Origin of the sequence: Erysipelothrix amsterdamensis, assembly GCF_940143175.1 — a bacterium.
Taxonomy (GTDB): domain Bacteria; phylum Bacillota_I; class Bacilli_A; order Erysipelotrichales; family Erysipelotrichaceae; genus Erysipelothrix; species Erysipelothrix amsterdamensis.
The window spans coordinates 1-57,671 of record NZ_OW659496.1; the positions used below are offsets into that span (position 1 = coordinate 1).

A 57,671-nucleotide genomic window follows, 5' to 3' on the forward strand; every position below is an offset into this window, starting at 1 on the left:
ATGGAATTGTATTTTAAATTTGATATTATAGAACTTGCAAAGGGGTATTTGAATATGACAACTATGAAATTTTATTTAGAAGATGTTTGGGGAAAAGTAAAGCTTGCAATCAAGGAAAGCAATCATTTCGATGAACCGATCTATAATACTTACATCGAAGATACAAACCTTGCAGCATTGGATGAGTCACGAGCTGTAATTGTGGTTCCTACCTATCTCCAAAAAGTTATTCTCTCGGAAGAAATTCCGTTTTTAAACGATGTTATTAATCAAATTTTAGATAAAACCTCAATGGTTTGTGAGGTTCTGCTCGAAAATGAGTTTAAAAAAAATATTGCGGTTCAAGTTCCTGTTCAACCTCAGATTCCTGTTGTTATTCGTAATGATGGTATTGCCCCAAATCAAACATTTGATAACTTCGTTGTTGGTCCAAGTAACAAAGAAAGTCATTCAGCGGCTTTAGGGTGTGCATATCGACCAGGGCAGTTTTACACACCACTCTTTATATACGGTAATTCAGGTCTGGGGAAAACCCATCTCTTAAATGCCATTGGTAATTACATCAAAAAACTGAATCCGGATGCTCGTGTCCTCTATACATCAAGTTCTGATTTCGTTCGACAAGTTGCGAATTCAATACAAAATCGAACAATAGAAGACTTCAAAGAGCAAATGTATAACCTTGATGTTTTACTAATCGATGATATTCAATTTCTTGCTGGTAAAGAAAAATCCCATGAGATATTTTTCCATATCTTCAATGAACTTATTTATAATAAAAAACAAATTGTTATTACCAGTGATCGACTCCCCACTGAAATTAAAGGTCTTGAAGACCGCTTGATTAGCCGTTTTTCTTCAGGTCTCTCTGTCGGGGTAGATTCTCCTGAATTTGAAACATCACTTGCAATTCTTGAATTAAAAATTAAACACAAAAGTGTTGATCCCGGATTATTTGATGAAGATGTTCTAAGCTATATCGCATCAAATTTCTCTAAAGATGTACGTATGCTTGAAGGAGCTCTTAACAGATTGCTTTTCTTCTCCATTGAGTTTTCCCAAAATGATCACATCGACATCAACATTGCGATGAATGCATTTAAAACAAATGGAGAGCCCATTAAAACAAATGAGCTCGATACAAAGACCATTAAACGAATCGTTGCGGATTATTATGGATTAACGCAAGCACAACTTGTTTCCAAAGCACGTACTAAGGCAATCGCAAATGCACGTCATATTGCAATTTACTTATGTCGTAAACATCTTGACTTGCCATATAACAAAATCGGAGAGGATTTTGGAAAACGCGATCACTCTACAATTATCAGTGCTTGCGATAAGATTGAAAAGAAACTAAAAACAGATCAGATGCTTGCACGTGCTGTTTATGAACTTGAAGCTAAAATTAAATAGTTATCAACAGTTATCCACAATTATCCACAATTTAGCAACAGCAATTTAACACGAAATAACCGCTTGTTTACAGTGTTTACTGCAAGTTATACACTTATCCACAGGCCCTAGTAATACTAATTAATTATTTAATACTAATAAACTTATCGCCTTGTAGAACATTTTAATTAAAAGTTCTTTAGGAAATAGGTTTATTTTTACGAAAAAGAATACAATAAAAAGTTCATAATATGATATAATTAAGACAATAGTGTTTATCATTTGGAGGGTTATATGAAGTTCAATATAAAGAAACAATCATTTTATAAAGCATTGTCCTCTGTAGGACGTGCAGCATCTACACATTCACCATTACCAATTCTGTCTGGAATTAAGTTCGAGTTAAGAGATGATGCTTTAACATTAATTGCAAGTGATTCTAATATTTCCATTAAAGAAGTTCTTTATGCGAATGACGAAAATAAATTGAACGTCTATGAAGAAGGTGAAGTAGTTTTAGAATCGCGTTATATTCTAGAAGCAGTTCGTAAGCTTGATAGTGATTTTATAGATTTTGAAATTATTGATGGAGCGTTAACACGTATTAGTGGAAATAAAGCCGAATACAACATCAATGGTAGTAAAGCAGAACTTTATCCAACAATTGATTTTACAAAACCAACTAAAGAATTTAAGATGCCTGGTTTTAAACTTTCCGAAGTGATTCAACAAACTGCATTTGTTTGTTCCACAAGTGAGGATCGTCCAATATTCACAGGTGTTAATTTCAAAGCAGATGGAAATACCATGAACTGTGTTGCAACGGATAGTTATCGATTAGCTAAAAAATCAATCGATCTTCCAACACCGATGGATTTCAATATTTGCATTCCTGCGGTGAATCTTTATGAAGTCTCAAAAACAATTAGTGATAACAAAGACGTTCATATTGCAGTTTCAGATAAACTCGTTCAATTCTATGTGGACTCAACTCTAATACAATCACGTCTTATTGACGGATTGTTCCCGGATGTTAATCGACTAATTCCAGCGGAGTATGGATTTGAATTAACAGTTAACAGTCACGATATGATTAGTGCAATTGATCGTTCATCCTTCCTAAAGAGTGATGGTTATTGGACTGTAAAATTAGAAGCATCAAATGAAGGTGTCTTAATTAGTTCTAAATCTCAAGAAATTGGTAGTTCAGAAGAAATTTTAAAACCAATTGATTACATTGGTGGTAACTTAAAAATTTCCTTCAGTGGACGTTATATGATCGAAGCTCTGAAATCATTTAAAACGGATATCGTTAAGATTTTATTTGTGGGAGAAATGCAAGCATTTATTCTTAAAAACCCAGAAGATGATTCGATTGTTCAACTCGTTTTACCTGTAAGAACATTCGATTAAATAGTATGTTAAAGAATCAAAGACATTTACAACTTATCCACTATATTGATTTGCATCAATTTGCAAAAGTTGAAGAGCTTGCACAACTTGTGGATGTTTCCGAAATAACCGTTCGTCGAGATATCAATGAATTGGATGAAAAAGGGTTAGTTCATAAAGTTCATGGTGGTGCTACTTCCATCACAATTCGAGATTACTCTAATGATATCGAATTGCATACACGAAATGACGTTAATTCAGATATTAAAGACCAAATAGCAAAGTCAGCTGCATCATTGGTTAAAACGAATGCTGTTGTATATCTTGATGCTGGGACATCTGTTTCACGGATGATTCCCTATCTAAAAGATAAACATGTTACGGTCTATACGCACGGTTTACATCATGTTGACGCCTTAGTTCAGTATGGTATCGAGTGTTATGTAATTGGTGGTTTTGTGAAGCCTACAACACGTGCTGCAGTAGGGGGATTAAGTACTCAGTATTTAAAACAGATGAATTTTGACCAAGCATTCATTGGATTCAATGCATTGGATGTGGATTTCGGATTTTCCACACCTGATGAAATGGAAGCAGTAACGAAATCTACAATTATTGCTCAATCATCACAGGTATATTTTATTGGGGATAGTTCTAAATTTAATAAGAAATCGAGTGTGCGTTTCGCATCATCAAATGATGGAATTCTTATCACTGATCAAGACCCAGGAAAATCTTATAAAAATTATGATATTAAAGTACAAGGTGAGCGATAAGTTCACCTTTTTCTATGTATTGAATAAAAATGATATTTTATGATAAATAATGTTTGAAACCACTTACATAATGTGTTATTCTATTTTTAGGAGGAAATAATTATGATTTATATCGTTACACTTAACCCCTCAATTGATTACCTAATGTCACCCAAAACATTATCCTTGGGGATAACGAACCGTTCTGAAGAAGAACAGATACGTATTGGTGGAAAAGGTATTAATGTTGGAGTTGTACTCAATAATCTTGGACAATCTTCCACATGTGTTGGATTTCTTGGGGGATTTACAGGAAACCATATTCGTGAAGAATTAAAAAAATATCCTCTGCTTGTTGATGGTTTTAGAGATTCTAAACACCCAACACGCATCAATATTAAACTTGATTATAAGGGAGAGACGGAAATAAATGGGAGTGGTCATCCCATCGATGCTTCTTCAATTGAAGCGTTATCTACATTTATGACTACACTTACTTCTGAAGACTTTGTGGTCCTAACTGGTAGTGTTGCATCGGGAATGTCTTACGACTGGTATGTCTCAGTTTGTGAGGCATTGGATAAACAAAATATTCCTTTTGCAGTCGATGTTAGTTCAGATAAACTCATTGACATGATTTCTTATCATCCACTCTTAATAAAACCAAATCAGGATGAAATTTGTGCAATTCTCGGATTACAAAATGAGAATTTATCCATTGAACAATTATTAAGTGAGTCAAAAAAATTAATTGAAAGGGGGGCACGTAATATTATTGTCTCACTTGGGTCACAAGGATCCGTGTTAATTACTGATAAAGGATGTTATCGCGCTTATGCACCTGAAGGGGTCTTGATAGATTCTGTAGGTGCTGGAGATTCGATGGTTGCCGCATTTATATATGGTTATGTAAATGACTATTCGCTACTTGAAACGTATCGATTAGCTTGTGCTGCAGGAAGTGCCACTGCATTCTCCGATCATCTTGCGTCTTCCGAAACAATAGAAAAATTAAAAGATAAAATAATTATCGAAAGGATCGATCTATAATATGAAAAATATCACTCAAGTTTTAAAACCAAATCTTGTAATTTTTGATTTAAATGCATCATCTAAAGATGAAGTTCTTATTGAAATGGCCAGAAAACTGAGCCAAGAGGGAATTGTATCAGATGAAATGTCTTTTATTGAAACACTTAAAGAACGTGAAGCAATAAGTACGACAGGTGTTGGCGATGGAATTGCAATTCCTCATGGTCGAAGTTCTGTCGTGTCGGAATCCGTTGTTGTATTTGGACGAAGTGATAAAGGTATTGATTTTGACTCCATGGATGGAAAACCAGCACATCTGTTCTTTATGATTGCAACACCTGAAAATTCTGGTGATGATCATTTAGAAATCTTATCAAGCTTATCCGGCTTGTTGATGAAGTCGGAGGTTCAAGGATCAATACGTACTGCATCAACTTATGATGAACTTGTTGAAGCATTTGATTTTGATCAGGAAACTAAACCGGAAGTTGTGGAGAGTGAATCATTTGTCGTTGCAGTTACTGCATGTGCAACAGGTATTGCACACACCTATATGGCAGCTGAAAAACTTCAAGAGACTGCTAAAAACAAAGGAATCGCAATTAAAGTTGAAACAAATGGCTCATCTGGTGTCGGGAATCGTTTAACACAAGATGATATTAAAAAAGCGGATGCGGTTATTGTTGCTGCTGATATAAATGTTGAGATGAATCGTTTTGATGGTAAAAAACTGATTAAAGTTCCGGTTGCATCGGCAATCAGTCATGCGGATTCTCTAATCGATAAAGCACTAAATGAATCAGATGTTTATAAGGCATCGTCTACAGAACCTTCTGGTGAAGAGACTGAAGGAAGTAATCTTTATAAGCACCTCTTAAACGGCGTATCACATATGCTACCCTTTGTTGTTGGTGGAGGTATTTTGATTGCGATTGCATTTATGCTTGACCAATTAATGGGTGTACCTACTGCAGAATTAGGACAACTTGGTTCTTATAATGCATTTCCAGCCATATTAAAAGATATTGGTGGCCAAGCATTTGGGTTTATGTTGCCAGTTCTAGCAGGTTATATTGCTTATAGTATTGCAGACCGTCCAGGTCTTGTTGTCGGATTTGTTGCTGGTGGCATTGCATCAACAGGTGGAGCTGGGTTCTTAGGAGCTTTAATTGGTGGATTCTTAGCAGGTTATGCTATGAATACTATTAAGAAACTTCTAACAAGTCTTCCACAAAGTTTAGACGGTATTAAAACCATCCTCTTGTATCCGGTACTAGGAGTCCTTGTGACAGGTTTATTGATGGTTTTAATAAATATACCTATGAAATCTGTTAATGAGGCAATGAATGCCTTCTTAAATGGCTTGTCAGGCACAAATGCAGTATTGTTAGGGGCACTTTTAGGCGGTATGATGGCTGTAGACCTTGGTGGTCCAATTAATAAAGCGGCTTATGTGTTTGGAACTGGTACCTTAGCTGCTACAGCGGCAGGTCAAGGGAGTGCGGTTATGGCAGCTGTCATGGCTGCAGGAATGGTTCCTCCTCTTGCTGTCTTTGTTGCCACATTATTATTCAAACATAAATTTAAAGCTGAAGAGCGACAAGCAGGTATGACAAACTTGATTTTAGGAGCTTCTTTCATTACTGAGGGTGCTATTCCTTTCGCATCAAGTGATCCGCTTCGTGTTATTCCAAGTTTCATCGTTGGTTCCGCACTAACTGGAGCCTTATCATTAGCGTTCAATATCACGGTTAATGCACCGCATGGTGGACTCTTCGTTATTCTACTTGTGAGTCAACCACTCTTGTATATTTTATTTATCATTATTGGTTCTGTTGTTAGTGGGCTTTTAATGGGTATTTTAAAGCGTATTTAGTTCTTTTTTAACACAATTATCATGAAACCACATTTCGTTTAAAGAATGTGGTTTTTTGTGCGTTTTATGAGCCGTAAAAAGATGATTTTAATTCGATTTTATAGTATAATAAGATGGTAATAAAAAGGATGGGTGCTATGAAAAAAGAGACTCAATATATCACTTTAGGACAATTTCTAAAAGTGGCGGATTATGTTAATTCAGGTGGTGAAGCGAAACACCTGATTCATACGTTTTCAATTCAAGTAAACGGTGAAGAAGAGAACCGACGCGGTAGAAAGTTGTATCCTGGAGATGTTGTTGTAATTAACGGTAATAAACACGAAATCACAACAGAACATGAAGGTTAAAAATCTTGAATTAAAGCAATTTCGAAATATCTCGAATCTCAATCTATCATTTAATAAAAACATTAATGTTTTTGTAGGGGATAATGGTCAAGGGAAGACGAATATTATCGAGTCGCTTGTCTATCTTTCTTCAGGGCGATCCTTTCGTGTTAGTTCGGATGAATATCTCATTCAATACGGCAAGGAATTTTTAAGTGTTATTGCCGATATTGAGGATCAGAATAATACTCAAAATCTTAAAGTAGTACTGAGTAGTGCTGGAAAATATCTTCAAGTTAATCAACAACCTTTAAAAAAAATGACCGAGTTTATCGGTCGTTGTAACGTTGTACTGTTTAATCCAGAAGATATTAATTTCTATTCTAACAGTCCGAGAAAAAGACGAAGAGAAATTGACTTTGAATTGGGGAAAATGTCAAAGCGTTATCTCAATCAATTAAGTTTGTCGAATAAGTTACTATCAGAGCGTAATGCATATTTGAAAAATAAAAATGTAGATCAAGATTTTCTAGAGATTTTAACGGAAAAATTAGTAGATGCGTCTATTTTGATTATTGAAATGAGAGCTAAGTTTGTACATGCGCTCAATCCAATCATTAATCACTATTATCATCTTCTCAGTGATTCCAAAGATCATATCGTTTTACATTATAAGGCACCAATCAATCTCGAAGGAGATTTGAAGGCGCAATTATTGTCGAAAATGCAGGATTCATTTCAACGTGATTGTGATTTCAAAGTCACGCAAAATGGAATCCACCGTGATGATTTTATTTTTATGATAAATGATATCCCTGTTGTGAACGTATCGTCACAGGGACAAAAGCGAATGCTTATAATTGCTTTTAAACTTGCGATTGTGGAATTAATTTTCCAAAGTCGTAAAACATATCCAATTCTATGTTTAGATGATTTGTTTTCTGAATTGGATAATGTAAGACGTGAACGTGTTCTAAACGTGTTACACGAAGAAATGCAAGTATTTATTACTACTACAGATTTAGACTATGTGAAATCGAAGCGTGATAAATCAGTCTTTAAAGTTGTTAGTGGTAATGTAGAGGAGGTTATTTAATGTCAAATACAAAAGTAGATCATTCATATACGTCTTCCGATATTCAAGTTCTTGAAGGATTGGAAGCGGTACGTAAACGACCTGGGATGTATATTGGTACTACCGCATCTCGTGGTTTACATCATTTGGTTTGGGAAATTGTAGATAATGGTATCGATGAAGCTTTAGCTGGGTTTGCAACAGAAATTATTGTGAATGTGGATAAAGATAATGTTATTTCTGTATCAGATAATGGTCGTGGGATTCCTGTTGGAATTCATGCGAAGACCGGTGTTTCAACAGCTGAGACGATTTTTACTGTACTTCATGCCGGAGGTAAATTCGGTGGAGGCGCATATAAAGTATCAGGGGGGCTTCATGGTGTTGGGGCTTCTGTTGTTAATGCCTTGTCTGAATGGTTAGAAGTTAAAATTTATTTGGATGGTATTGAATACTACCTTCGTTTCGAAGAAGGTGGAAAAGTAGCGGTCCCACTAAAAGAAGTTGGTAAAACTGATAAAAAAGGGACAACCGTTCGATTCAAAGCAGATCCTACAATTTTTACTGAAACTACAGAGTTCTCACACGATGTGTTAAGAGATCGTTTACGTCAGATTGCATTTTTAAACAAGGGGATTAAACTTGTTTTCCAAGACGAACGAGAACCTGAAGAAACAAGACATCTTGAATTTGTTTACGAAGATGGACTTCGTGAATATGTACAGTATATGAATGCGAATAAATCTCCAATACATGAAGAAATCGTATATTGTGAGGGTGAGGAAGAAGGAATACTTGTTGAAGTATCAATGCAATATAATGATGGTTTTACGCCAAACATTTATTCATTCTGTAACAACATTAATACACATGAAGGTGGTACGCATGAAGATGGATTTAAACTAGCGTTAACACGTGTTATTAATAATTATGCTAAAGAGCACAATTTACTTAAAAAGGATGATGACGGATTTTTAGGGGATGATGTGCGTGAAGGACTCACCGCGATTATTTCTGTAAAACATCCAGATCCTCAATATGAGGGACAAACAAAGACAAAACTCGGTAACAGTGAGGTTCGTAAAATTGTTTCAAGTGTCTTTGGTGAACAATTAGAACGTTTCCTAATGGAACATCCTGATGACGCTAAAATCATCGTTGATAAGGCTGCAATCGCTTCAAAAGCGCGTGTTGCTGCTCGAAAGGCGCGTGAGTTAACACGTCGTAAAGGAGCACTTGAAGTTTCCTCTTTACCTGGAAAACTTGCGGACTGCTCAAATCGTAATCCATCCGAGTGCGAAATCTATATCGTCGAGGGGGATTCTGCTGGTGGGAGTGCTAAGCAGGGACGTGATAGTAAATTCCAAGCGATTTTACCTCTTCGAGGAAAAGTTATTAACGTTGAAAAAGCACGTTTACATAAAATTTTTGATAACAATGAAATTCGTATGATGATTACTGCATTTGGTACAGGAGTATCTGATGAAATGGATATCGAAAAATTACGTTACCATAAAATTATTATCATGACCGATGCCGATGTCGATGGAGCTCACATTAGAACGTTATTGCTAACATTCTTCTACCGATTCTTAAGACCGCTCATTGAGAACGGATTCGTTTATATAGCTCAACCGCCACTTTATAAAATTTCCCGGGGAAACAAAATTGCTTATGCCTACGAGGAAGAAGAGTTGGATGAATTGAAGGTTGAATTTGGAGACCGATTTAATGTTCAACGATACAAAGGTCTTGGTGAGATGAATCCTGAACAGTTATGGGATACGACCATGGATCCAGAAACACGTACATTAATACAAGTTACAATTGATGATGCAATGGAAGCAGATGTTATTTTTGAAACCTTAATGGGTGATGAAGTAGCGCCTCGTCGTGAATTTATTCAGGCGAATGCTGAATATGCTGATTTGGATATATAGGAGGACATAATGGAAGATAATACACAGAGTTATGACAAAATAAAACAACGTAATATTTCTGAAGAAATGAAAAAATCATTCGTCTCCTATGCCATGTCAGTAATTGTTTCACGTGCGTTGCCTGATGTGCGTGATGGATTGAAACCTGTTCACCGTCGTATTTTATACGCGATGAATGATCTTGGTATGACAAGTGATAAACCATATAAAAAATCTGCTCGTATTGTTGGTGAAGTAATTGGTAAGTATCACCCTCATGGTGATACTGCTGTTTATGATTCAATGGTACGTATGGCACAAGAGTTTTCATATCGATATATGTTGATTGACGGTCACGGTAACTTTGGGTCAATCGATGGAGATGGTGCTGCTGCGATGCGTTATACAGAAGCGCGCATGTCTAAAATATCAATGGAATTGATTCGTGACATCAACAAAAATACTGTAGATTTTATTGATAACTATGATGGTGAAGAACGTGAACCAGCGGTACTTCCATCACGTTTCCCAAACGTTCTTGTTAATGGTGGTACTGGGATTGCAGTTGGTATGGCAACGAATATTCCTCCTCATAATCTAGGAGAAGTAATTGATGCAACGATTGCACTAATTGACAACCCAGATATAACAATCAAAGAACTTATGGAAGATTATATTTTTGGCCCTGATTTTCCAACAGGGGCACTTTTACTTGGACGTAGTGGAATCAAATCTGCATTTGAAACAGGACGTGGTTCTGTAGTTATGCGGGCAAAAGTGGATATCGAAGAAATGAAGAATGGTAAACCACGAATTATTATTTCAGAAATTCCATATCAAGTTAATAAAGCAACTTTAGTAGAAAAAATCGCAACACTTGTTCGTGATAAAGAAATTGATGGCATCACTGATTTAAGAGACGAGTCGAACCGTGAAGGAATTCGTATTGTTGTAGAATTACGTAGAGAAGTCCAAGCGGAGGTTGTATTAAATCAACTGTATCGTCTTACAGCACTTCAGTCATCCTTTGGGGTGAATATGTTAGCACTGGTTAATGGACGACCAGAGTTATTAAATCTATTACAAGTATTAAGTCACTACCGTGATCATCAAATTGAAATTGTTACACGTAGAACACAGTTTGAATTAAAAAAAGCAGAAGATCGAGCACATATCCTACAAGGACTTATGATTGCACTTGATCATATTGACGAAGTTATTTCAATTATACGTTCATCTAAAGATGATCCAGAAGCGATTACTCGACTCAATGAAGCGTTTGATCTAACAGAAATCCAATCTAAAGCCGTATTAGATATGCAATTACGTCGTTTGACGGGATTACAGCGTGATAAAGTTGAGAGTGAATTCAATGAACTAACAATCCTAATTGTTGATTTAAAAGATATCTTAGCTAATCATGATCGTTTACTTACAATTATTAAAGACGAATTAACTGAAATTAAAACAAAATTTGGTGATAACCGTCGTTCTGAAATTGTGGAAGCTGATATTGATATGTTGGATGAAGACTTAATTCCGGTTGAAGATATTGTCGTTACGATGACGATGAACGGATATATCAAACGTACAACTGTCGATTCATTCAATACACAAAACCGTGGTGGTAAAGGTGTTCGTGGTATTAGCACATATGATGAAGACACCGTTGATCAATTTATAGCGATGTCAACACATGACTACCTATTACTCTTCACAAACCTCGGAAAAGTTTACCGTATTCGTGGATTTAATGTACCGTCTTCAAGCCGTACATCAAAAGGAATCCCAGTTGTTAACTTACTAAACCTTACAGAAGGTGAAACAGTAAAAACGCTTGTAAAGGTTGCGAAAGATGACGAATCAAAATATGCATTCTTCGTTACAAAACAAGGTATCGTGAAGCGTGTCGAAGTTCAAGAATTTGAATCAATACGTCAAAACGGTAAAATTGCGATTACACTCCGTGAAGATGACGAGCTCGTTGGTGTTCGTATGACAAACGGTGATAACGAAATCATTATCGGAGGAAGCAACGGTAAAGCTGTTCGATTTGACGAAAATGAAGTGCGTTCTATGGGACGTACCGCATCGGGTGTTATTGGATTTAATGTTGATGAAGGTGAAGTAGTGGGAATTGCTACTGATCGCGAAGGTCAATATATCCTGGCTGTAACAGAAAAAGGTTACGGCAAGCGTACTGATATCTCTGAATACCGACGCACCAAACGTGGTGCCAAGGGTGTTAAAACAGTAAACATCACTGAGAAGAATGGAAATCTTGTTTCCCTCCGTGCAGTTAATGGCGATGAGGAAGCATTAATCATCTCTAACGAAGGAACTGTTATTCGAACCGAAATCAGTAACATTGGAATCTACGGTCGATCAACAATCGGTGTTCGACTGATTAATGTTGGTGAATCAGATTCTGTGTCACAAGTTGCGATTCTTCAGCCTACAGTTGAAGAACCAGAAGAAGAACAAACAACAGATCAAGTAGAGCCTGTTAACGAAAAAGAAATAGAAATTGTAGAGTAACATAAGCAAGGAGGAAACTCCTTGCTTTTTCTTTCGATTCTATTTGACTTAAAATATGATAATGGCTATAATTTACTTAACTCGTTGAGAGGGATTAATATAATTGTTTTATTTAAGAGAGATGATGCTTGGTGAAAATCATTATAAAACTTTATAGTTCCACCCTGGAGAGATTCATTTCGGAAGACAACCGTTATCTGTTAAAGGTATGTTCCACGTGGAACATATGAAAAAGGGTGGCACCACGTTTACACGTCCCTTAAGAGGTGTTTTTTTTATTTTCAAAAGGAGAAAAATATGTTAGATATTAATCTATTTAGAACCAATCCTGAGCTTATCAAGGAAAATCTTAAGAAGAAGTTCCAAGAACATAAAGCGGATATGGTAGACGAAATCATTGCTCTAGATATTGAATATCGCGGAATTAAAACTCGCGCCGACGAATTAAGAGGCCAGCGTAATGCTTTAAGCAAACAAATTGGTCAACTTATGGGTCAGAAAAAAATAGATGAAGCAAACGCCGTGAAAGAACAAGTTCAGGCTTTCGCTCTTGAACTAAAGGATATCGAAGAACGTGAAGAACCATTGTTTGATAAAATCAAAGCTTTAATGATGGAAATTCCAAATATCATCGCGGACGATGTACCGATTGGTAAAGATGACAGTGAAAACGTTGAACGTTATACAGTAGGGGATATCGTCGATAAAGGATTTGATGTTCCTTATCATACAGACATTATGGAGTCGTTTGGTGGTATTGATCTTGATGCAGCACGAAAAGTTGCTGGAGCAGGATTTTATTACCTGCAAAAAGATATTGCACGATTACATTCCGCTGTTACTTCATATGCTCGTGATTTTATGATTGATCGTGGTTATGATTATGTTATCCCTCCATTTATGATTCATCGTGACGTTGTAAGTGGCGTAATGAGTTTTGAAGAGATGGAAAACATGATGTATAAAATCGAAGGGGAAGACTTATATCTAATTGGTACAAGTGAACACTCCATGATTGGTAAGTATATTGATACAATTATTGATGGAGAAACGCTACCTCATAAGCTTACAAGTTATTCACCATGCTTCCGCAAAGAAGTAGGGGCTCACGGAATTGAGGAACGCGGGGTATACCGTATCCATCAATTTGAGAAACAAGAGATGGTTGTAGTGTGTCACCCAGATGACAGTGCAGCATTATTCGAAGAACTTTACCACAATTCAGTAGATTTCTTTAGAACTCTAGATATTCCTGTCCGAGTGCTCGAATGTTGTTCCGGAGATCTTGCGGACTTAAAGAATAAGAGTGTTGATGTTGAAGCATGGAGTCCAAGACAGAAGAAATATTTTGAAGTCGGAAGTTGTTCAAACTTAACAGATGCTCAAGCACGAAGATTAAAAATACGCATCGATACGCCAGAAGGACGTGTTTATGCACATACATTAAATAATACTGTAGTAGCACCACCAAGAATGCTCATCGCATTTTTAGAAAACAACCTTCAAGCAGATGGAAGCGTATTGATTCCAGATGCACTTCAACCCTACATGGGATTCAAGAAAAAAATAGAGCCTAATCAATAGGCTCTATTTTTTTTATTGATTTTTGAATTTGGTTCATAACTGCATTGTCATTATTTGATTCGATAACTTCAGTGGCAACACGCTTCACATCCGCATGCGCGTTAGCGACTGCATAAGAGCTTCCTGCCAGTTCTAACATTTGAATATCATTGTGATAGTCACCGAATGTTATAATGTCCGCAGCGTCGATATTAAGCGCTTCTAACAAATGCTTGATTCCAACGCCTTTATTAACGTTTGAATGCATCACATCAATCCATACTGCACCAGCTGTGACTGCATTGAAATGGCCATCTAGAGACTCTCTAACAATCTCGTTATAATTGGAAACCGTGTGATGTAGACTGCAAGCAGTTATCTTAACGAAATCTTTATCTAGAGCTGAAAGGTCCTCGACAATAACGAAACCAGGATAATACTCCTCAAGATACTGTTCGTGTATCGGATCACCAAGCTCAACGTAGGCACAGTCAATACCCGATGCAATAATCGAAGTTTCTGTACATGTTCTAAAAACAGTTGTTACTGTCTCCACATCTATTTTAGAGAATACAGACTTATAAAGTATTTCGCCATTATGCTCGACAATGGCCCCATTATCAGATACAAACGATAAATCATTAATGAAATTATTGGCCTTTTTCTTGATGCTAAAAAGAGTACGCCCACTAGCTAAGACCATATGGATGTTATTGTCCTTAAGCGTTTTTAGTACTTCTTCAAAATTGTAGGGAAGATTTGAATCATCATCTAAAAGCGTGTGATCCATATCAGTAGCTATTAATTTAATCATAAGTAACCTCCATCAAAATTATACCATAATGTTTCACGTGGAACATTTAAAATAGTCGTTTAAGAGGTTGCATTTTAAGACAGTTTTGATATAATAACTATGCTACAACAACATAATCTAGTTAACCAGGTCAGGGCAGGAATGCAGCAGCCTTACATTAGCTCTTATGTGTGTTGTGGCTCTTTTTGTATATAAGGGGGCGTTATCGATCGAACATCACAAATATATGGATGATGCATACCAAGAGGCACTTCTTGCATATAGTCTAGAAGAAGTACCGGTAGGCGCTGTTGTTGTCTATAACAATCAAATCGTAGGACGAGGACATAATGTTCGGGAAACGCAACATCAACCCTCAGGACATGCGGAAATCATTGCGATGGATCAAGCAGGGAAAACGCTTGGATCATGGAACTTGGAAGGGTGTACCTTGTATGTGACACTCGAACCGTGCGCGATGTGTACGGGTGCGATTATGCAATCAAGAGTGAGTACCGTTGTATACGGCTCAAAAGAACCCAAAAGTGGTTGCTTAGGATCGGTTATTGATTTTACTCAAATAGAGGGTTACAACCACTATCCGAAAGTAATTGCAGGTATTGAAGAAGAAAAAACAAAGCGGTTAATGCAGGACTTTTTCAAACAACAACGCAATAAACAAATAAAAATTAAAAAAGCAGATAAAACTACTTTTGAAAGTTATCTAAAAGTTCGTAAAGAAGTATTCGTTGATGAACAAAACATTGATCCAAAAGAAGAGTACGACGATCTGGATACATTGGAAAATAGTCAAGTTGTCCATATTGTTGCAATTAAACAAGAACAAGTGATAGGCACTATGAGGCTATTAACAACTAATGGAACCATGAAAATCGGAAGATTGGCTGTGTCAAAACCTTTTAGGAATATGAAAGTTGCTTCCAAGATGGTTCGTTATGCAATTATACAAGCTGAGAACAATGGAATTCATGTTATTGAGCTCAATGCACAACTAAGTGCAATAAACATTTATAAACGACAAGGTTTTGAAGAAACTGGGGAAATATTCAAGGAAGCGGGTATTTCCCATATAAAAATGATTAAACAAATAAAAACATCGAATCACATTTGATTCGATGTTTTTATTTTCTCTTTGGTTAACGTGTTGGTTCCGAACTTTCAAGTTCTGCTTTAATGATTGTACGGTTAACGCTGTAATCATTCGCTTCGGTACATGTTACAAGTGTAAGTGTAGCGCCGCGAGATTCATCGTCATTAAGTACTGAAGTATCAGTATAAGGAACTTCAAAGTTATCGTAAACCTTATAAATATAAGTAGTGTTATCTTCTTTACGGTGCAATTTAATCGTGTCGCCTTTTTCTATCTTCTCGAAATCACGGAAGACACAGCTTGCGCAACGACCATTATGTCCTGCTATCGAGAAGTTTCCTTCTCCTGGAGGGTCTATTGACCGATTCCAGGCAACAACATAACGGTTGAGATAACCCCAGTCGTCAGATTTAACAATCAAATGGTTGATATCAAGTTTCTCAATCTCAATAGATCCCCACTTGTCTGTTTCTTGTTTTGAAGGACCATCAGAATCATCTTGAGGTAGGGGAGCATTAAGAAAATCTTGTAATTCTCGTTTGAGCGCTTCACGTTCAAGATAAGAAGAACCGACATCATAAATGATTATTCCCAATCCTGCGAGGATCATCATAATTCCTAAAAAACCAAACAAATTAAATTTTTTCTTTTTCTTAGTATTGTTTTCCATAATTATCCACCTTAAATACATTATATAGATTGTAAATCAGAATATCAATATAAGGCCCTCCATGATATAATGAGATAAAGGTGATAATATGTCGTATCAATCGTTATATCGTAAGTATAGACCTGCACATCTTGACGAAGTTGTGGGGCAAGAACATGTCGTTAATGTATTAAAAAATTCGATTACCAAAAATAAGATATCACATGCATATCTTTTTTGTGGTCCACGTGGAACCGGAAAAACTTCCATTGCGAAATTATTTGCACGTGCAGTGAATTGTGAGAATCCAGACCAGGTAATCTGCGGAACCTGTGATAATTGTATGGCTGTAGCTGATGGAACACATCCAGACCTCATCGAAATCGATGCTGCAAGTAATAACGGTGTAGAAGAGATTCGGGGTCTTATCGAAAAAGTGAAATATACTCCGATCCTTGGGAAATATAAAGTCTATATCATTGATGAGGTTCATATGCTCTCACAAGGTGCTTTTAATGCACTTCTTAAAACATTAGAAGAGCCACCAAGTCATGTTGTCTTTATCTTAGCTACTACTGAAATACATAAAGTATTACCAACGATCATTTCACGTTGTCAGCGTTATGATTTTAATCGTATTGGTGAAGCAGATATCGCGAAGCGATTGGATTATGTTCTCAATAATGAAAATGTAGTGGCGGAACAAGGTGTTTCAAAGCTTATTGCAAGTTTATCAGGTGGTGGTCTTAGAAATGCCTTAACAATCCTAGAACAAGCGATTGTACTCGCTGATGATCAAATTACGGTAACTCAAATTTATGATACCAATGGCATTATTACAGACGAAGATAAGATCAACTTATTTAACAGCATTCGCGAACAACAAATGGAAGCACTTGTTAGTCAAATTGCGATGATGAACGAAAAAAGCGTTAATATAGATCGTTTAATGATGGATTTAGTTAGTGGATTGAAAGATTCGATTATCTACTCGCATACGAAATCAGATACGCTTGTGAATGAGAATAGTTTAATGTTTATTCACTATCTCGCAGAGACTCTAGAAGTTCATGAACGTTTGAAAGTAATTGAAAAATTATTAAGTTATACTGACAAAATGAAATTTTCTCAGAATCAAGCAACTTATTTTGAAGTTGCGATGGTCGATGTCTTTAACTCATTCAGCAATCATAAAGTGAATTTAAATCAACAAATTGAACCGACAATGACTGCAGAACAGATTTATCGAGCAGAAAACAACATTAAGCCGCAGAAACCAAAAACGTCAACTCAAATTGAAGCAATCAATAAACCCGCTGTTGAAGACGGTGTTTCCTTCGAAACAGAAAATGATCTAGACGTCATAGAAGAAGAAATTGTTATTGAATCAGAGGTATTGAGTGAAGTGCCAAATGAACAATCTGAATCCTTTTTAACAGTCGACGATGTTGTTCGTTATATGGTAACGGCTGATAAAGCCATTCGCATACAAGATGATGCATCGTATCAAGAAATAGATCGCTTTAAAGTAGATTTAAAGTGGGCACGTGCAAGCCGATTAATAAGCGGTGGTAAATTGGTATTAAGCAGTCATTTCTTTGCTGTTATTGCACTCGTAAATGAGGCTGCAGTGAGAGAAGTTGCTGAATTAAGAAATCAAACTGAATTACACAGTTTCTCTAAAGTTCTCTTTGGTGGTGAAAAACAAATCTTAGCCATTACACAAGAAATGTATTCTGAAGCAGTTTCTAAATTCCTGGTGCTTTCAAAAGAAAACAACTTACCGGAGCCTGTGCAACCAAAAGTCTTTAACAATACATCGCAAGTTGATGAACATGAAGAAAAAGATGAAAGTCTCGAAAAGGTAAAAGAACTTTTTGGAGGCATTGTTGAAATAATAGAATCGTAGGTGTGAATAGATGTATCCTAAAAAACTAGAACAATTAATTGAGTCGTTTACGATGCTTCCTGGGGTCGGTCAAAAGACGGCTGAGCGCTATGCATTGAGTATCTTGGATCAACAAGCCCAAGATGTTGATAAATTCTCACAGGATCTAACAATCGCACGTCACGAAATTCAATCGTGTAAGGTTTGCCACAATCTTTCGGACGAGGAGGTTTGTCAGATATGTAAGGATAACACGCGTGATCGTTCCATCATCTGTGTAGTTGCTACCGCAAAAGAAGCGTTCTCAATCGAAAAAATGAATGAATATCATGGCGTCTATCATGTATTGGGTGGATTAATCTCTACTCAGAAAGGAATTCTTCCTGACAATTTAAATATATTATCTCTCATTAATCGTGTCGATGAGAATGTTACTGAAGTTATTTTGGCTCTTAATGCGACGGTTGAGGGAGAAATGACATCGCTCTATCTCGCAAAAAAACTAGAGGACAAGACGGATGTTTCACGTTTAGCATTTGGTTTGCCAATTGGTGGGCATTTAGATTATGCAGACGATATGACACTAATGAAAGCTTTTGAGGGTCGAAATAAAGTTAAATAGGAGGTCCATATGAGCTCAATAGCGTATATTTCCGATGAAAAGATGGTTGAATATCATCGAATTAATGGAAATCAAACTGTGAATTTTTGGAGATTAAGTCTTAAAGGATTCGAGCGGTTTGATGTTGGTGACTTACTTTTTTTCTTAGACAAACGTTATATCCATCCTCAAACGAAAGAAAAAGGGATTATTGGTTATGGACGCGCAAAAAACATCCGTACGATGAGCGTTAGACGAACAAGGGATCAATACGGAACCATGAACGGATATACCGCTTATGATATGTTTGAAGATGCTATTTTAAACAGGACCAAAGATAATAAATTACCGAAACAAATACAAAGTATTGAACTCGAAGATATTAAGTTCTTCGCGGCTCCCATCTATTTACATGAAGTAGACTTTAAACTTACGAAGCGTCTCGAATCGTTTACCTATCTTGAAGATGAGGAACACAGTATTGTGTTAAATTTACTGAACAAAGGACTGGAAATAGGCATTGATGAGTGGTTTACTAAAGTTCATAAACACGCATTAAGTGTGAAAAACATCAAAGAAGATATCGATCACCAACGGTTAAGAGATGTAATCGCAAGTATACGCGCGGAATGGACTCAGATACAAGAAACTATGATTCCTTCTAATGAAGAAATATACAAAATAGGCTCTATTGGATATACATATAACGGAAACAAAGAAGCATCCATTCTATTGCCTTGTTCTTCACTTAAAAACCAGATATATCCGTTGTTGGGTATTTCCTGGGTAATAAAAAAAGAACTCGATGATTTCAAGTTCTCTATTTCAATATGTATTAAGAATCAAAGTGTTTCACAACCCTACGAAGATCTTATTCAGCGGATGAATTTAGGGCTCGTAGATATTTAGGTTTTGAGGCTTTATATTGAATTCCTAGGGATTTAAGCGTATCAAGGTAATGTGGGTACGCTTTTTCATTGCTTTCATGGAGTTCATATTCCAATTCGAAATCAGAACCATTTAAGAAACGGGTATAGTCTAAACACCACACACCATAGGTATCTGAATATTCATATCGAACCGTATTACTAAATGCGATGACTTCCATTTCATTCACGTCAATTGATTTTGTGTTCAAAAAATCAATGATTCGTTCATCCATAAGTGACTTTTCATTTAAGGTAACCTCATATTCCAATACACCTTCTTCTTGTGGTACCTTTAATGTGAATTCGTAAGTACTTCCAATTGTGCGAATACGACACATGGAATGTTGTTTAAATAATGAACCTTGAGGCGTATCATAATAAGTATTCTCTTGATACTTTGGATCATTAAAAGGGAAAGAATCTAAAAGAAGATTAAATTCATCCTGTGTAAGTTGCGTTTTATATTCAATTTCGAGATGTTGTTTCATACATCTATGGTACAATAAGTTCAAAGGAAAAGGAAGTGGATTATGAAACGTTTCACACTTGTTCAACGTGGTGATGCTGCGTCACAAGGTATTTGCATGAAGATACGCGATGCGCTTGTGGAAAATAATTTTGTATTTGATTCTGAAAATCCCGAACTCATTATATGTGTTGGAGGAGATGGAACACTCTTAAAAGCGTTTCATGATTGGATCCATATAATTGATGACGTAGCTTTCGTAGGAATTCATTCAGGAACCCTTGGTTTTTCTACGGACTATACAAAAGATTGCGTTGATCAATTCATTAAGGATGTCGTACATAATGAGCCTGTTATTGAAGAAAAACGTATTCTTGAAGCGCTCTGTATCAATGATACTCGAGAAATTCATGTCTGTGCTTTAAATGAAATACGTGTTGAGAATATCGTTAAAACACAAGCTTTAGAGATTTATATTGATGATTGCTATTTCGAAACCTTTAGAGGTAATGGTGTTTGTATCTCAGGTCAGTATGGATCTACGGCGTATAATCGTTCTATAGGAGGTGCAGTAATTTTTCCAGGATTGGACTTATTACAACTTACCGAAATATCGGGAATTCATCATCGTTATGCACGCAGTTTGGATTCGCCCTTAATCATGCAACCTGATTCAAAGATTATTTTAAAAAGTGATTCGTTTGATCACGCTCTATTATGTTATGACCACTTACATGAACATCTAGATGGCATTCATGAGATTAGAATATCGAGTTATCCCAAAGTAATGCGCTTTGCTCGTTTCAATGATATTCCACACATTCAACGGTTAAATGCATTGTTTTAGAATGAAAAGAAGGTATGACAATTAAGTCACACCTTCTTTTTTAATGTTTATGTAGATTGACGGTTTCACTATACATATGCAGTGCAACAGCAATCGGTATCATATAGGATACTAATGATGATCCCCCATACGATATAAAGGGGAGCGTAATTCCTGTAATTGGAAGAATACCAAGAATCATACCTATATTCTGTAAATCTTGGAATACAATCATACCAATAATCCCCATCATCATATACCGCTCTTTTGATAAATTACTTCTTAATGTATTAACTACAAGTTTAATATCAAAAGCAAACGATAAGATAACGACCAATGAAGCACCCAGGAATCCAAAGTTTTGCGAAATAACTGCGAAAATAAAATCGGTTTGGGGTTCAGGGAATTGTGCAATTACAGATCCTAAGGGATGTCCTGTTAGTCCAGCAGTCCCAAGAGAAAGCAATGCTTGGAAGAGTTGATATCCATAAGACTGTGGATATTTCTCATAATCCAGCCAACCGTAGAAGCGGGTAAGACGGTAATGGGTTGCTCCACCACCAAGAATGGTATTTAGCAATTCTTGATTATTATAGTAGAGCCACACGATACCAAGTAGAAGTCCAAGAGCAAGCCCTACAATAACAATAAACCACTCTCTTCGAACACCGGACAAGAAGAACATTGTAGCAAGACTGACAAGAATTACGATTGGTACACCCGTATCGGGTTGGAAAAATATAAGAATAAAAGGTGGAAGAACATACTTAATCATTTTATAGATTAATTCAAAATCACTTTTGAATGAATATTCTGTTTTTAAAGTGTTATGGTCATGAATTGTATTGGCTGTTTTGATTACGAGTACGATTTTCATAAATTCACTCGGTTGGAAGGAACCAATACCAGGAATAGAATACCAAGCATGTGTACCGTTTATTTCAGCGGCAAAGGGTATATGAATCCCAAAGCGTGAAGAGAGTACCCGTGCTATGACGAGACCGAGTAGACATACCATCAAAATCCAATAGGCAATGTCCACTGCAGTGAAGATACGGTCGACACCGATTTTGAGGAGAAAAGCAACGACTCCAAGACCAACGACAATCCAACTAATCTGCTTAATGACTAAATTGACCCCGCCATCTTGGTTCATAAGTGGTGCTGCAAGATGAATTGCAACGAGGCTTATTCCAAAAAGTGCAAAGAGCAAGACAATTAAAGTCACATCAAGGGTGAAGTGTCGTTTGCTTTCATTTATAAATTTGTTCATCGTGCCTCCTTTTGCGAATGAATGTAATAGTGTATAATAGAATGGAAAAGTTAGAGGTGCTCAAAATGAATCGTCTTCAGACATATTATGAACAGTTACAACTCCCATTGAAATCATTATTCTTGGGTTGTTTCTTGATTACAATCGGTTCTATTATAGCAAACCCATATATCGTAATGATATTTAAATTTAACAGTCCACTATTTGTTACAGCATCGAAATTGTTGTTGTATGCTGGTGGTATCATTTTATCATATTTTCCACTGTATGTTTTTATTAAATTGTTAACGCATCGAAATGATGAAACCAATGTTGTGGTTACAGGATTCATTTCATATTTAGTATTTTTAGTTGTGATGACCTTGTTGTCACCAACGACTTCACCTAAAGCTGCGTATTCAGACATTCTAAACATTACAATTGGAAACGAAACATATGGTTTGTTTAAAACAGGAATTTTTGGCTTCTTAGCCGTATTATTAGTGGTTCGATATAGTTATCGAAGCCATAAAGAAACGACGGGATTTTCTCAAGTTTCTTATTTAGACAGAGATACAATTAAATTAGTAAATTCGATTATTGGTTCAGCAATCGTAGGGGCGATTTTTGCATATGGATGGCCTATGTTTGTTGATGGAATATACAATGCATTGAAATTTATCTCTTCGGATTCACATAATCCTATGAGTCTCTTTGCCTATGGAGGCTTAGAACGTCTTTTAACACTCGGTAATATTCAAACAATGATGCATCAGGAAATCTGGTTGGGGTCATTGGGTGGATCATGGATGAATATCGGTGGAGAAACGTTTGTCGGAGATGCTAATATATGGACTGCTCAACTTAAAGAGGGCCTAAATATGATTAGTGGTGCTGGACGCTATACAAGTGCATATTATGTACTTAATTTATTTGCGATTCCAGGTTATCTTCTTGCAGTAATTTCAACAATCTCAAATAAAAAAGTTTTAAAGAAGAATATTTCACTCTTTATTATTGTAATTTTAACATCAATGCTTGGCGGTATTATTTTCCCAGTTGAATTATTAATGCTCTTAACAAGTCCGATTCTGTATTTCTTCCATCTCTTTATGACCGCATTTATTTATGCGATTCTTGTAGGTTTTGGAGCAACTGTCGGTTTCTCTTATTTGGGATCATTAACAAGTGCAACACCCGGTAACCTCATTGACTTTATTGGGCTTATGAGAAATACAGTCATGTTTAATAAAATTATGATTATTCTATTAGTTGGTATTATTACATTTATTATTTACTTTGCAATGACCCGTTTCTACTATAGTAGAATGGCAATTGATGTCTTAAATGTTGGAAGTAAAAAAGAACGTGTTAATGATTTCATTGAACGACTTGGTGGGCTTGAAAATATTGAAGCAATATCAAGTACACCAACTCATATACATGTTGCATTGCGTGATCGTGATGAATTAAATGTTTCGGGGTTACACCGTCAAGGTGTTACGCGTATCGTTGAAACACGACAAGGATTTACACTTTCCGTTGGATCTTCATCGTATATGTTACAACGTGCTGTAAATCGTCATCTTGATGCACTCCCTAAAGAGGAAATTGAAGAATGACTAAAGCAACATTAACACCAATGCTACAACAATATATGGACATAAAGAAAAACACCAATGATGCGTTGGTGTTTTATCGCTTGGGAGACTTCTATGAATTGTTCTTTGAAGATGCAATTACCGCATCGAAAGTCTTGGATCTTGTCTTAACCGCACGATCAGCAGGTAAAGATCAAAAAGCGCCTATGTGTGGTGTTCCACATCATGCAGCCCAAGGTTATATTCAAAAATTAGTAGCAGCTGGCTATAAAGTAGCGATAGTAGAGCAAGTTGAAGACCCTAAGGAAGCGAAGGGAATTGTAAGACGAGATGTAGTTGAGATAGTTACTCCAGGTACTTATTTTGAGATGGATGATAACGAAACACGAGAGATTGCTTCAATTACGCTTGATTTGGTTTATGCAACGATTGTAAGTTGTGATATTGTTTCGGGTAATTTACGCGCAATTCGTGTCATGAATGATTTCGTCGAAATTATAAAAGTGCTCCAACAGTTTCAAGTTAAAGAAATTGTCGTTTCAGAACATTTTGATGCTAAGATTATCAATGAAATTAAAAATAAAACTGAAATATATGTCTCATATCAAGAAGAATTGGCAGAGGATATCCAACATCAAGACCCTACAATCCGCAAAACACAGGCGCGCTTAATTCAATATCTCATTTATACACATAAACGAAGTCTGAATCATCTGTCTGATGTTGTCGTTTTAAATGATGAAGCATATTTACGTATGGATTATGCAACTATGACGAATCTGGAACTCATTGATCATCAAAAAGGTAAAGAATTATCACTATTTCACTTTATTAATCGTACAAAGACAAACATGGGGGCACGTGCACTTAAAGAAATGTTGATGCAGCCATTGGTTAATGTTGAATCGATTGAGAAACGTCATCTACAAATAGAGACACTTATTGAAGATTATTTGCTTGCAGATTCATTGAGTCAAAGTTTAAAAGAAACCTATGATATTCATCGTGTTATCGCCCGTTTATCAACTGCTAAACATAATGCTCAAGACCTTGTGCGCTTGAAAAAGACATTAGGTACATTTAAACGGATGCAAGAAACTGTTGATGGCATCAATTGTTTTAGTTTTATGCTTGTTGAACCACTTTTAGATGTATATCAATTATTGGATTCACATATATTAGATGATGCTCCTGTTGCACTCAAAGAAGGTAGAACTTTTAAACAAGGGATTCATACCGAATTGGACGAGTTATTAGAACTTTCAAAAAACGGAAGAAAATGGCTGGTCAATTTTGAGGCGGAACAACGTGAAAAAACGGGTATAAAAAACCTAAAAGTTGGTTACACCCGAGCATTTGGATATTATATCGAAATTACTAAAGGTCAAGTCGAGAATGTTCGAGATGATTTTGGTTATATTCGAAAGCAAACCTTGACGAATGCAGAGCGATACATCAGTGAAGCATTACAAGAATATGAACTTAAGACAAGCCAAGCGAGTGAACGTATTTTGGAAATAGAGCATGAACTTTTCGATAAAGTGACACATTATATTTCCCAATATACTTCGGAAATTCATAATATTGGTTCAGCAATCGCACTGATGGATGCCTTATTATCACTCTCTGAGATTTCATCTTTACCTGGATATCAAAGACCTCAGTTTGTTTCGGGAAGTGTTTTAGATATTAAAAATGGAAAGCATCCCGTATTAGAGTCTACACTTAAAGATCATCAATATATCGCAAGTGATGTATTGATGGACACAAGTCGAAATACTTTAATCTTAACGGGACCCAATATGGGTGGTAAAAGTACTTATATGAGAATGGTTGCACTTAATGTTATTTTGGCGCAGATTGGATGTTATGTTCCTTGTGAAACAATGACATTAAGTCTTGTTGATCAAATCTTTACAAGGATGGGTGCAAGTGATGATATTCTTATGGGTCAATCTACTTTTATGGTAGAAATGATGGAGGCTCAGGCTGCTTTATCTCGTGCTACGAAGCATTCGTTAGTTCTTTTTGATGAAATTGGACGTGGTACTTCGACTTATGATGGAATGGCACTGGCGCAAGCGATTATCGAGTATATTAATAATTCGATTCAGAGTCGTACGATTTTTTCCACACACTATCATGAATTGGTGACATTGGAATCAATGTATGATGGCATTAAAAATATTCACGTGGAAGTTCACGAAGAAAATGATGATGTAACATTCTTATACAAAGTAATTGATGGACGTGCAGATAAATCATATGGGATAAATGTAGCACGGTTGGCGCATCTGCCACAAAGTATCATCGAGCGTGCAAAACATAACCTTGAGATTCTTGAGTTATCAAAAAGTCGCTTAGATATTGATTCAAAAGTTTTAACCGTGGAAATTGAACCGCAAGGTTATAGTGTTGTTAAAAATAAATTGCAGAGCCTGGATGTGAATCAATTAACACCAATTGAAGCACTCATGGTTCTTTCTGAATTAAAATCAATCATTGAGGACAAAGGCAATGAATAAAATCAAAGTACTGGATACACATCTAACAAATATGATTGCTGCTGGTGAAGTCGTAGAACGACCAGCCGGAATTATCAAAGAACTTGTAGAAAATTCAATTGATGCGAATGCTACAAGTATTGAAGTGCGCATTGTTGAAGGTGGAATGGGATTAATTGAAGTAAGTGATAATGGTGAGGGCATGAGTGGTGAAGATTTATCTCAAGCCTTTGAACGTCATTCAACGTCTAAAATTAAAAGCGTGCTCGACCTAAATGCGATTTCATCATTTGGATTTCGAGGTGAAGCCTTGCCGTCGATTGCATCTGTAAGCCATGTTGAGGCAATCTCGAATGATGGCGTCGAAGGACATCGAATGATCATCGATAATGGAGTTAAAAAGATAAAAGAGAGAGCAGCTCGCAATCAAGGCACAACAATCTCTGTTTCGAGTCTCTTTCTTAAAACACCAGCACGATTAAAACATATTAAAAATGTTCATTATGAAACGTCAATTGTACTCGATACAATTCAAAAGTTTGCGATGGGTAATCCTCAAATATCATTCACACTTTATAATGAGGACAAAGTAAGTTTTAGAAGTTATGGAAGAAATGACCTTGCAGATGTTTTTCATCGTGTTTACGGTGCACAAGTAACCCAAGATACACAGCTATTTAGTGCAGAGAATTATGATTTTAAAATTGATGGTATTATGGCTCTTCCACAACACAACCGAGCGAATCGATATTCAATTTGGCTGTATATTAACAATCGCATGATTCGTTTTCCTAAGATACAGAAGGCGATTGTTGATGGATATCGACGTCATATGCCTACTGATCGCTATCCGATTGTCGTGATGAATATCCATGTTGATCCTCAACTAGTAGATGTGAACGTTCACCCAAGTAAATGGGAAATTCGTTTATCTAAAGATAATGTTTTGGTTGAACTTATTCAGGATTGTTTTTTATCAATTCTAGATAAAAATATGCGTCCTCAACGCGTAACATTTCCAAGTCCTGTTCCCGTTCAGACCGATATAAAAGAAGCTCTACTCGGTGAACCAATGCCACGATTTGAACCGCTCATTGAAGAACCAAAGAAAATATATGTAACTGATTATATGCCTGATTCATTACCAATTTCAGATTTTAAACCGCGTGAAATTGAACCTCAATTGGAATCAGAAAAAATTGAACCTCTTACTGTTTTATCACAGATGAGCGGATGTTATATTCTGGCTCAAGGAGATAAGGGACTCTATATTATTGATCAACATGCAGCGATGGAACGTGTTCGTTATGAGTACTACCAAAACAAAATGCTTAATCAAAATAATCCAACGCAAGATTTTTTAATTCCATTAATTATTGAAGGACGCAAACCCATAATCGGTCGTGTTAATGAAATTAACCAAATACTCAAAGAATTTCAGCTTGAATTAGAAGTTTTTGGAGAAGATGCGTTTGTTTTAAGAAGTACGCCTTTATGGATTGAAGAAAAAGTTGTTTCAGAATTTATTCATGAAGTTTTAGATATGTTTGAAGATGAGCGAACAATTCGAGAAGAAGATTTACGTCGTAATGTACTTGCAACCTTAGCCTGTCATTCTTCAGTACGATTTAATGAGTACATGTCAATGGATGAGATGACTGAGTTGGTTCGACAACTTAGAGCCTGTGAACAACCTTTTAATTGTCCACATGGACGACCAACCTTTATTACAGTTGAGCACAAACAACTCATCAAGGAGTTCAAACGATGAAAAAAGTAATTGTCATTGCAGGTGTTACTGCTTCGGGGAAATCCAGTCTCGCAGTTTCATTAGCAAAAAAAATTAATGGAGAAATTATTAGTGCTGACTCTGTCGCGGTTTATAAGGAATTGAATATTGGTAGTGCTAAACCAACCGTTGAAGAACAAGATGGTATTGTTCATCATTTAATAGATATTGTTTCAATTACGGATTCCTATCATGTTGCACGATTTCAAAAAGAAGCGCGCGAGGCAATCGATTTAATCGTAAGTAAGGGTAAAACTCCCATTGTAGTTGGGGGAACTGGTCTGTACATTAATGCTTTACTCAATGACTACAGATTTAACGAAGAACGAGAGTTACCTCAAATTGATGCGTCCTTATCCAATCAAGAATTAATGCAAGAACTCATAGAACTTGATCCCGTAACAGCTGAAAATATACATGTAAACAATCGTAAGCGCCTCATTCGTTCATTACAAATGGTAAAAGGGATGAATTTACCCAAGTCAGATGTTAATGAAAATAAAGGAAAAACGCGTCTTTATGATGCACGTGTATATTTTCTACAAGGTGAACGCGCCAAACTGTATGAGCGTATCAATAAGCGGGTAGATATCATGATGGATCAAGGGCTTCTGGATGAAGTGAGTAAACTGAGAACAGAACATCAGGATTTATTTTCACTCCAAAGTATGCAATCAATCGGTTACCGTGAGTTTGATGAGTATTTCCAGGGGAATAACTCAATTGATGAAGTTCAAGAACTGATAAAGACTAATACGAGAAGACTTGCGAAACGTCAAATTACATGGTTTAAACATCAAACCGAAAGTATTTGGATTGACGTATTTAACGAAGATCCTCTTGAATTTGTACTAAGTGATCTAGAGAAGTGGTAAACCCACTTTTTTTTAGGAAAATTTTTTAAAAAAGCACACCTATTATAGGGGTGTAATATGAAAGTTGAAAAACTCACAAAACTTTACAAAAACAATCGGGGAATTAAGGATATTTCGTTTGAAATCGGTGAGGGAGAAATCCTAGCCGTATTAGGTGTGAATGGAAGTGGGAAATCGACATTGTTTAAAACAATCACTGGTTTAATTCGCCAGGATTCAGGAGAGATTTTTGCCACTGAAATTGGCTATATACCTGAGAATCGTTCTTTATACAAAGATATTACTGTTAAGGAACATCTTGAACTTTATGCAAGACTCCATGGCATGGAGTTTGGTGATATTGAATTAAACATCGAATATTGGATGAATTATCTGGAAATAGGCATGTATTTAAATTCAAAAATTATGACGCTTTCAAAAGGGAATCAGCAAAAAGTTCAAATTTTATGCGGACTTATTCATGATCCGCAAACAATAATTATGGATGAGCCACTAAGTGGTTTAGATATTCATAATATGAGACTCATCAAAGGATTATTGCGTAAGCTTTCGAAAAGCGGAAAGTCGATATTGATATCAAGTCATCAATATGAAGAGGTTGAAGAAGTTTCAGATTATATTCTAATATTGAAAGACGGCGTTATGAAGAAGTATGGATCCCTTAATGATCTAAAAATTCAAGCAGGGATTACTTACTTCATCGTGGAAAAAGAACAATATTACGATATTAAACATCTTGGATTGGATTATAAATTCGTAGAAGATAAGGTGTATGTTATTATTCATGACAAGAACACATTGATAAAAGTATTGCCGCCTTTGATTGAAAAGCGGTTTGTTGAAAAAATTGTAATTGATTCTGTATCTTTAAAAGAAATGGTGGAGATGACTTATGAAGACGCTTATTAAATTTTCGATTAAGCGACGCATGATGAATCGAGCTACAGTTTTATTCTACGTAATTGTCTTTACTGTGATGGGATGTCTCTTGTTTGGTGATAAACTTATATCACTCCTCTTACCAAGTGTATCGGAGCCAAGCTCAATCAAGACAATAGATATTGATTGGCAGCGTTTTTCAGATGGGTTTGAGAAAATTATTAAATATGATGAAAAGGCACCTATAATCATTACTAAGAATGATGGTTTCTATACCATTCAAACAGAAACACCACTAGGGCCAACTGAAAAAAGCACACTGGGGCTAATTATTGATAGTTATGAGAACGGAAGTCATGAAAAGCCCATAGTCATTTACAAGACGACATCAAAAAATAATCTTAATCTAGAAATTGTTTTTTCCATACTCACAACATTATATTTCCTCATTACATCGTTAAGTTCATCTGCAATGAGCGAAGTAATAATGGAAAAAACATCAAATGTTTTAGAGATGGTGTGTTCGGTAGTTCAAGTTAAAACCTACTTCGTTACGAAGGTGGTCTTAGGTTTAATAATGATGTCGATTCAATTATTAAGTCTCTGTATGATTTTTGGATTTTGGATATGTATACGCCAGGTATATGATCAAGGCGAAGGATTAGTTGAATTATTACAAACACTTGGAATCCTTGATTTTGAAGGAAGTACGTTTGTGGATATTATGAAAAATTTAAACTTATCGCAATCTGATTATTTAAGTATTGGGTGTGCATTTTTAATACTCATGGTAGGAATTGCAACGATTCAAATAATTTTACTTGTTCTCGCTGTACGCATTCGGTCTATTGAAGAAGCTGGGAGCGTCCATGGACCGCTCTACTTCTTAATGTTATGCATCTATTATCTTTCTATTTTTCTCAACACGCGTTACCAAATGACTGAAGGCTGGGGAGTCTATTTATCACTAACACCTTTATTCAGTATGTTATTTCTCCCACTTCGTGTGCTTGTGTATGATGTAAGTAACTATGAAATCGCCTTTTCGTTTGCGACTGCAATTGGATTTTTCTTACTCGTATTTGAGTTTTCGAAGTACTACAGTGAGATGTTTATTTTTGACAATGATACGAAAAAGATTGACTAAAACCCTCTAATGTATTACTGTGTTAATACATTAGAGGTGAATAGACGATGTTAAAACTAGATAAAATAACAAAAAAATATGGCGATGTTGAAGCGCTTAAAGGCGTCTCTTTGACATTTAGAAAAAATGAGTTCGTTTCAATTCTCGGTCCTTCTGGATGTGGGAAAACAACGATGTTGAATATTATCGGTGGACTTGATCGATATACAAGTGGAGATCTCAATATTTCTGGAATCTCGACGAAGAACTATAAAGATCGTGACTGGGATTCTTATCGCAACAGTTCAGTAGGATTTGTATTTCAATCTTATAACTTAATACCTCATCTTACAGTTCTTCAAAACGTTGAATTGTCATTGAAATTATCAGGAATTTCAAAAAAAGAAGGGGAATCCCGTGCTCGTACTGCTTTAGAAAAAGTAGGATTGGTGGACCATTTGAATAAAAAACCCAACCAATTATCGGGTGGACAGATGCAGCGTGTTGCGATTGCTCGTGCTATTGTAAATGATCCTGAGATTATCCTTGCGGATGAACCTACAGGTGCTCTTGATAGTAAAACGAGTGTTATTATCATGGATTTACTTAAAGAAATTGCACAAGATCGTCTTGTAATCATGGTTACCCATAATGCAGAACTTGCACATGAATACAGTAATCGCATTGTGGAATTGTTAGATGGTCAAATTATAAGTGATAGCAATCCTTATGATGCAGATATAAATAGTGAAAAACTCGCTAAGCGTAAACGTACTAAAATGCCTTATATGACAGCATTGGGGCTTAGTGGAAAAAACCTTTGGGCAAAAAAAGGAAGAACCGTACTTACTAGTTTTGCAGGAAGTATTGGAATCATTGGTATTGCATTAATTCTTGCACTTTCTTCTGGGTTATCAAATTCAATTAATAAAATGCAGTCGGATACATTGGCTACATCACCGATCACCATCGGATCATCTGATTTTGATTTTTCAGGTCCTGTAGTTACAGAAGATACGACGGATTTGAATGAATTCCCTACAGACTCTAAACTTCAAATCTATGAACCTAAAGTTCAAACAAACGTTATAACAAACAATATTACCCAAGAATATATTGACCATGTTAATAAACTCGACTCCGATAAATATATTTCAATTCAATATATTCATAAAGCGAATATGAATATGATTCGTAAATCAGGTGATAAATATGTACATGTTCAATCAAGTTCATCCCACATGGGAGAATTACTTGATAACGAAGACTTCAACAACAATCAATACGATATTCTTGAGGGCCGTATGCCTAAAGGCGATAACGAAATGATTTTGGTTGTTGATAACTATAACCGAATTGCAAAAGAAACGGTTAAAGAACTTGGACTTGGTGATTTAGATGATAAAGTTGATCTCAAATCTATAGTAGGTCAGGAATTCAAATTAGTTCAAAACGATGATTATTTCGTTAAAGATGAATTTGGACTTTATCGAGAAGCAAGTCAGCAAAATTATGAAACAATTTATGGTAGCGAAAAAGCGAAGACATTATCGATTGTTGGGGTTATGAGACAAAAAGAAGATTCATCATTCCAAATGTATCAACCAGGATTATATTACCGTTCTGACTTAGTAAAATCATTCATTAAAGATTCTACAGATTCAGAAGTAGTTAAAGCACAGAAAGAAGTAGGTAAAGAGTACAGTGTTGTTTCTGGAATGGGATTTGAAGGTCATCCTTTCAAAGAAGCGGATGCGCTCTACCAAGATCAACTAGAAGAACTTGGATCCTCTTCATTGCCACGAAACATTTCAATCATTCCGGCAGACTTCGAAGCTAAAAAAGAAATTCGAACGCATCTTGATGCCTATAATACAGACAAAAAAGATGCTGATAAGATTACATATAGTGACATGTCAGAAATGATTACAGGTGTTATGGAAACTGTTGTTAATACGATTTCATATGTATTAATTGGTTTCTCATCAATTTCCTTAGTGGTTTCATCATTGATGATTGGAATCATCACATATGTATCCGTAATTGAACGAACAAAAGAAATTGGTGTACTTCGTAGTTTAGGAGCACGTAAAAAAGATATCTCACGCGTGTTTAATGCTGAAACGTTCTTAATTGGATTTGTATCCGGTACATTAGGTATTGTAGTCACATACCTTCTAACCTTCCCAATTAATTCGATTATCTATAGCCTAACAAAAACAGAGAATATCGCTGTTGTTAATCCTTTACATGCTGTGATTTTAATCATTATTAGTATTATCCTTACATCCATTTCTGGAGTAATCCCTTCAAGAATGGCTGCTAAGAAAGACCCAGTTATTGCTTTAAGAAGTGAGTAATGAAAAAGACATCCTTAAATTGAACTGCTCCCTGTCAAGTAGACAGGTGAAATAAATAAAATATCCAAGATGATTTATCACTTTATGATGAATCATCTTTTTTATGCTACAAGTGACTGCATTTGTTTTTCTCTAATGTTTGACCAGTAAGCTTCAATCTTCTTGTTAGTTGGAATCGCGTAGACTACAGGTGTCTCTGTTCCTAGCGCTTCAGTTCGAACCATCATTGGTGTTTTGTTTTTGAAGCGTTTCTGAAGTCTCTTGTTGTTATAAAAATCAATATACACTTCAATTGCTTTCTTCAATTCGCTTCTTGTACTGAATTCATTAGGGTAGTACATTTCTGATTTGATTGTTCCCCAAAATCCTTCCATAGGACCATTATCAATACAATGTCCCACTCTAGACATACTTTGCATCACTCCTTGATCTTCTAGCTGTTTCCTAAATGCCCTACTTGTGTATTGGAATCCGCGGTCACTGTGAAATAAAGGTTTTGCCTCTGGATATCTCGCGATAGCTTTATGATAAGTATCAAACACAAGTTGATTATTGTTCCGATCACTTATTTGATACGCCACAACACTTAAATCATAAAGATCAATAATCGCACTGAGATATAGTTTCTTACTTGAACCTTTAATCTTAAATTCTGTGACGTCTGTCAGCCATTTTTCATTCGGTTTTGCGGCAAAGAAATTTCGATTTAAAATATTTTCAGCTGTGATTTCAGGAGTGCTTCGTGAATATTTTTTAGACTTTTGACGAATCACTGATTTCACCCCTAGCATCTTCATGAGTCTATGAATCCTCTTCGAGTTATATTGAACGCTATTCAACTCATTGATCCAATCCGTCATGCGTCGATAGCCTAAGATATGTCCAAATAGTTCATCATAATCAAGAATGAGATTGCAAAGCTCATGATTTTCAATTTCATTGCTTGTTTCAACACGATGCGTCCATTTATAATAACTACTTCTTGCGATTTTAAGTACCTTACACATCCACTGAATACTCCAGCCATGTTTATGATGTAGTTCCTGCACTGCGAGATACTTTACTTCTTGTTTTGCTTTGGAGAATATCGCCCCCTTTCGATTTCCTTCACTTTTTTTAATAGAATGTTCTCGCGTTCTTTCAGTTCGAGTTGTCTTTCAAGTAGTTTTACTTTACGTTCTAAACGTTCTTCATTACTAAGTTGATCTTCTTGTTTTCGCTTGCCACGTTTATCAAGAAGACCATCATCTCCCAATTCGTTATACTTTTTCACCCACTGATAAACCTGAGCATAAGAAAGTTCATAGCGCTCAGCAGTCCCCTTATAATCGTAGTCATGTTCAATACAATATGCGACAATTTCCTGACGCTCCTCAATTGTTGTTTTTCTACCTTTTGTCATATAGACTTCTCCTTTAGGATCGTAATCCTTTATAGTTTCAAGTCTATTATACTTTTTTATCCATCCGCGCAAAACCTCATGGGAACTTATACCATATTTAATACTAATATCTTTAAGAGAACCTGCGCCTTCAAGATAATCCCTAATTGCGGATTCCTTGAGCTCTTTCGAATAACTTTTGTTTCGATCTTTATCTGAAAAAACTTCAATACCATAAGTTTGATACTTTTTCACCCAACTACGTAATGTACTAGAATCAATAGATAATTCTTCAGCTATTTCTGGTGCACCTTTTATGCCATTCAAATATTCATTAATTGCTTGTTCTTTTATTTCGGCTGGATATTTATTCTTTCTCCCCATAGAAAAAGCTCCTCCTTTTTTGTAGTGCCCGATTTTATTTATTTCGGGTGTCTACTTTAAGGGGAGCTTATCAAATTGGATGTCTTTTTTTCGCTCAATAACGAAACTTAAAAAAAGAAGTCCTTCTAGACTTCGATTTTTTTCATATATTGAAATGCGAGAGAACCGATCCCAACATGAACACTTACTGTTGAAATTAACTCAGTCACATAAATTTCTGTGTTTGGGAATGCTTCTTTGAATTTCTTAACAGTTTTATTAAGTTCTTCCTTAGCATCCACATCCACAATCGTAATTTTATATGTTTCATCAACGCCTGCTTCTTGCATCGCTTCAATGACACGATCAATTGCTTTGGACATCGTTCGAACTTTATCAAAGGGTTCGATGATTCCTTTCGTATCTTTATTGAGATGAAGTATTGGTTTTATTTTGAGAAAACCACCGAGTTTTGCGGCGAGAGGAGAAAGTCTTCCACCTCGTGAAAGATGCGCCAAATCGTCAGGAATAATAAATGTGTTGCCATTATTGAGTGCTACATCAATACGCTCCTTAATTTCAGGAATATCATATCCTTGATCAAGAAGTTTTCGAGCAGCAACTGCACAATCAAGTTCAATTGATGCCGCTGTAAAGCAATCAATGAAAACAAATTCTATATCCACAAATTGGGCTGCTGTATTCATTGCGCCAATAGTTCCAGAGATTCCAGTGGTAATAGGTATCGCAAGAATCCGTTCATAACCTTGAGCTTTAATCTCTCTAAATAAGTCTTCAATCATACCAAGTGCTGGTAATGATGTTTGAAGCATAATATTTTCCCTCATGAGGGCATTAACCTGATCAATTGAAATTTCAACACTTTCAAGTGAAGCATCGTCCTCATTGATGATCTGTAAGGGTATCGCGAAAAGACCATCCATTTCGATATTTTCATTATAATAATTACTACTACTATCGACAATAACCGCAGTTTTCATAATACAACCTCCAAGTACTATCATTATACACTAATAATGAAAGGCATACGACCTCACTTGATATATTTATCGGTTTTTGGAATCCATTGAATTGCGACAGTTCCGAGACCTGCATGCGTTGCGACTGCAGCTGGTAAGTCCATAATATATGCATCATGAGTACCAAATGATTCGGAAATCGCATCACGAAGGCGTGTTGTTATTTCTTTCGCATCGCTGTGTAAGTAATAAAAATCATACGATTCAGGTGTAACACCTTGTTCTTTCATATGGTTAATTAACAGTTCAAAAATCTTAGTTTCTGTACGCGCAGTTCCAAATTTTTCGATTGTTAGACCGTGGTTTTCAAGATATAAAAGAGGTTTAACTTTTAAAAGTGATGCAAGCGTCGCAGCATGTTTTGAAATTCGTCCACTTACACGTAATTGATCTAAGTTTTGTGGATACACAAATGACTCGGTACGTAATAAGAACGTGTTAATGCGTGTGATCATCTCATCAATAGAAACATCGTTAAGCTCCATGGCTCTTATGAGTTTTACGGTTTGTTGAACGGGACCACCTAAAGTAAATGAGTCTACAACATGAATCTCGCATCCATCTACATGTGATGCGGCTTGATTAAAAGCACTGTAAGTACCTGATAGATTCGAAGAGAGTGTTACCGCAAGAATTTGATCATATCCTTCATCGCGAATTGCTTCAAAAAGATTGATCAATGAACCGAGGTTGGGTTGAGAAGTCATAATCTTTTCCTTCTTAGACAGTAATTCATGAACCTCTTCTTTTGAAATGGTTTCTTGATCTAAATACTCAGTGTTGTTATGGATTAAAGTTAATGGTGCAATAAAAACGTTATACTTTTTAATTTCTTCTGGTGTGAAACAAACTGATGAATCACAGACAATCGCTAATTTTTTCATACATATCCTCCGATGAGAGCATTATAGAATATAATACTTTGAATGTCAAACTATTATATTCCTTTATGAAAGAACTAAAATGATTTATAATACATACATGGAACAATTAGACTATAAAACAATTCAATCAGAAGTAATTTCGGAACAAGAAATCAATAAATCTAAATTTATTGGCTTTTTAGCGCCAATTCAATCTGAAGAAGAAGCTAAGGCATACTTAAAATCAATTAAAAAAATGCATCCAAAAGCAACGCATCATTGTAGTGCATATCGAATCGGTGATATTGAACGATCCAATGATGATGGCGAACCTGCATCGTCAGCAGGATTACCGATGCTTCAAGTCCTTCGAGGTCACAAACTTGAAGGTGTGATTGCAGTTGTGGTGCGATACTATGGTGGGGTCTTACTTGGGGTTGGTGGTTTGATCAGAGCTTATGGATCAACGGTCTCGCTTACGATTGAAGAAGCAGATTTATTAGCACCTCAGAAAGTATTTACGATGGATCTCTCATTTCCGTATGAGTTTATTAATGATGTGGAACTCCACATTACAAGTGTTGGAACGGTTTTAGATCGTAACTATGATTCGCTAGCACGTTATCAAGTACGCGTAACAGATCCAATGTTGTTGGAACCGTTAAATGATTTAACCCGTGGAACTATAAGTAAAAGTATTATTAAAGAATCAATTGAGTTTATCTAGGAGGTCTTGATTATGGATATCAAAACAGAATTAAATCATCATGGCATAAAATCAACACGTCAACGTGAAGCGATTTTAACGATTTTAAAAGACAGTGATACACCCATCACAATCAATCAAATTCGTGAATCATTGGATGCGGTTGGAGAATACATGGACTTATCCACGATTTATCGTGTTTTGGATGTCTTTGAACAAAAAAATATTATAACCAAGACAGTGCCACTTGAACCATCACAAAGTGTATATGACTACAAACGGCACATCCATAAGCATCACCTTATTTGTACTCAATGTGGAACCATCACTATCATTGAGGGATGTCCGCTTGGTGATTATGAGGGTAAGGTTGCGCGCGATAGTGGGTATATTATCGATCGACATCAGTTAGAACTATACGGATTATGTCCAAAGTGTCAGAAAAGTGCCTAGCACTTTTTTTTGTGCATAATCCTTTCTTTTATAACATAGTGTAGTAATATGTTAATAGAGGTGAAACTATGAAAACATTAAACAATATATCAATCAGAAACATCGTACTCAAAGTATTAGACATTGAATCGATGCAATCGTTCTACGAAAAAACCATTGGACTTACACTCCTTGAAAATCATCAAGATACCGTTGTATTGGGAATTGACGAGATTCCGCTACTCACATTAAAGACCTCAAATCGTTATGAAAAACCCAATCAAAATTACAGTGGTCTCTATCATATGGCATTTTTACTGCCAGAGGAAGCATTTCTTGGCCCATTTATTAAACATTTGGTTGCTTTAAAACAACCAATTACTGGGCTTGGAGATCATCTTTATTCACAAGCTATTTATCTGAATGATCCCGAAGGAAACGGTATTGAGGTTTATGCAGATCGTCCACGATCGTCCTGGATTATCAACAACAATGGAACGATTGTAGGTGGAACAAGAGCGGTTGATGTAGAGGGACTTATGCGTATTGCTCATCCTCAACCATGGGGCGGAATGCCTGAGCATACTATCTTGGGACATGTTCATCTCCAAGTATCAGATATTGAGAGTGCTCGTAGTTTTTATTTGGATCGATTAGGCTTTGAGCTTAAAACGGAAATGCAGAAGGCACTTTTTGTTTCAAGAGATGGATATCATCATCATATAGGGATTAATGAATGGGCAGGACCCAATATTGCGGATTTACCTGAAAACACAAGTGGTATGGAATCCTTTACAGTGACGACACCTTCATTTACTACTTTCAGGGAAGAACTCATTCAGGCTGGTGAGAGGATTGTTGATTTAGATGAAAATCATTTTAAAATCATCGACCCATTTCACATAAACATTATCTTCGAGAAAATTTAATATGATATAATAGGTATATGAAAAACTTAGAAAACAGAAATGTGATTGGAATCAAGGCAGGTATAGTGGGGATAGTCTGTAACTTGATTCTTTTTACTTTAAAATTAATCATTGGTACCTTATCGCATAGTTTTGCGATCCTTGCGGATGCAATTAATAATTTATCCGATAGTTTATCGTCGCTTATCACAATTGTTGGATTTAAAATTGCTGCGAAGCCTGCAGATAAGGAGCATCCCTATGGCCATGAGCGTTTTGAATACATTAGTGGTTTTGTGATATCGATTATTATGCTTTACTTAGGTGTCGATATCATTAAATCATCCGTGAAGGATATTTTAAATCCTATGCCTATGCAAATGAGTATGGCTATGATTTTTGTATTGGTGTTTTCGATTATGATGAAGTTAGGAATGTCGTTTTATTATGCAAAGAAAGCTAAAGCAGCAGATTCTGATGTACTGGTTGCGAATGCGAAAGACAGTCAAAACGATGTATTCATAACAGGGTCAATCTTATTATCTCTTTTTATACAATATTATTTCGATTTGCGTATTGATACGTATCTCGGGATTATCATTGCAGTGTTTATCATCTATTCATCAATTACAATGCTTCGAGAGTTTATGAACGAGCTTTTGGGTAGTAGACCGGACACCGATACTTTATTAAAGGTAAAACAAATTTTGTGTGATAATCCTAAGATTGAAGGATATCACGATGTGATGATTTATAACTATGGTAAATTTCATGTTTATGGTGTTGTACATGTAGAAGTGGATGCTAAGTTATCATTAATTGAAGCTCATAATATCATTGATGCGATTGAACAGAAGATTAAGAAGGAAACAAATATTGACCTTGTGATTCATTTAGATCCTTTAGATATGGATAGTCCGGAGATATTAAATATTCAACGTGTAATTAAAAAATACTTAAGAGAAGCGTGTGATGGATGTAAGTTTCATGATTTACGTATCATTAACCACGTACTTCGGTTTGAAATTGTTCTATGTGATGCACTGAAGCATGAACCCGAACGAATTAAACAAGAAATTACAGAGTATTTAAGAAGTGAAGGAATCAAATACGATTTAGAAATTACGATGGATACGGATCAATTGATTTAATAAAAACGTCTTGGTGATATAACCAGGACGTTTTTATGAGAAAAATGTAGCGAAGACGCTAATTGACCAAAGTGTAAGTGGATAAATGAGAATGAGTGATGAAATAAGTGTTCGAAGCGAATCGGAGTTTCTAAATTGACAGAAGGGTATCAATAAGATACTTAATGAATAAAATGGATTCAGTAAGCATGATAGTACCAAAGACAGAATCACCCACCCAAATATTTGATGATTATAAGAATTTCTAAAAATATATAGAATACTAAGAAAAGCGATAACGATACTAGCGTGTTTAATAAACTTATAAATGAGAAAGAGTACAAAAGGTAACAGGAACCAACCAATCAATTGGAAGGTTGGATATTTTTCGGTAATAAAATATTCATACAAATATAAGAGTAAGAAGACTAAGAAAAGTGTAAAACATAGATTTACATGTACTTGATACTGTGGTGCTAGGACAAAAGCGTTGAATAGCGCATTAAGTATAAACACAAGTGTACTACCAGCAAAAAGCCAATAAAGCATAATCTTTCTATTTTTTAAGGCATAAAAACTATAAAAACTTAATAATGCAATGAGCGGATTGATGAGTAGTAAGAGATTTTCATACTGACTCATCGATTCAAGTAGTGTGGACAAAGTATCAACTCCTTCTATAACTATGATAGAAAAACATTGAAATTTTAGCCATTGAATTTACTTACATCTAACTTACAATGTTGTAAGTTAGAGTGTACGGTAATTATAAAATTCCTTAACCTTGTTTTTTCGAGGAAGTATAAAGGCAATTAATGCAAGAAGGTAGAATACCTGTGCAAAAAGATGAACTTGGGGAATCGGAAAGTATTCCGCAAGAGCACCAAACACAACTTGACCAACCATTCCAGCTCCTGAAACAAGAATAATGAAAAAGGAATTAACTTTCGCACGATATTGTGCAGGAACATGTTTTTGGACGGAACTTATTCGGATATTTGCACTATTCATCCCTAATACACCAAGTGTCATGCGAATAATAACCATAAAAGGAAATGACACAAAATAGAAAATACTCTCAAGTGTGATAAAAAGAATATAGACAGAGACAGCGATTGCATAACGATGATGATCCTTAAAAATAAGAATACTGTGAATCAACCCTCCAATCAAATAACCAAAACTTGCGAGGGACTGTAATGTTGCAAAATGAGTTTCGTTTAGAGAAGCACTCGACATGAAGAATGGGTACATTAGGGTTGATGAGGCACTTGAGAAAATCACAAGCGCAAAGAACATGAATACAGAACGAAGCGAGCAATCTGATTTCAGATAGAGTAGACCTCCGTACAAATCATTAAATAAATCGCTTAAGGTCGTGTTTTCGGAACGAATATAGTCAAATTCCGTATTTATCTTATACTCAATGAGTACATCAATAAGTGTAAGAAGAGAATATGCAAAGAATATGAAAGCCAAGCCAAAATAGCGATAAAGCATGATAGCAATTGGTGTGACGATAACACTACATAAAGGGTGAATGGTATTGAGAATTGCATTAGCTCGTGAAAAGTTTTCGGGCAGGATGATTTGAGGGATGATGGACTGAGAAGCAATTGCGGAAATGTTTCCCAAAGAGCTGATGGCAAGAATTATCAACAAATACGAGTAGTAATTAAACGAAAAGAAATAAACGTAGAGTCCAGAAAAAACAAATACTATAAGTAAGATTGATTCGTTAGTTATGAGAACTTTGAGTGGGTTTTTGCGATCAATAAGAGGCCCTATGACAAGTGGCAGCATTAAATTGGGGATCATAGAGAGTGCTGCAAAGATTCCAGATAGTAAAGTCGATTGGGTTTGGTCAAAGATTACTAAACTTAGGGCAAGGTTAAGACCGATACCACCCATTTCTGAGAAAATAGTACCTAAAAATACGCGAATAAAATTTTGATTCCATAATGGTTTATGCATAGAAAAACCTCCTATATCAATTAAACACGCTTTGTTTAAAAGATGTAAGAGGCTCCCGTTGGGAAATTGTGAGGTAATATTAGCCGTTTTAAGACAAAATTGGAGCGATATTAAGAAATCTTGTACTCACTCGTAAGATTGAGTGCTTTTTTATAAAGCCGATTGGCTTTGTAGTATTGAATGAGAAACTTCACATACATAAGTACATAACCGTGATGTGCTTGAAGATTTGCAGTGTCTTTACACAGTATCAAAATATCCTCATATTCCTTCTCGTGGATATAGCCTGGCCGCTCCAACATAAACTCAAGTAAGTCGTAAACATTTTTAGAGAGTTGATCAGTAGGCTCATCCAGTTTACTGAAATGGTTGTGGGCGAGATCTCGTTGGTTTTGGAGAATGTTTAGAAGACACAACTTTTGAAGAATTAAGGTGTTGAGTTCTTGAAATTGAGCTGCTTCAGTTTGAACGTTTTCGTATGCACGTGTAAGATGCAATTGAGCTTTTGTGTAATCTCCAATTAACAAATACGTTGCCCCGAGATTATAGTTTATCGAACTTGAAGCGTTAGGTTCTTCGAGATAACGATTAAGTTTTAAGCCCCGATTATAGTAGAATTCCATCATTTCTAACTGATCAGGACTTGTATAGGTTAAATTCGCATAGGATGAACCCATCGTAAAAGAACTCAGATACATCCCTTTTACATTACCTTGTTTTGAAAAGAGCTCGTATGCTTGACTGAGTGTTTCAATTGCACTGTAATAAAGTCCCGTAATATAGTAAGTAATTCCAAGTTCTTGGTGAATAATACCGTATTGATCAATGCCGGTTGTTTGAAGTAAATAATGGATCTTATTTTCTGAAGTCAGTGTTTCGGAAAAAGCGAGTGCATAAGCAAGGCGTTGATCAACTGAAAACATTGGTTCAAAATCTTTGAGACGAATAAGGTATTGATCATCGTTTGTGGAATAATAAAGTAGAAGATGTGCATTAATTGTTTCATTCGAGTATAAGCACAATGTTGCAAGTGACTTTAATTCTTTGCAAATAAGTGGAGTTGTATAAGCCAAATAATCACTCCAAAAGGAATTATAACCATTCGTAAACACTTCAATTTTTGATTGGTCTCGAACTAAATCAATTCCTAAACAATCAAACAGTAAATCTAATATTTCATCACTTGGTGTAACGGTATTTGATTCGATTTTAGAAAGATAAGATATTGAACATATTCCTTCGCAAAGGGCTTGTTGACTCATGTTTTGGTTAAGCCGTTCATTTCTTAATAGTGTTCCAAGCATCGTATTACCCCCTTTAAATTCATTCTATCACAAACTGCAGATTGACACGGTTATTATGTTTAAGAGTTGACAGATAAACGATAAACGCATATGATGAATAAGAAATAGGAACCTTTAAAATTGTCCAGAGAGGCAAGCAAGGAAAGAGAAACAACCACTTCATCAAATGATGAGCCTCTTTTCGTGCGCGAGAAGGGGCTCTTTTCTATGATTGGAGGGAAATTATGATAAAAACAATTATGAATCAAGAGGAAATACAACGTGCAATTAACCGTATTGCATTCGAAATTTTAGAACGATATCAAGGCATTGAAGATATCGTGCTCGTGGGAATTGAAACACGAGGAATTGATATTGCATCTCGGATTCAGAAGAAACTTGAAAGTATTGAAGGGCTTGTGCCATGTTTGAGTTTAAATATACACGATTATCGAGATGATGTACGTTCAAAACAAATCATTGAACGCTCTGATGTTTTAACACAAAAACATGTGGTTATTGTGGATGATGTTTTATTTACTGGAAGAAGTGTTCGATCATCGATGGACGCAATTATTGATTTAGGTCGTCCTTCTTCAATTTCCCTCGCAGTACTTATAGATCGAGGCCATCGCGAGTTACCTATTAGCGCAGACTTTATTGGTAAAAATATTCCAAGCTCTCGTAAAGAACGCATATACGTTCAAACGATTGAGACGGACGGTAAAGATATAGTTGTGCTTGAAACTACGTAGAAGGAGAACATAATGGAAAATGTTATTATTGCACTGGATTTTGAAGGAAGGGAAGCAGCACTATCTTTCTTGGATTTATTTGAAGGACAAAAGCTTTTTGTGAAAGTAGGTATGGAACTTTACTATCAGAGTGGACCATCAATTATTCATGAAATCAAAAAGAGAGGACATAAAATCTTCCTCGATCTTAAACTTCATGATATTCCAAATACTGTTGAGCGTACAATGCGTCGATTAAAAACAATGGGTGTTGATATGACAAATGTTCATGCAGCTGGGGGACTTGAAATGATGGAAGCGGCACGAAATGGTTTTGGTGAAGCAGGAATCCTGATTGCTGTAACGCAATTAACTTCAACATCTGAATTTCAGATGCAACAAGAACAATTAGTTCACGCCTCGTTAAATGATTCTGTATTACACTACGCAGAATTAACACGTAATGCAGGACTTGATGGAGTTGTATGTTCACCCTTAGAATCCAAACATATCCGAGAAACATTAGGAAGTGACTTTCTAACAGTTACGCCGGGAATAAGACCGAACGCTTCGGAAAAAGGGGATCAAAAACGCGTCACAACCCCTGCCCAAGCTAAAGCAAATGGTTCCAGTTATATTGTAGTCGGGCGACCAATTACTCAAGCTAAAGATCCTGTTTTAGCTTATGAGCAAATTGTATCAGAATGGAAGGTAGCATCATGAATACATCTAAAAAAATTGCACAGTACTTACTTGAAGTAGAGGCTGTTACATTAAGCCCTGATCATCTCTTTACATGGGCAAGTGGTATCAAAAGTCCAATCTATTGTGATAACCGAATTACGATGAGTTATCCACATGTTCGAAAATACATCGCAGAAGCATTTGCGGATGCAATTAGACGGTCATATCCAGAAGTAGAGTATATTGTCGGAACAGCAACTGCAGGGATACCACAAGCATGTTGGGTTTCTGATTTGCTTGATAAACCAATGGCTTATGTTCGCCCAAAACCAAAAGATCATGGAAAAGGGAAACAGATTGAAGGCATGATTCCAAAGGGATCGAAAGTAATTGTTATTGAAGACCTGATTTCAACTGGGGGAAGTTGTATTAAGGTTTGTGATGCACTCGAAGCCGAAGGTATTGAAGTTCTTTGTGTTTATGCAGTCTTTACATATGAGCTTAAAAAAGCTCTTGTGGCTTTCAATGAAGCAAACATCACACTCCATACCTTATCGAATTATTCCACGTTAATTCAAGTTGCACGGGAAATGGAAGCGATAACGGATAATAATCTTGAGTTATTACAATCTTGGGCAATAGATCCATCATCATTTAAATAAAAAAACTTAGTATAATCACTAGGAACTGACCTAGTTCCGTGGGACTAAAGAAAAAACCAAGTTAGGATGAAGTTAACCGATAATTTACGGGAGATTGATATCCTAGCTTTTCTTGTATTCGATTTTCATTGTAATATTTTAAATAGTTTATCACAGTTTGTGATACAATTTCAGTAGAACCCTTTAGGTCTGGGTTTAATTCGAATGTTTCACACTTTAGCGAGGCATGAAACGATTCGATAGGAGCATTATCAGCGGGTGTACCCTTACGGGACATACTCATGGTAATGCTTTTATTTTTTACTTTGAGTTGATACTCTTTTGATGTATAGACACTCCCTTGATCAGAATGAAGAATACATGGCTGAACGATATCCGGAAGTTGATTTAATGTATCAACCACACATTCTAGGTTTTGTCTGTCACTCAATGTAGACGCAATAATCTCACCATTATATAAATCCATGATCGTAGATAAATAGAGCATCTTATGGCCATAAGGGATGTAAGTGATATCTGTCACCAATTTCTCTAGAGGACGTAGTGATTTAAAGTCGCGATTAATGATATTGGGCATAATGATCTTCGGATTTTTGTTTTTTCGATACCGTTTGACCTTAACACGGCATTGACATTGGTGTTTCTGCATTATCTTTTGAACAGTATTCTTATTGATAATTCTTTCTTTTCGAATTAATGCAGTTATTTTTCGATATCCATAACGAAATTTATTTTCTTTACAAAGTTCAATTACTAATGCTTCATTGACAGAATAATTATTAGACTCAAGTTGCTCTTTTTTAGTCCAACGGTAATACGTTGACTTAGGTACCCCAAAAAGATTCAAGATATCTTTAATTGATACAGTGTTGCGATACTCTTCAACGAGCTTGATGATTATTTCAGGAACCACATCCTTTCTCTTTCCAAATACTTTTTTAATAGTTCAATTTGTTGCTCCAAAGATTTAATTCTAAGTCTTTGTGTTTCTTCGACCGTGTCTCCTTCAGGCCCTTTTCCAAAAGTATATTGCTTGCCTACAGGTTGAGAAAATCGATAGTGTTCACCATTTCGATACCATCTCCACCATGTTTTGACTTGTGTTACATTTTTTATTCCAAGTTCAGTCTGAATAAACCTGCTTGAGTATCCTGCCAATTTCATTTCTATAACTTTCATCTTTGTCTCATAGCTATGCATAGTTCGTGTTCCCATATAAAAACCTCCTATATTGAACTATTTTACAATAATTCTCATACAAGAGGTTTTTTTCTTTAGTCCCACGGAACTAGGTCAGTTCCCTATACTAAGTTTTTTTATTTCATGTTTTTAAACAATTCAAGTCGAGCTTCGTTATCCAATGAATCATCAACAATCCCTTTTAGAGGGTTATCAGTATTAAAGATTGCGATTGTCTTATGAGATTCTACCCATGTAAGTTCTGGATAGGTAACCAAAAAGAGATCATCGAGTGGTGTTGCATCTAAATAGTCTGTGAGGACACGTTTGGCGAGATACCCACCATCGAATAAATTAAACTCAACAATCCATATATCATACTTATTATCTTTAAGTCGTTGGATGATCCCATCCCCTAATGTCATAGCTTCTTCATATTTAATATAGAAGTTTTTCTGCTCTTCAATACGATTGACGTCTAAATTTTCGACTGGAACCGTGAAGCGATCAAGGACGACATTAAACCCTTTTAGTATATAGAGGTAATGACTGCGGTGCTCGCAACTCATTTGATGATTATTAATAACACGATTAATTCTTTCCTGTAACATAATTATCACTCCTTTAATTTTATTATACTCCACTCTGTTTACTAAACAATACTGAATGGATAAAAACATTCTATATACAATGAATCAATGCTTAGATGTCAGTTTACGTGGTAACGTTTGCCTATTGTGGGGATGATAACCTTTTTGGGCGAACATTTTGCTTCAAATAATTCAGGATCGGCTTCGATGAGGGGAAATGTATTATAGTGCATAGGTATATAGTACTGGGATGAAATAAAGTGAGTAGCGTGTGCTGCATCGTCAATTCCCATTGTAAAGTGATCTCCGATAGGCAAACATGCGATATCAACAGGACCAATGAGTTCCATGTCACTAAAGAGTGCAGTATCTCCAGCGTGATAGAAGCGATTATGTCCATCATCAATCACAAATCCAGCAGCGACACCCAGTTCCTTTCCTTTATAAGAAGAAGAATGAAGTGCCGGGGTCATTTTTATGGATGCAAAGGGAAGCTGATAGGTACCACCAAGATTCATACCAATGGTCGAGAGGCCTTCATGCTCTAAAAAGTTTGCGAGTTCCACAATACAGATTATTGGTGCGTTGTTTTGCTTTGCGATTAATACTGAATCCCCAACATGATCTTCATGTGCATGAGTAATAAGGACAGCATCGACAGATATTTTTGAGATATCTGTGGTACTTAATGAATTTTCTGTAATAAAGGGGTCAATAATCAAACGCTTGTTCCCGCTACAAATAATTTCAAAACACGAATGTCCATGCCAAATAAATTCCATAAGAAAACCTCCTTTACCTTAGTGTAACACGGGATAGCGTGTAAGCGATGTGAAAGAAAAGTAATGAATAAAGGCTTGCACAACTACGAGGTTAGGTGTATACTACTAATGAATTAGGTTAGCCTAATTATTAGAAAGAGGTATGCAATGACACCGAATCGTGAAGATTATATAAAAACAATTTACTCATGTAATGAAAAAAATGAAAAGCTAACCAATAAGGAACTTGCTGAACGATTAGGCGTTTCTCCCGCCTCAACAAGTGAGATGGTTCGTAAACTTATTGAATCAGATCATGTAGTTAAAGATAAAGAATTGGGATTATCCTTAACGGAGAAGGGAACGTTAGAGGCGCAAACCTTGGTTCGTAAGCATCGACTTTGGGAAGTATTTCTCGTAGAGCATCTCGGTTATTCCTGGACTGAGGTTCATGAAGATGCGGAAGTTCTTGAACATGGTACTTCAGAACTCCTTGCAAATCGTCTGAATGAATTCTTAGGATTTCCAGAACACTGTCCCCACGGAAGTCGGATTTATGGTAATGCGACGGAAGATATTAACCAATCTGTCCCATTAAGTTCATTAAAAAAAGGCCAACGTGGCGTTTTATCGAAAGTTCGTGATCACGAAGAGCTCTTAAATTATTTAGAACATGTGAAATTGAATCTAGGTGCAACTTTTGAAGTTGTGGAAGTTGATCCATATGAAGGACCCCACCATATCTTGATCGACAATCGACATGTTCCGGTTAGTCATAAAGCATCACAAGAAATCTACGTAATATTAGATAGCGAGGAATAGTATGAAAAAAATATTAGCAGTTTTACTTGTTTCACTCTTAGTATTAACAGGGTGTAAATCAGCACCGAATAGTCCATCAACAGAAAATGATGGGAAAATAAATGTTGTCGCGACAACTACAATGATTAAAGATCTTGTGGAAATTATTGGTGGCGAGAAGGTATCAGTAAATGGAATGATGGTTGCAGGGGTTGACCCTCACTTGTATAAAGCAAAACCAAGCGATGTGAAAGCAATTCAAGAAGCAGACGTTGTAGCATTTAACGGCGTTCATCTTGAAGCAAAATTGGATGATGTACTTTCGGGTCTTGAAGGATCAGGGAAAAACATCATCAAATTAGAAGATGCTCTTGAGCCTAGCGATATTATCAATGATGAGGAACAAGGTGGTCATGATCCACATATTTGGTTTGATGTAAATCTATGGAAAAAAAGTGCACAACATGTAGCCGATAAATTATCAGAATTTGATGCAGAAAATAAAGACTATTATCAACAAAATGCAACAAAATATGTATCAGAGTTAGCAGATATGGATACATACATTAAAAACCGTATCGCTGAGATTCCTGAACAACAACGTGTATTAGTTACAGCCCATGATGCCTTTGCATACTTTGGTCGTTACTTTGGCGTTCATGTGGAAGCAATTCAAGGGATTTCAACTCAATCTGAAGCAGGTATTGCAGACATTAATAAAGTTTCAGATTTGATTGTTGATCGAAAAATTAAAGCAATTTATACAGAATCAAGCGTACCTAAGAAAACAATTGAATCATTACAAGCGGCTGTAAAAGATCGTGGCTTTGATGTTTCAATTGGTGGAGAAATTTATTCGGACTCCTTAAAAGAAGATGCGAGTTATATCGAAACGTATAAAATTAACGTTGATACAATTGTAGACAACTTAAAATAAAAGAAAAGGGAGTGTGAATATGGCAGAGAAGGAATATGCAATCGAAGTAGAAGATTTGACGGTTACTTATGACGTTAAACCTGTTCTTTGGGATTGTGACGTGAAATTTGAGAAAGGTAAATTGACCGCAATTGTCGGACCGAATGGTGCCGGTAAATCGACCATGATTAAGGCGATTATGGGTCTTTTAAAACCTATTTCAGGAAAAATAACAATTAACGGACAACATCAAAAAGACGAGTATAAGAATATCGCTTATGTACCTCAAAGCGGAAGTGTTGACTGGGATTTTCCCGCTACCGTGGAAGACATCGTTTTGATGGGACGTTATGGCCATATTGGCTGGATTAAACGTCCACGTAAAGAAGACCGTGAGATTGCTAATGAGATGCTCGAACGTGTTGGGATGAGTGCTTATCGAGATCGACAAATCAGTCAACTCTCTGGTGGTCAACAACAACGTGTTTTCCTTGCTCGTGCATTAACACAACAAGCTGAAATTTATATCTTAGATGAACCGCTAAAGGGAGTCGATGTTAAGACAGAAGAAATCTTAATGACACTTCTTAAAGAACTTGCAGCATCGGGTAAAACAGTCATTGTTGTGCACCACGACCTTACAAGTATTGAGGGATATTTTGATAACATTGCGCTTGTTAATGTAAAACTTGTTGCGTGGGGTCCAGTTCAAAATACCTTCACCCAAGAAAACCTAAAACTTACATACCATACAGATGTAGGAGGTATTGTAAAATCATGATAAATGCAATTATAGATTTGTTTAGTAATTATACATTTCAAATCGTTGCACTTGGATCGATTGCGTTAGGGATTCTTACCGGAGTTACTGGAACATTCGCGGTACTTCGAAAACAAAGTTTACTTGGAGACAGTATCGCTCACTCTGCATTGGCAGGGATTACGATGGCATTTATAATGACCGGTACTAAAAACACAGAAATACTGCTTCTAGGTGCGCTCCTTGCAGGGCTTCTTGCAACGTTTATTATTAACTCAATCTCAAATAACACTCGAATAAACTTCGAGAGTGCAATGGCACTTGTTATGTCGGTATTCTTTGGGGTAGGATTTATTCTTCTTACTCACATTCAAAAAATGCCGGATTCACAACAAGCAGGGTTGGAACGCTTTCTATTTGGTCAAGCAGCCACAATCTTACAAAGAGATGTTTACTTTGTAATCGGTGTAACACTTGTCGTAGTTGTTCTCATGATTCTGTTGTGGAAAGAAATCAAAGTATTCTCATTTGATCCTATTTATGCACATTCAATTGGGTTATCAACACAATTTCTCAATATTGTATTATCAGGATTTATCGTTGCAGCGATTATTATGGGAATTCAAATGGTGGGTGTAGTCCTCATGTCTGCACTTATCATTGCTCCTGCTGTTGCTGCGCGTCAATGGACACATTCTTTGACGGGAATGACAATTCTAGCTGCAGTATTTGGTGCAATTTCAGGTCTTGGTGGAACAATCGTAAGTTCTCTCATAAATAAATTTCCTACAGGTCCTGCAATTGTCGTGATTGCAAGCAGTATTGTTATTATCAGTCTTCTTTTTGCTCCTGGACGCGGTATTATCAACAAAGGGATGCGCCAACACGGTGCAAAACAAGCATTTGAAGCTGATATGGCGATAATTAACCTATTGACACATCAGTTATTGGATATTGATGCACATTTTACAAAAGAACAATTACAAGAAGCATGTATTATTGATCATCATCGTGAGGGGAAATCGTTTGATCGCCTCTTCAACAATCTCAAGAAACGTCATATGGTTGAGCGAGTGGATGACTCAATGTACTTTAAGTTAACACGTGTTGCGAAATTAGAATACGAACAAAATCGAGGTGATCAATTATGACAATATCAATTCCAGTTCAAATTATGATGATTGCGGTTGTCGTAGCATTATCTTGTTCATTACTCGGCGTATTTTTAGTACTTAAAAAAATGGCAATGATGAGTGATGCAATTACCCATACAATTCTGTTAGGAATTGTAATTGGCTTCTTTATCACACATGACTTTAATTCTCCATTACTAATCTTAGGTGCTTCCATCACGGGGGTTCTAACGGTTTACCTAATTGAGATGTTACAAAGTACGCGTCTTCTTTCGGAAGAATCATCAATTGGTGTCGTATTCCCACTGCTCTTTAGTATCGCGATTATTTTAATTACGCGTTATGCAGGTTCAGTTCACTTAGATACTGATGCTGTATTATTAGGTGAAATCGCGTTTGCGCCATTTGATACAATGCTTGTATTCGGTATGGAGTTACCGAAGAGCTTAGTGACCATGTCAGTGATTTTAGTAATTGACTTAATCTTTGTAGTAATTTTCTTCAAAGAACTTAAACTTACAAGTTTTGACCCACTTCTTGCCGCAACACTAGGCTTTGCGCCAGTATTCCTGCATTATGCATTAATGACGTTAATATCTGTAACGGCTGTAGGTGCATTTAATGCTGTTGGATCGGTACTTGTAATCGCATTTATGATTGGACCACCAATCACAGCATTCTTACTGACACATGACTTAGTTAAATTAATTTTAATCAGTTCTGGATTCGCAATTTTTAATGCAATCTCTGGATATCAATTTGCGACTTACTTTGATGTTTCGATCGCTGGAAGTATGGCACTGATGACAGGAATATCATTTGGTATCGTATTTCTCTTCTCGCCACGAGAGGGTTTAATTTCAAATAAAATTCGCCGTCACCAACAAAAAAGCGAGTTTGCTGAACTTACAGTCTTATTCCATCTGTTTAATCACGAAGAAAGTGATGTAGAAGCAGAAGAAGCGGGCGTATGGAGTATTTATGAACACCTCAACTGGTCTCAAACAAAGATACAAAAAATTATTGAAAGTTTAGAAATGAAAAAGTATGTCACTATTGATCGAGATATAATTAAACTAACGGATTTAGGCCGTGAAGTAAGTATCAATCATGCTGAAACAATCTTTGACCGCTAGCAATAGCGGTTTTTTATATCAGAATCCCCAATTTGGTGGAAGTATTTGTTATGATGAATAGGGTGATAAATATGGAACTATCAATCTTAAATTGGATACAGACTTTGAGAACACCGATGTTAGATCGCTTTTTTGCGCTCTTTACATCATTGGGAGATCATGGAGAGATCTGGTTTATAATTCTATTAATTCTATTTGTAATGAAAAAAACGCGAAAAGTCGCGATACTAGGTCTTCTTGCGATTTCAATTGAAGTCGTGTTAATCAGTGGTATTATTAAACCAATAGTCATGCGTCCAAGACCATTCTACGCAAACCCTGTTGACTTAATCATCCCAGTACCGAGAGGCTCTTCCTTTCCTTCGGGACATGCAGCCAGTTCTTTTGCGGTCGCAATGGTTTTGTATTTCAATAATATTAAACACAAACCTATTTATATATCGTTAGCGATATTAATGGCATTCTCAAGACTCTATGCATATGTTCACTACCCATCTGATGTTTTGGTTGGGACGGTGTTGGGAATTTTTATCGCATACGAGGTTACGAAATATCAGGATGTGCTTTTGAAAATCATGAATTCAATCCTTGTAAGAATAGGGATAAAAAAAGAAATAGCACCTTAATGCTATTTCTTTTTTTTGTGGAGAAACGATTGAATCAGAGCATCACGATGTTTGAGATAACCGTGATCTTCACGACTTGGATGAACGCGATGTGCAAGCAAAATCATTGCGCGCTCGTTATGAAATAAAACAACGGGGCCGGTGAAGCCCGTATGGTAACAGGCATCCATACCGTTATAAACATAACGATTCCACCCATACGAACGTGAATCAATATGGGTATTTCGAATCAGTTGATAATGTTTTGGTGATAAGAGTTGAGGATCGGACGTAAGCATTGCTTCCATAAAACGTTTTAAGTCTGGTAATGTGGAAAAAATACCGGCGTTACCAGCAATACCGTCACAGTTTCGCGCAGTTTCATCGTGGACTACACCTTGGATTAAGCCGTATTTATTCGTTAACTCTGTAGGGACACACAATTCCCTTTTTTTAGGATTAAAACGCGTATCCGACATTTTTAACGGTTTAAAAATAGATTTATCGAAACTTGCTTGTAAATTGGTGTCCACAAAATCGATAATATAGCCTAAGATTAAATAATTTATACATGAATAAACCATTTTTTGATTTGGTGTATTTATCAAGTCTTTGCAATCCATGACACTCTTGTAGATTTGATCGCGATTCATTTCTGCGCGTCCGGTAACACTAGGAGCCATACCGCTTCGATGAAGCAGACAGTCTGTGATGGTAATATCGGGTTGTTTAAAGGCGTTGATATATTTTTGAATGGGTGCATCTAAGGAAAGGACACCTTGATCGCAAAGTTGAAGAATGCGTGTCGTAGTGAATAATTTTGTGATTGAAGCGATATCAAATTGATGTGTCGCTTCAAGCTTTGGTCCTTCAAATGTCGTGTGCCCATAAATTGTATCGGTCCAGGCTCTATTTTCATAGATGGATAAGGCGAGACCACTTACGTATCCATCATCAACCATCTTGTGTACTTGATCTAGAATTGAATCCATTATAATACCGCTTTTAGGATGTCGGATGGTGTTTTCAGTATATAGTCAATATCATCCATTCCTTCTGTTGAAATATGGCCCCAGCTTGCAAGCCCAAAGGCCATTCCTGCCGCTTTAGCAGCCTGGTAGTCAAAGATACTGTCTCCAATATATAATGCGCGTTTTGGCTCAATATCAAGCATTTTTGCGCAGACGAGAAGTGGTTCGGGATGTGGTTTATGATGCTCAGTATCTCCTGATAATACAACTGCTTTAAAATAGCCATCCATGCCATTTTCCACGACATCAATGTCATATTGCAAACGTCGTTTTGATGAAGCAACACCTTGTTTTACTTTGTCATCCAGTTCACGAATTACAGATTCAATTCCTTCAAATAATGTTGCGGGATGGGGGTATTCATTCACATATTGAACCCAACGGGGATAAACATCCGTAGAGATTCCTAATGCATTTAAAACACCATGTCCGTCATAACACGTTAAGTGCATTAACTCATCATATGTCATTTGAATTCCGAGTTCCTCTTCAACAATTTTCATTAATGGGTAAAGGTTCATGTCAAATGTGTTTACGACCGTCCCATCAAGATCGTAGATAACTGCGTCATAGTTCATAATCTTCCTCACTTTTAATTCTATTATACATGATTTAAGATACGGGTTCTTGGACAAATAATGAACGATTTGAAATCAAAAAGTAAGTAAATGTATCGAAAACGTGATTTTTGTTCATCAAAAGCGAAACAATATGAAAAATTAGGGAAAGGAGTGGGATGAATTCCCATTATTTGTAACGTATAATAAACTAGAAATGGAGTCGATACTTATGAAAAAACGAATTACACTATTATTATGTATTGTATTATTAACAGGTTGTGGTGCAAAGACAGAACCTGAAGAAGTGCTTGAGTCTAAAACACTTACAACAAAAGATGTGGAACTTCTAAAAAAACATGGCTTGGATGTTACTGAGAGTAATGAAGTTAAGGTTGATAAAGATGGTAATATGATCTTTACAGTTGATGAAAAGGAAGTTAAAGTTCCATTTACTTTACTCGATGATAAAGAAGCAGATAAAAAAATCAAAGAAACATTGAAGCAACAAATAGAGTTATCTGAAAAAGATACAGAAGCGAAAAAGAATTCAAAAAAAGACACCAAAAAAGATTCGAAAAAAGAATCGAAAGCAGACGATTCTAAAGAAACTAAAAAAGAAGAGAAAAAAGAAACTGCGAAGAAACAAGACAAACCTTCTGAGAAGAAGGAACCAACGGTGACTTATCGTGAAGCGAAAGACTATGAGTCGATTGCATTTTCAGAGGAATACCGCGAGGATGCATCAATGAATAAAGGCGAGAGTTATGTTCAGCGTGATGGAGAAAACGGTAAGAAAGAAATTGTCTATAGCGTAAAAGTTGTGGATGGTGTTGATACGGAATGGACTGTGAAAAGTTCTTCAATCGTTAAAAATCCTGTAAATAAAATTATTGTGAATGGAACTTATGAAGCAAGAGGATCAATCAGTGATGGTTATGCAACAGAGGTTTATAACCTTATAAATGCGAACCGTCGTGCTAAAGGATTAAGCAATCTAACATGGTCAAACAGTCTTTATAATTCAGCGCAAATAAGAGCAAAAGAGATTTCAGTTCTATTTGAACACACACGTCCGAATGGACAATCGGTTTTATCAATGGCCAATGATATCAATGGTGAAAATATTGTATATGGTCGTATAGATATGGATTACTTAGTGAACTTATGGATGAATTCTCCAGGACATTATGGTAATATCATGAACGACCTTAATTACACTGCAACGGCAGTATATATTGAAGATGGTTATGCATACGCAGTACAATTATTTGGATACTAGTAAAAAAGCGTACTTCTCAATTTGAGAAATACGCTTTTATTTTGATCTAAGCTAAACGACCTGTTGCTTCAAGATAAATATTTGTAAAGTAGTTTACGGAAATAGGCGATATTAGAATACTGAAAGCATATTCTAAGAGGTTTCCTTGCGCGGTTCCGGGACCAAACATTGAATCCAGGAGTGTTCTTAATAAAAATTGAGCAAATACAATGGCAAGAGTGAAACCAAAAATGCGTAAACGGTAGCCTTTGCTGATTTCAAAGCATTTCTCAAAGAGATTATTATCTTCTGGGAAATCCACAATCACAAAGCTTAAAATTGAGAAGGCAATTGCAATCATAATACCAGGAACAACGAATAATATGAGTCCAAGTGTAATTGCAAGCCCAGAAAGTAGGTAAAACTTTAGGGCGCGTCCCCAGTCAACATAGGAAGCGACTTGTTTTACGAGGTCCCAATTCAGTTCCGCATCCTCAAGACGACTGAAGAAAACAACCATCTCGACAAGACCCTGGAGTAACATCGATATAATGCCAATAATAATCATGAGAAATGCTGAGATTAAGGGATCAACTCCAAAATCGAGGAATCCAAGCGCAAATGGAATTACGAGGACGACAATTGATATGATAATAATTTGTAAATAATTATGAAGTAGACTTTTCTTTGTCATAAGTTCTCCTTTATTTTTGTGCTTCAATATGGTTCATAAGTATCGTCGCGTCATTTTGATCGATGCGATAAACTTTTCGATCAACCACAAGCTTATCTTCAAAGACTGAGATTTTCATGTGCTTCTCGTCCTTAAATGTGAGTTCCATATTATAGGTTTCGTCAGGTTGTGATAACTGACGTGTAGAGCCTTTTAGTTCAATTGATTTTAAAAGAGTGATACTTTCGACAATACGATTTGTATCTTGCGTAGTGATTTCGATCTCTTTGTAGTTGTATATTATCGTCTCAACTTGAGTTGGGTCGATAGATTGGAGTTTTCCTTTAGACAAGTAATTGGGAAGACCCATCAGGACTAAAACACCGATACAAACAATAAAGACAATGATTCTTGAGTTTTTTTTCATGTTTCCCCCTTTATCTCAATTATAACGGATTTTAATAGCAAAATGTTGCGGTATCATATTTTGAACATTGGCATGTGTGTGGAGGTAAAATAAAAAACCACTGATAGGTGGTTTGAAATTTAATATGGTGGAGATGGCGAGAGTCGAACTCGCGTCCA

General features: G+C 36.1%; 54 protein-coding genes, 2 other RNA genes and 1 other annotated feature (1 of these 57 running past the window's edge). Of the genes, 37 read left to right on the forward strand and 19 right to left on the reverse strand.

Annotated elements, in window-relative coordinates; genetic code table 11:
* From dnaA to serS, 10 genes are all read left to right on the forward strand, one after another.
* A complete protein-coding gene (gene dnaA, locus NMG63_RS00005) occupies positions 1 to 1,416 on the forward strand; it encodes a chromosomal replication initiator protein DnaA (RefSeq protein ID WP_254007051.1) in 1,416 nt (471 codons plus the stop codon).
* A 273-nt stretch (positions 1,417 to 1,689) separates the two neighbouring features.
* Positions 1,690 to 2,808: a DNA polymerase III subunit beta gene (gene dnaN, locus NMG63_RS00010; protein ID WP_254007052.1), complete on the forward strand. Its 1,119-nt coding sequence runs from the start codon at positions 1,690 to 1,692 to the stop codon at positions 2,806 to 2,808.
* A gap of 5 nt (positions 2,809 to 2,813) precedes the next feature.
* Positions 2,814 to 3,563, forward strand: a complete 750-nt coding sequence (locus tag NMG63_RS00015; protein WP_254007053.1) for a DeoR/GlpR family DNA-binding transcription regulator — start codon at positions 2,814 to 2,816, stop codon at positions 3,561 to 3,563.
* Between the two features lie 102 nt (positions 3,564 to 3,665).
* Positions 3,666 to 4,592 (forward strand): 1-phosphofructokinase family hexose kinase, encoded by a 927-nt coding sequence (locus NMG63_RS00020; RefSeq protein ID WP_254007054.1) that lies wholly within the window; start codon positions 3,666 to 3,668, stop codon positions 4,590 to 4,592.
* Position 4,593: 1 nt separating this feature from the next.
* Entirely contained in the window at positions 4,594 to 6,450 is a 1,857-nt protein-coding gene (locus NMG63_RS00025; RefSeq protein ID WP_254007055.1) for a PTS fructose transporter subunit IIABC, read from the forward strand.
* Positions 6,451 to 6,578: 128 nt separating this feature from the next.
* The gene (locus NMG63_RS00030) at positions 6,579 to 6,800 is read left to right on the forward strand and encodes an RNA-binding S4 domain-containing protein (protein WP_125163877.1); all 222 of its coding nucleotides are present in this window, start codon (positions 6,579 to 6,581) and stop codon (positions 6,798 to 6,800) included.
* Positions 6,790 to 7,875, forward strand: a complete 1,086-nt coding sequence (recF, locus tag NMG63_RS00035; RefSeq protein WP_254007056.1) for a DNA replication/repair protein RecF — start codon at positions 6,790 to 6,792, stop codon at positions 7,873 to 7,875. The genes NMG63_RS00030 and recF overlap by 11 nt, the downstream gene beginning before the upstream one ends.
* Positions 7,875 to 9,794, forward strand: coding sequence for a DNA topoisomerase (ATP-hydrolyzing) subunit B (gene gyrB / locus NMG63_RS00040; protein ID WP_123170859.1), 1,920 nt, complete (start codon positions 7,875 to 7,877; stop codon positions 9,792 to 9,794). The genes recF and gyrB overlap by 1 nt, the downstream gene beginning before the upstream one ends.
* Before the next feature lie 9 nt (positions 9,795 to 9,803).
* Entirely contained in the window at positions 9,804 to 12,311 is a 2,508-nt protein-coding gene (gene gyrA / locus NMG63_RS00045; protein WP_254007057.1) for a DNA gyrase subunit A, read from the forward strand.
* Between the two features lie 75 nt (positions 12,312 to 12,386).
* Positions 12,387 to 12,574, forward strand: a binding site (T-box leader).
* A 34-nt stretch (positions 12,575 to 12,608) separates the two neighbouring features.
* Entirely contained in the window at positions 12,609 to 13,895 is a 1,287-nt protein-coding gene (gene serS / locus NMG63_RS00050) for a serine--tRNA ligase (protein ID WP_254007058.1), read from the forward strand.
* Here serS and NMG63_RS00055 read toward each other — a convergent pair.
* Entirely contained in the window at positions 13,885 to 14,688 is an 804-nt protein-coding gene (locus NMG63_RS00055) for an HAD family hydrolase (RefSeq protein WP_254007059.1), read from the reverse strand. The genes serS and NMG63_RS00055 overlap by 11 nt on opposite strands.
* 98 nt (positions 14,689 to 14,786) lie before the next feature.
* Here NMG63_RS00055 and ffs point away from each other — a divergent pair.
* Together ffs and tadA are read left to right on the forward strand one after the other, a co-directional pair.
* An RNA gene (gene ffs, locus NMG63_RS00060) (signal recognition particle sRNA small type) lies at positions 14,787 to 14,874 on the forward strand.
* Entirely contained in the window at positions 14,864 to 15,799 is a 936-nt protein-coding gene (gene tadA / locus NMG63_RS00065) for a tRNA adenosine(34) deaminase TadA (RefSeq protein ID WP_254007060.1), read from the forward strand. The genes ffs and tadA overlap by 11 nt, the downstream gene beginning before the upstream one ends.
* Positions 15,800 to 15,824: 25 nt before the next feature.
* On the opposite strand, the gene NMG63_RS00070 is transcribed toward tadA, so the two are convergent.
* Complete coding sequence (locus NMG63_RS00070) at positions 15,825 to 16,448, reverse strand: sortase (protein ID WP_003774146.1); 624 nt, start codon at positions 16,446 to 16,448, stop codon at positions 15,825 to 15,827.
* A gap of 88 nt (positions 16,449 to 16,536) precedes the next feature.
* Between NMG63_RS00070 and dnaX the strand changes: the two genes are divergently transcribed.
* Genes dnaX through NMG63_RS00085 form a run of 3 tightly spaced genes read left to right on the forward strand, consistent with a single transcriptional unit; the run spans position 16,537 to position 19,825 of the window.
* Positions 16,537 to 18,336, forward strand: a complete 1,800-nt coding sequence (dnaX, locus tag NMG63_RS00075; RefSeq protein WP_254007061.1) for a DNA polymerase III subunit gamma/tau — start codon at positions 16,537 to 16,539, stop codon at positions 18,334 to 18,336.
* Positions 18,337 to 18,346: 10 nt separating this feature from the next.
* On the forward strand, positions 18,347 to 18,937 hold the full coding sequence (recR, locus tag NMG63_RS00080; RefSeq protein WP_254007062.1) for a recombination mediator RecR: 591 nt from the start codon (positions 18,347 to 18,349) through the stop codon (positions 18,935 to 18,937).
* Positions 18,938 to 18,946: 9 nt separating this feature from the next.
* A complete protein-coding gene (locus tag NMG63_RS00085) occupies positions 18,947 to 19,825 on the forward strand; it encodes a hypothetical protein (RefSeq protein ID WP_254007063.1) in 879 nt (292 codons plus the stop codon).
* Here NMG63_RS00085 and NMG63_RS00090 read toward each other — a convergent pair.
* Entirely contained in the window at positions 19,788 to 20,333 is a 546-nt protein-coding gene (locus tag NMG63_RS00090; RefSeq protein ID WP_254007064.1) for a CYTH domain-containing protein, read from the reverse strand. The genes NMG63_RS00085 and NMG63_RS00090 overlap by 38 nt on opposite strands.
* A gap of 42 nt (positions 20,334 to 20,375) precedes the next feature.
* Between NMG63_RS00090 and NMG63_RS00095 the strand changes: the two genes are divergently transcribed.
* On the forward strand, positions 20,376 to 21,158 hold the full coding sequence (locus NMG63_RS00095; RefSeq protein WP_254007065.1) for an NAD kinase: 783 nt from the start codon (positions 20,376 to 20,378) through the stop codon (positions 21,156 to 21,158).
* A gap of 40 nt (positions 21,159 to 21,198) precedes the next feature.
* Here the strand turns inward: NMG63_RS00095 and NMG63_RS00100 are convergent, their stop codons facing one another.
* Entirely contained in the window at positions 21,199 to 22,410 is a 1,212-nt protein-coding gene (locus tag NMG63_RS00100) for an FtsW/RodA/SpoVE family cell cycle protein (RefSeq protein ID WP_254007066.1), read from the reverse strand.
* A 65-nt stretch (positions 22,411 to 22,475) separates the two neighbouring features.
* On the opposite strand from NMG63_RS00100, the gene NMG63_RS00105 reads away from it, so the two are divergent.
* From NMG63_RS00105 to NMG63_RS00135, 7 genes are read left to right on the forward strand one after another with little or no spacing between them, the layout of a single operon-like run.
* The gene (locus tag NMG63_RS00105; RefSeq protein WP_254007067.1) at positions 22,476 to 24,011 is read left to right on the forward strand and encodes a PTS transporter subunit EIIC; all 1,536 of its coding nucleotides are present in this window, start codon (positions 22,476 to 22,478) and stop codon (positions 24,009 to 24,011) included.
* The gene (gene mutS / locus NMG63_RS00110) at positions 24,008 to 26,515 is read left to right on the forward strand and encodes a DNA mismatch repair protein MutS (RefSeq protein ID WP_254007068.1); all 2,508 of its coding nucleotides are present in this window, start codon (positions 24,008 to 24,010) and stop codon (positions 26,513 to 26,515) included. The genes NMG63_RS00105 and mutS overlap by 4 nt, the downstream gene beginning before the upstream one ends.
* The gene (mutL, locus tag NMG63_RS00115; protein WP_254007069.1) at positions 26,508 to 28,265 is read left to right on the forward strand and encodes a DNA mismatch repair endonuclease MutL; all 1,758 of its coding nucleotides are present in this window, start codon (positions 26,508 to 26,510) and stop codon (positions 28,263 to 28,265) included. The genes mutS and mutL overlap by 8 nt, the downstream gene beginning before the upstream one ends.
* The gene (gene miaA / locus NMG63_RS00120) at positions 28,262 to 29,158 is read left to right on the forward strand and encodes a tRNA (adenosine(37)-N6)-dimethylallyltransferase MiaA (RefSeq protein WP_254007070.1); all 897 of its coding nucleotides are present in this window, start codon (positions 28,262 to 28,264) and stop codon (positions 29,156 to 29,158) included. Before mutL ends, miaA begins: the two co-directional genes overlap by 4 nt.
* Positions 29,159 to 29,215: 57 nt before the next feature.
* Complete coding sequence (locus NMG63_RS00125) at positions 29,216 to 30,067, forward strand: ABC transporter ATP-binding protein (protein ID WP_254007071.1); 852 nt, start codon at positions 29,216 to 29,218, stop codon at positions 30,065 to 30,067.
* The gene (locus NMG63_RS00130; protein WP_254007072.1) at positions 30,051 to 31,184 is read left to right on the forward strand and encodes an ABC transporter permease; all 1,134 of its coding nucleotides are present in this window, start codon (positions 30,051 to 30,053) and stop codon (positions 31,182 to 31,184) included. The genes NMG63_RS00125 and NMG63_RS00130 overlap by 17 nt, the downstream gene beginning before the upstream one ends.
* Positions 31,185 to 31,231: 47 nt before the next feature.
* A complete protein-coding gene (locus tag NMG63_RS00135) occupies positions 31,232 to 33,523 on the forward strand; it encodes an ABC transporter ATP-binding protein/permease (protein ID WP_254007073.1) in 2,292 nt (763 codons plus the stop codon).
* 101 nt (positions 33,524 to 33,624) lie between these two features.
* On the opposite strand, the gene NMG63_RS00140 is transcribed toward NMG63_RS00135, so the two are convergent.
* From NMG63_RS00140 to NMG63_RS00155, 4 genes are all read right to left on the reverse strand, one after another.
* Positions 33,625 to 34,644 carry an IS3 family transposase gene (locus tag NMG63_RS00140; RefSeq protein ID WP_367399273.1) on the reverse strand — a complete coding sequence of 340 codons (1,020 nt, stop codon included), beginning with the start codon at positions 34,642 to 34,644 and terminating at the stop codon, positions 33,625 to 33,627.
* Positions 34,584 to 35,288 carry a helix-turn-helix domain-containing protein gene (locus tag NMG63_RS00145; protein ID WP_254006375.1) on the reverse strand — a complete coding sequence of 235 codons (705 nt, stop codon included), beginning with the start codon at positions 35,286 to 35,288 and terminating at the stop codon, positions 34,584 to 34,586. The genes NMG63_RS00140 and NMG63_RS00145 overlap by 61 nt, the downstream gene beginning before the upstream one ends.
* Before the next feature lie 125 nt (positions 35,289 to 35,413).
* Positions 35,414 to 36,268, reverse strand: coding sequence for a DegV family protein (locus NMG63_RS00150; RefSeq protein WP_254007075.1), 855 nt, complete (start codon positions 36,266 to 36,268; stop codon positions 35,414 to 35,416).
* A gap of 53 nt (positions 36,269 to 36,321) precedes the next feature.
* Positions 36,322 to 37,191 carry a DegV family protein gene (locus NMG63_RS00155; RefSeq protein ID WP_254007076.1) on the reverse strand — a complete coding sequence of 290 codons (870 nt, stop codon included), beginning with the start codon at positions 37,189 to 37,191 and terminating at the stop codon, positions 36,322 to 36,324.
* Positions 37,192 to 37,270: 79 nt separating this feature from the next.
* Between NMG63_RS00155 and NMG63_RS00160 the strand changes: the two genes are divergently transcribed.
* The 4 genes from NMG63_RS00160 to NMG63_RS00175 all read left to right on the forward strand — a co-directional run bounded on the left by NMG63_RS00160 (position 37,271) and on the right by NMG63_RS00175 (position 40,367).
* On the forward strand, positions 37,271 to 37,897 hold the full coding sequence (locus NMG63_RS00160) for an IMPACT family protein (protein ID WP_254007077.1): 627 nt from the start codon (positions 37,271 to 37,273) through the stop codon (positions 37,895 to 37,897).
* 12 nt (positions 37,898 to 37,909) lie between these two features.
* Complete coding sequence (locus NMG63_RS00165; RefSeq protein ID WP_254007078.1) at positions 37,910 to 38,329, forward strand: Fur family transcriptional regulator; 420 nt, start codon at positions 37,910 to 37,912, stop codon at positions 38,327 to 38,329.
* Positions 38,330 to 38,397: 68 nt separating this feature from the next.
* Positions 38,398 to 39,237 (forward strand): VOC family protein, encoded by an 840-nt coding sequence (locus tag NMG63_RS00170; RefSeq protein WP_254007079.1) that lies wholly within the window; start codon positions 38,398 to 38,400, stop codon positions 39,235 to 39,237.
* Between the two features lie 17 nt (positions 39,238 to 39,254).
* Positions 39,255 to 40,367, forward strand: coding sequence for a cation diffusion facilitator family transporter (locus NMG63_RS00175; RefSeq protein WP_254007080.1), 1,113 nt, complete (start codon positions 39,255 to 39,257; stop codon positions 40,365 to 40,367).
* A gap of 33 nt (positions 40,368 to 40,400) precedes the next feature.
* On the opposite strand, the gene NMG63_RS00180 is transcribed toward NMG63_RS00175, so the two are convergent.
* From NMG63_RS00180 to NMG63_RS00190, 3 genes are all read right to left on the reverse strand, one after another.
* Positions 40,401 to 41,009 (reverse strand): hypothetical protein, encoded by a 609-nt coding sequence (locus NMG63_RS00180; RefSeq protein WP_254007081.1) that lies wholly within the window; start codon positions 41,007 to 41,009, stop codon positions 40,401 to 40,403.
* An 87-nt stretch (positions 41,010 to 41,096) separates the two neighbouring features.
* Positions 41,097 to 42,320, reverse strand: coding sequence for an MFS transporter (locus NMG63_RS00185; protein WP_254007082.1), 1,224 nt, complete (start codon positions 42,318 to 42,320; stop codon positions 41,097 to 41,099).
* 110 nt (positions 42,321 to 42,430) lie between these two features.
* Entirely contained in the window at positions 42,431 to 43,624 is a 1,194-nt protein-coding gene (locus NMG63_RS00190) for a helix-turn-helix domain-containing protein (protein ID WP_254007083.1), read from the reverse strand.
* A 224-nt stretch (positions 43,625 to 43,848) separates the two neighbouring features.
* On the opposite strand from NMG63_RS00190, the gene pyrR reads away from it, so the two are divergent.
* From pyrR to pyrE, 3 genes are read left to right on the forward strand one after another with little or no spacing between them, the layout of a single operon-like run.
* Positions 43,849 to 44,358: a bifunctional pyr operon transcriptional regulator/uracil phosphoribosyltransferase PyrR gene (gene pyrR / locus NMG63_RS00195; RefSeq protein WP_254007084.1), complete on the forward strand. Its 510-nt coding sequence runs from the start codon at positions 43,849 to 43,851 to the stop codon at positions 44,356 to 44,358.
* Positions 44,359 to 44,370: 12 nt separating this feature from the next.
* Positions 44,371 to 45,060, forward strand: coding sequence for an orotidine-5'-phosphate decarboxylase (pyrF, locus tag NMG63_RS00200; RefSeq protein WP_301332391.1), 690 nt, complete (start codon positions 44,371 to 44,373; stop codon positions 45,058 to 45,060).
* Positions 45,057 to 45,683, forward strand: coding sequence for an orotate phosphoribosyltransferase (pyrE, locus tag NMG63_RS00205; RefSeq protein ID WP_254007085.1), 627 nt, complete (start codon positions 45,057 to 45,059; stop codon positions 45,681 to 45,683). The genes pyrF and pyrE overlap by 4 nt, the downstream gene beginning before the upstream one ends.
* Before the next feature lie 61 nt (positions 45,684 to 45,744).
* On the opposite strand, the gene NMG63_RS00210 is transcribed toward pyrE, so the two are convergent.
* The 3 genes from NMG63_RS00210 to NMG63_RS00220 all read right to left on the reverse strand — a co-directional run bounded on the left by NMG63_RS00210 (position 45,745) and on the right by NMG63_RS00220 (position 48,234).
* Positions 45,745 to 46,898 (reverse strand): IS3-like element ISErh1 family transposase gene (locus tag NMG63_RS00210; RefSeq protein ID WP_123171090.1). Its coding sequence is split into 2 segments (ribosomal slippage): positions 45,745 to 46,625 and positions 46,625 to 46,898, totalling 1,155 coding nucleotides; the frame shifts between segments, so codons are not numbered across the junction.
* Between the two features lie 101 nt (positions 46,899 to 46,999).
* Positions 47,000 to 47,473 carry a hypothetical protein gene (locus tag NMG63_RS00215; protein ID WP_254007086.1) on the reverse strand — a complete coding sequence of 158 codons (474 nt, stop codon included), beginning with the start codon at positions 47,471 to 47,473 and terminating at the stop codon, positions 47,000 to 47,002.
* Positions 47,474 to 47,571: 98 nt separating this feature from the next.
* Positions 47,572 to 48,234, reverse strand: a complete 663-nt coding sequence (locus tag NMG63_RS00220; protein ID WP_254007087.1) for a metal-dependent hydrolase — start codon at positions 48,232 to 48,234, stop codon at positions 47,572 to 47,574.
* Positions 48,235 to 48,381: 147 nt separating this feature from the next.
* Between NMG63_RS00220 and NMG63_RS00225 the strand changes: the two genes are divergently transcribed.
* The 6 genes from NMG63_RS00225 to NMG63_RS00250 all read left to right on the forward strand — a co-directional run bounded on the left by NMG63_RS00225 (position 48,382) and on the right by NMG63_RS00250 (position 53,585).
* Entirely contained in the window at positions 48,382 to 49,035 is a 654-nt protein-coding gene (locus NMG63_RS00225) for a metal-dependent transcriptional regulator (protein ID WP_254007088.1), read from the forward strand.
* Position 49,036: 1 nt separating this feature from the next.
* On the forward strand, positions 49,037 to 49,951 hold the full coding sequence (locus tag NMG63_RS00230) for a metal ABC transporter solute-binding protein, Zn/Mn family (RefSeq protein ID WP_254007089.1): 915 nt from the start codon (positions 49,037 to 49,039) through the stop codon (positions 49,949 to 49,951).
* 19 nt (positions 49,952 to 49,970) lie between these two features.
* Positions 49,971 to 50,711, forward strand: a complete 741-nt coding sequence (locus NMG63_RS00235) for a metal ABC transporter ATP-binding protein (protein ID WP_003774095.1) — start codon at positions 49,971 to 49,973, stop codon at positions 50,709 to 50,711.
* Positions 50,708 to 51,841 (forward strand): metal ABC transporter permease, encoded by a 1,134-nt coding sequence (locus NMG63_RS00240; RefSeq protein ID WP_254007090.1) that lies wholly within the window; start codon positions 50,708 to 50,710, stop codon positions 51,839 to 51,841. The genes NMG63_RS00235 and NMG63_RS00240 overlap by 4 nt, the downstream gene beginning before the upstream one ends.
* On the forward strand, positions 51,838 to 52,959 hold the full coding sequence (locus tag NMG63_RS00245; protein WP_254007091.1) for a metal ABC transporter permease: 1,122 nt from the start codon (positions 51,838 to 51,840) through the stop codon (positions 52,957 to 52,959). Before NMG63_RS00240 ends, NMG63_RS00245 begins: the two co-directional genes overlap by 4 nt.
* A gap of 71 nt (positions 52,960 to 53,030) precedes the next feature.
* Entirely contained in the window at positions 53,031 to 53,585 is a 555-nt protein-coding gene (locus NMG63_RS00250; RefSeq protein WP_254007092.1) for a phosphatase PAP2 family protein, read from the forward strand.
* A 2-nt stretch (positions 53,586 to 53,587) separates the two neighbouring features.
* On the opposite strand, the gene NMG63_RS00255 is transcribed toward NMG63_RS00250, so the two are convergent.
* Together NMG63_RS00255 and NMG63_RS00260 are read right to left on the reverse strand one after the other, a co-directional pair.
* Entirely contained in the window at positions 53,588 to 54,556 is a 969-nt protein-coding gene (locus NMG63_RS00255) for a serine hydrolase domain-containing protein (protein WP_254007093.1), read from the reverse strand.
* The gene (locus NMG63_RS00260) at positions 54,556 to 55,173 is read right to left on the reverse strand and encodes an HAD family hydrolase (protein WP_254007094.1); all 618 of its coding nucleotides are present in this window, start codon (positions 55,171 to 55,173) and stop codon (positions 54,556 to 54,558) included. Before NMG63_RS00260 ends, NMG63_RS00255 begins: the two co-directional genes overlap by 1 nt.
* Positions 55,174 to 55,384: 211 nt before the next feature.
* On the opposite strand from NMG63_RS00260, the gene NMG63_RS00265 reads away from it, so the two are divergent.
* The gene (locus NMG63_RS00265; RefSeq protein WP_254007095.1) at positions 55,385 to 56,434 is read left to right on the forward strand and encodes a G5 domain-containing protein; all 1,050 of its coding nucleotides are present in this window, start codon (positions 55,385 to 55,387) and stop codon (positions 56,432 to 56,434) included.
* A 46-nt stretch (positions 56,435 to 56,480) separates the two neighbouring features.
* Here the strand turns inward: NMG63_RS00265 and NMG63_RS00270 are convergent, their stop codons facing one another.
* From NMG63_RS00270 to ssrA, 3 genes are all read right to left on the reverse strand, one after another.
* Entirely contained in the window at positions 56,481 to 57,107 is a 627-nt protein-coding gene (locus NMG63_RS00270; RefSeq protein WP_254007096.1) for a hypothetical protein, read from the reverse strand.
* A gap of 10 nt (positions 57,108 to 57,117) precedes the next feature.
* Positions 57,118 to 57,513, reverse strand: coding sequence for a hypothetical protein (locus NMG63_RS00275; protein ID WP_254007097.1), 396 nt, complete (start codon positions 57,511 to 57,513; stop codon positions 57,118 to 57,120).
* A 125-nt stretch (positions 57,514 to 57,638) separates the two neighbouring features.
* Positions 57,639 to 57,671: a transfer-messenger RNA gene (gene ssrA, locus NMG63_RS00280) on the reverse strand (it continues 315 nt past the right edge of the window).

Bases quoted from the DNA above. Each gene is read 5' to 3' on its own strand.
- NMG63_RS00100 (WP_254007066.1), bottom strand. From the start codon at position 22,410: ATGAACAAATTTATAAATGAAAGCAAACGACACTTCACCCTTGATGTG.
- NMG63_RS00240 (WP_254007090.1), top strand. From the start codon at position 50,708: ATGATAAATGCAATTATAGATTTGTTTAGTAATTATACATTTCAAATC.
- gyrB (WP_123170859.1), top strand. From the start codon at position 7,875: ATGTCAAATACAAAAGTAGATCATTCATATACGTCTTCCGATATTCAA.
- NMG63_RS00255 (WP_254007093.1), bottom strand. From the start codon at position 54,556: ATGGATTCAATTCTAGATCAAGTACACAAGATGGTTGATGATGGATAC.
- NMG63_RS00185 (WP_254007082.1), bottom strand. From the start codon at position 42,320: ATGCATAAACCATTATGGAATCAAAATTTTATTCGCGTATTTTTAGGT.
- NMG63_RS00030 (WP_125163877.1), top strand. From the start codon at position 6,579: ATGGGTGCTATGAAAAAAGAGACTCAATATATCACTTTAGGACAATTT.
- pyrR (WP_254007084.1), top strand. From the start codon at position 43,849: ATGATAAAAACAATTATGAATCAAGAGGAAATACAACGTGCAATTAAC.
- serS (WP_254007058.1), top strand. From the start codon at position 12,609: ATGTTAGATATTAATCTATTTAGAACCAATCCTGAGCTTATCAAGGAA.
- NMG63_RS00015 (WP_254007053.1), top strand. From the start codon at position 2,814: ATGTTAAAGAATCAAAGACATTTACAACTTATCCACTATATTGATTTG.
- NMG63_RS00145 (WP_254006375.1), bottom strand. From the start codon at position 35,288: ATGGGGAGAAAGAATAAATATCCAGCCGAAATAAAAGAACAAGCAATT.
- dnaX (WP_254007061.1), top strand. From the start codon at position 16,537: ATGTCGTATCAATCGTTATATCGTAAGTATAGACCTGCACATCTTGAC.
- NMG63_RS00070 (WP_003774146.1), bottom strand. From the start codon at position 16,448: ATGGAAAACAATACTAAGAAAAAGAAAAAATTTAATTTGTTTGGTTTT.
- NMG63_RS00230 (WP_254007089.1), top strand. From the start codon at position 49,037: ATGAAAAAAATATTAGCAGTTTTACTTGTTTCACTCTTAGTATTAACA.
- NMG63_RS00270 (WP_254007096.1), bottom strand. From the start codon at position 57,107: ATGACAAAGAAAAGTCTACTTCATAATTATTTACAAATTATTATCATA.
- NMG63_RS00090 (WP_254007064.1), bottom strand. From the start codon at position 20,333: ATGAAACAACATCTCGAAATTGAATATAAAACGCAACTTACACAGGAT.
- NMG63_RS00165 (WP_254007078.1), top strand. From the start codon at position 37,910: ATGGATATCAAAACAGAATTAAATCATCATGGCATAAAATCAACACGT.
- NMG63_RS00135 (WP_254007073.1), top strand. From the start codon at position 31,232: ATGTTAAAACTAGATAAAATAACAAAAAAATATGGCGATGTTGAAGCG.
- NMG63_RS00235 (WP_003774095.1), top strand. From the start codon at position 49,971: ATGGCAGAGAAGGAATATGCAATCGAAGTAGAAGATTTGACGGTTACT.
- NMG63_RS00085 (WP_254007063.1), top strand. From the start codon at position 18,947: ATGAGCTCAATAGCGTATATTTCCGATGAAAAGATGGTTGAATATCAT.
- NMG63_RS00150 (WP_254007075.1), bottom strand. From the start codon at position 36,268: ATGAAAACTGCGGTTATTGTCGATAGTAGTAGTAATTATTATAATGAA.
- NMG63_RS00215 (WP_254007086.1), bottom strand. From the start codon at position 47,473: ATGTTACAGGAAAGAATTAATCGTGTTATTAATAATCATCAAATGAGT.
- NMG63_RS00170 (WP_254007079.1), top strand. From the start codon at position 38,398: ATGAAAACATTAAACAATATATCAATCAGAAACATCGTACTCAAAGTA.
- NMG63_RS00130 (WP_254007072.1), top strand. From the start codon at position 30,051: ATGAAGACGCTTATTAAATTTTCGATTAAGCGACGCATGATGAATCGA.
- dnaN (WP_254007052.1), top strand. From the start codon at position 1,690: ATGAAGTTCAATATAAAGAAACAATCATTTTATAAAGCATTGTCCTCT.
- pyrE (WP_254007085.1), top strand. From the start codon at position 45,057: ATGAATACATCTAAAAAAATTGCACAGTACTTACTTGAAGTAGAGGCT.
- NMG63_RS00095 (WP_254007065.1), top strand. From the start codon at position 20,376: ATGAAACGTTTCACACTTGTTCAACGTGGTGATGCTGCGTCACAAGGT.
- miaA (WP_254007070.1), top strand. From the start codon at position 28,262: ATGAAAAAAGTAATTGTCATTGCAGGTGTTACTGCTTCGGGGAAATCC.
- mutL (WP_254007069.1), top strand. From the start codon at position 26,508: ATGAATAAAATCAAAGTACTGGATACACATCTAACAAATATGATTGCT.
- NMG63_RS00105 (WP_254007067.1), top strand. From the start codon at position 22,476: ATGAATCGTCTTCAGACATATTATGAACAGTTACAACTCCCATTGAAA.
- pyrF (WP_301332391.1), top strand. From the start codon at position 44,371: ATGGAAAATGTTATTATTGCACTGGATTTTGAAGGAAGGGAAGCAGCA.
- NMG63_RS00175 (WP_254007080.1), top strand. From the start codon at position 39,255: ATGAAAAACTTAGAAAACAGAAATGTGATTGGAATCAAGGCAGGTATA.
- NMG63_RS00225 (WP_254007088.1), top strand. From the start codon at position 48,382: ATGACACCGAATCGTGAAGATTATATAAAAACAATTTACTCATGTAAT.
- NMG63_RS00265 (WP_254007095.1), top strand. From the start codon at position 55,385: ATGAAAAAACGAATTACACTATTATTATGTATTGTATTATTAACAGGT.
- NMG63_RS00190 (WP_254007083.1), bottom strand. From the start codon at position 43,624: ATGCTTGGAACACTATTAAGAAATGAACGGCTTAACCAAAACATGAGT.
- recF (WP_254007056.1), top strand. From the start codon at position 6,790: ATGAAGGTTAAAAATCTTGAATTAAAGCAATTTCGAAATATCTCGAAT.
- NMG63_RS00155 (WP_254007076.1), bottom strand. From the start codon at position 37,191: ATGAAAAAATTAGCGATTGTCTGTGATTCATCAGTTTGTTTCACACCA.
- NMG63_RS00275 (WP_254007097.1), bottom strand. From the start codon at position 57,513: ATGAAAAAAAACTCAAGAATCATTGTCTTTATTGTTTGTATCGGTGTT.
- NMG63_RS00125 (WP_254007071.1), top strand. From the start codon at position 29,216: ATGAAAGTTGAAAAACTCACAAAACTTTACAAAAACAATCGGGGAATT.
- gyrA (WP_254007057.1), top strand. From the start codon at position 9,804: ATGGAAGATAATACACAGAGTTATGACAAAATAAAACAACGTAATATT.
- NMG63_RS00025 (WP_254007055.1), top strand. From the start codon at position 4,594: ATGAAAAATATCACTCAAGTTTTAAAACCAAATCTTGTAATTTTTGAT.
- NMG63_RS00160 (WP_254007077.1), top strand. From the start codon at position 37,271: ATGATTTATAATACATACATGGAACAATTAGACTATAAAACAATTCAA.
- dnaA (WP_254007051.1), top strand. From the start codon at position 1: ATGGAATTGTATTTTAAATTTGATATTATAGAACTTGCAAAGGGGTAT.
- mutS (WP_254007068.1), top strand. From the start codon at position 24,008: ATGACTAAAGCAACATTAACACCAATGCTACAACAATATATGGACATA.
- NMG63_RS00055 (WP_254007059.1), bottom strand. From the start codon at position 14,688: ATGATTAAATTAATAGCTACTGATATGGATCACACGCTTTTAGATGAT.
- NMG63_RS00020 (WP_254007054.1), top strand. From the start codon at position 3,666: ATGATTTATATCGTTACACTTAACCCCTCAATTGATTACCTAATGTCA.
- recR (WP_254007062.1), top strand. From the start codon at position 18,347: ATGTATCCTAAAAAACTAGAACAATTAATTGAGTCGTTTACGATGCTT.
- NMG63_RS00250 (WP_254007092.1), top strand. From the start codon at position 53,031: ATGGAACTATCAATCTTAAATTGGATACAGACTTTGAGAACACCGATG.
- NMG63_RS00220 (WP_254007087.1), bottom strand. From the start codon at position 48,234: ATGGAATTTATTTGGCATGGACATTCGTGTTTTGAAATTATTTGTAGC.
- NMG63_RS00245 (WP_254007091.1), top strand. From the start codon at position 51,838: ATGACAATATCAATTCCAGTTCAAATTATGATGATTGCGGTTGTCGTA.
- NMG63_RS00260 (WP_254007094.1), bottom strand. From the start codon at position 55,173: ATGAACTATGACGCAGTTATCTACGATCTTGATGGGACGGTCGTAAAC.